General features: G+C 36.1%; 60 protein-coding genes, 1 other RNA gene, 3 pseudogenes and 1 riboswitch (1 of these 65 only partly in view). Of the genes and pseudogenes, 58 read left to right on the forward strand and 6 right to left on the reverse strand.

Translation table 11 applies throughout. From position 1 onward, the window contains the following. Positions 1 to 139 precede the first annotated feature (139 nt). The 24 genes and pseudogenes from DET63_RS14245 to DET63_RS30265 all read left to right on the forward strand — a co-directional run bounded on the left by DET63_RS14245 (position 140) and on the right by DET63_RS30265 (position 19,867). Positions 140 to 892 carry a heptaprenyl diphosphate synthase component 1 gene (locus tag DET63_RS14245; RefSeq protein ID WP_113937053.1) on the forward strand — a complete coding sequence of 251 codons (753 nt, stop codon included), beginning with the start codon at positions 140 to 142 and terminating at the stop codon, positions 890 to 892. Between the two features lie 29 nt (positions 893 to 921). Then, the gene (gene menG, locus DET63_RS14250) at positions 922 to 1,635 is read left to right on the forward strand and encodes a 2-heptaprenyl-1,4-naphthoquinone methyltransferase (RefSeq protein ID WP_113937054.1); all 714 of its coding nucleotides are present in this window, start codon (positions 922 to 924) and stop codon (positions 1,633 to 1,635) included. 38 nt (positions 1,636 to 1,673) lie between these two features. Further along, positions 1,674 to 2,636: a heptaprenyl diphosphate synthase component II gene (hepT, locus tag DET63_RS14255; RefSeq protein WP_002011823.1), complete on the forward strand. Its 963-nt coding sequence runs from the start codon at positions 1,674 to 1,676 to the stop codon at positions 2,634 to 2,636. Between the two features lie 124 nt (positions 2,637 to 2,760). Further along, positions 2,761 to 3,207: a nucleoside-diphosphate kinase gene (ndk, locus tag DET63_RS14260; RefSeq protein ID WP_000415879.1), complete on the forward strand. Its 447-nt coding sequence runs from the start codon at positions 2,761 to 2,763 to the stop codon at positions 3,205 to 3,207. A 300-nt stretch (positions 3,208 to 3,507) separates the two neighbouring features. Further along, positions 3,508 to 4,680: a chorismate synthase gene (gene aroC, locus DET63_RS14265; RefSeq protein ID WP_002030766.1), complete on the forward strand. Its 1,173-nt coding sequence runs from the start codon at positions 3,508 to 3,510 to the stop codon at positions 4,678 to 4,680. Next, positions 4,680 to 5,765 carry a 3-dehydroquinate synthase gene (gene aroB, locus DET63_RS14270; protein ID WP_002011826.1) on the forward strand — a complete coding sequence of 362 codons (1,086 nt, stop codon included), beginning with the start codon at positions 4,680 to 4,682 and terminating at the stop codon, positions 5,763 to 5,765. The genes aroC and aroB overlap by 1 nt, the downstream gene beginning before the upstream one ends. A 117-nt stretch (positions 5,766 to 5,882) precedes the next feature. Continuing rightward, the gene (hisC, locus tag DET63_RS14275) at positions 5,883 to 6,995 is read left to right on the forward strand and encodes a histidinol-phosphate transaminase (RefSeq protein ID WP_113937055.1); all 1,113 of its coding nucleotides are present in this window, start codon (positions 5,883 to 5,885) and stop codon (positions 6,993 to 6,995) included. Positions 6,996 to 7,152: 157 nt separating this feature from the next. Next, positions 7,153 to 8,427: a 3-phosphoshikimate 1-carboxyvinyltransferase gene (gene aroA / locus DET63_RS14280; protein ID WP_113937056.1), complete on the forward strand. Its 1,275-nt coding sequence runs from the start codon at positions 7,153 to 7,155 to the stop codon at positions 8,425 to 8,427. Between the two features lie 107 nt (positions 8,428 to 8,534). Further along, on the forward strand, positions 8,535 to 9,797 hold the full coding sequence (locus DET63_RS14285) for a tetratricopeptide repeat protein (RefSeq protein ID WP_002086616.1): 1,263 nt from the start codon (positions 8,535 to 8,537) through the stop codon (positions 9,795 to 9,797). A gap of 73 nt (positions 9,798 to 9,870) precedes the next feature. Continuing rightward, a complete protein-coding gene (locus DET63_RS14290; protein WP_002086615.1) occupies positions 9,871 to 10,407 on the forward strand; it encodes a ReoY family proteolytic degradation factor in 537 nt (178 codons plus the stop codon). 153 nt (positions 10,408 to 10,560) lie between these two features. Next, positions 10,561 to 11,016: a YpiF family protein gene (locus DET63_RS14295; protein WP_002064531.1), complete on the forward strand. Its 456-nt coding sequence runs from the start codon at positions 10,561 to 10,563 to the stop codon at positions 11,014 to 11,016. A 144-nt stretch (positions 11,017 to 11,160) separates the two neighbouring features. Next, positions 11,161 to 11,673 carry a menaquinol-cytochrome c reductase iron-sulfur subunit gene (gene qcrA / locus DET63_RS14300; protein ID WP_002135282.1) on the forward strand — a complete coding sequence of 171 codons (513 nt, stop codon included), beginning with the start codon at positions 11,161 to 11,163 and terminating at the stop codon, positions 11,671 to 11,673. Continuing rightward, the gene (qcrB, locus tag DET63_RS14305) at positions 11,674 to 12,348 is read left to right on the forward strand and encodes a menaquinol-cytochrome c reductase cytochrome b subunit (protein WP_000932700.1); all 675 of its coding nucleotides are present in this window, start codon (positions 11,674 to 11,676) and stop codon (positions 12,346 to 12,348) included. Positions 12,349 to 12,391: 43 nt separating this feature from the next. Continuing rightward, a complete protein-coding gene (qcrC, locus tag DET63_RS14310) occupies positions 12,392 to 13,159 on the forward strand; it encodes a menaquinol-cytochrome c reductase cytochrome b/c subunit (RefSeq protein ID WP_002011836.1) in 768 nt (255 codons plus the stop codon). Positions 13,160 to 13,658: 499 nt separating this feature from the next. Further along, positions 13,659 to 14,249, forward strand: coding sequence for a lipoprotein heptaprenylglyceryl N-acetyltransferase LhaT (gene lhaT, locus DET63_RS14320; protein ID WP_002086612.1), 591 nt, complete (start codon positions 13,659 to 13,661; stop codon positions 14,247 to 14,249). Between the two features lie 25 nt (positions 14,250 to 14,274). Further along, on the forward strand, positions 14,275 to 14,961 hold the full coding sequence (lit, locus tag DET63_RS14325; protein WP_113937057.1) for a lipoprotein intramolecular transacylase Lit: 687 nt from the start codon (positions 14,275 to 14,277) through the stop codon (positions 14,959 to 14,961). Positions 14,962 to 15,068: 107 nt separating this feature from the next. Beyond that, positions 15,069 to 15,854, forward strand: a complete 786-nt coding sequence (gene ypjB / locus DET63_RS14330) for a sporulation protein YpjB (protein WP_002168786.1) — start codon at positions 15,069 to 15,071, stop codon at positions 15,852 to 15,854. A gap of 105 nt (positions 15,855 to 15,959) precedes the next feature. After that, positions 15,960 to 16,640: a zinc metallopeptidase gene (locus tag DET63_RS14335; protein ID WP_113937058.1), complete on the forward strand. Its 681-nt coding sequence runs from the start codon at positions 15,960 to 15,962 to the stop codon at positions 16,638 to 16,640. A gap of 133 nt (positions 16,641 to 16,773) precedes the next feature. Continuing rightward, positions 16,774 to 16,992 (forward strand): annotated as a pseudogene (locus DET63_RS14340) (uracil-DNA glycosylase family protein); the annotation flags it as partial. A 186-nt stretch (positions 16,993 to 17,178) separates the two neighbouring features. Beyond that, a pseudogene (gene tnpA / locus DET63_RS14345) lies at positions 17,179 to 17,477 on the forward strand (IS200/IS605 family transposase); the annotation flags it as partial. A gap of 5 nt (positions 17,478 to 17,482) precedes the next feature. After that, on the forward strand, positions 17,483 to 18,562 hold the full coding sequence (locus DET63_RS14350; RefSeq protein WP_113937059.1) for an RNA-guided endonuclease TnpB family protein: 1,080 nt from the start codon (positions 17,483 to 17,485) through the stop codon (positions 18,560 to 18,562). A gap of 156 nt (positions 18,563 to 18,718) precedes the next feature. After that, positions 18,719 to 19,144 (forward strand): annotated as a pseudogene (locus tag DET63_RS14355) (uracil-DNA glycosylase); the annotation flags it as partial. 136 nt (positions 19,145 to 19,280) lie between these two features. Next, positions 19,281 to 19,442 carry a hypothetical protein gene (locus tag DET63_RS30260; protein WP_181777918.1) on the forward strand — a complete coding sequence of 54 codons (162 nt, stop codon included), beginning with the start codon at positions 19,281 to 19,283 and terminating at the stop codon, positions 19,440 to 19,442. 248 nt (positions 19,443 to 19,690) lie between these two features. Next, positions 19,691 to 19,867 (forward strand): hypothetical protein, encoded by a 177-nt coding sequence (locus DET63_RS30265; RefSeq protein ID WP_181777919.1) that lies wholly within the window; start codon positions 19,691 to 19,693, stop codon positions 19,865 to 19,867. A 28-nt stretch (positions 19,868 to 19,895) separates the two neighbouring features. On the opposite strand, the gene DET63_RS14360 is transcribed toward DET63_RS30265, so the two are convergent. Then, positions 19,896 to 20,777, reverse strand: coding sequence for a YitT family protein (locus DET63_RS14360; RefSeq protein ID WP_113937060.1), 882 nt, complete (start codon positions 20,775 to 20,777; stop codon positions 19,896 to 19,898). Positions 20,778 to 21,168: 391 nt separating this feature from the next. On the opposite strand from DET63_RS14360, the gene DET63_RS14370 reads away from it, so the two are divergent. The 17 genes from DET63_RS14370 (at position 21,169) to DET63_RS14450 (ending at position 36,233) form a co-directional block, all read left to right on the forward strand. After that, positions 21,169 to 21,513 carry a nucleotide pyrophosphohydrolase gene (locus DET63_RS14370; protein ID WP_002011846.1) on the forward strand — a complete coding sequence of 115 codons (345 nt, stop codon included), beginning with the start codon at positions 21,169 to 21,171 and terminating at the stop codon, positions 21,511 to 21,513. Next, entirely contained in the window at positions 21,510 to 22,310 is an 801-nt protein-coding gene (gene dapB, locus DET63_RS14375) for a dihydrodipicolinate reductase (protein WP_002126457.1), read from the forward strand. The genes DET63_RS14370 and dapB overlap by 4 nt, the downstream gene beginning before the upstream one ends. Before the next feature lie 14 nt (positions 22,311 to 22,324). Beyond that, positions 22,325 to 22,720, forward strand: a complete 396-nt coding sequence (gene mgsA, locus DET63_RS14380; RefSeq protein WP_000684753.1) for a methylglyoxal synthase — start codon at positions 22,325 to 22,327, stop codon at positions 22,718 to 22,720. 11 nt (positions 22,721 to 22,731) lie between these two features. Continuing rightward, a complete protein-coding gene (gene bshB1, locus DET63_RS14385) occupies positions 22,732 to 23,436 on the forward strand; it encodes a bacillithiol biosynthesis deacetylase BshB1 (RefSeq protein WP_002011848.1) in 705 nt (234 codons plus the stop codon). Continuing rightward, positions 23,433 to 24,578 carry an N-acetyl-alpha-D-glucosaminyl L-malate synthase BshA gene (bshA, locus tag DET63_RS14390; RefSeq protein ID WP_002086596.1) on the forward strand — a complete coding sequence of 382 codons (1,146 nt, stop codon included), beginning with the start codon at positions 23,433 to 23,435 and terminating at the stop codon, positions 24,576 to 24,578. The genes bshB1 and bshA overlap by 4 nt, the downstream gene beginning before the upstream one ends. Then, positions 24,565 to 25,758 (forward strand): CCA tRNA nucleotidyltransferase, encoded by a 1,194-nt coding sequence (locus tag DET63_RS14395; protein ID WP_113937061.1) that lies wholly within the window; start codon positions 24,565 to 24,567, stop codon positions 25,756 to 25,758. Before bshA ends, DET63_RS14395 begins: the two co-directional genes overlap by 14 nt. Continuing rightward, on the forward strand, positions 25,743 to 26,723 hold the full coding sequence (locus DET63_RS14400; protein WP_002086594.1) for a biotin--[acetyl-CoA-carboxylase] ligase: 981 nt from the start codon (positions 25,743 to 25,745) through the stop codon (positions 26,721 to 26,723). The genes DET63_RS14395 and DET63_RS14400 overlap by 16 nt, the downstream gene beginning before the upstream one ends. Before the next feature lie 342 nt (positions 26,724 to 27,065). Beyond that, on the forward strand, positions 27,066 to 27,902 hold the full coding sequence (gene panB / locus DET63_RS14405) for a 3-methyl-2-oxobutanoate hydroxymethyltransferase (protein WP_113937062.1): 837 nt from the start codon (positions 27,066 to 27,068) through the stop codon (positions 27,900 to 27,902). Beyond that, positions 27,902 to 28,750, forward strand: a complete 849-nt coding sequence (gene panC / locus DET63_RS14410) for a pantoate--beta-alanine ligase (RefSeq protein ID WP_002086591.1) — start codon at positions 27,902 to 27,904, stop codon at positions 28,748 to 28,750. Before panB ends, panC begins: the two co-directional genes overlap by 1 nt. Before the next feature lie 12 nt (positions 28,751 to 28,762). Then, positions 28,763 to 29,146, forward strand: coding sequence for an aspartate 1-decarboxylase (panD, locus tag DET63_RS14415; RefSeq protein ID WP_000490176.1), 384 nt, complete (start codon positions 28,763 to 28,765; stop codon positions 29,144 to 29,146). Between the two features lie 130 nt (positions 29,147 to 29,276). Next, the gene (dinG, locus tag DET63_RS14420) at positions 29,277 to 32,081 is read left to right on the forward strand and encodes an ATP-dependent DNA helicase DinG (protein ID WP_113937063.1); all 2,805 of its coding nucleotides are present in this window, start codon (positions 29,277 to 29,279) and stop codon (positions 32,079 to 32,081) included. A gap of 250 nt (positions 32,082 to 32,331) precedes the next feature. Continuing rightward, on the forward strand, positions 32,332 to 32,502 hold the full coding sequence (locus tag DET63_RS14425) for a YpmA family protein (protein WP_002086589.1): 171 nt from the start codon (positions 32,332 to 32,334) through the stop codon (positions 32,500 to 32,502). A gap of 7 nt (positions 32,503 to 32,509) precedes the next feature. Continuing rightward, positions 32,510 to 33,013 carry a cell wall elongation regulator TseB-like domain-containing protein gene (locus tag DET63_RS14430; protein ID WP_113937064.1) on the forward strand — a complete coding sequence of 168 codons (504 nt, stop codon included), beginning with the start codon at positions 32,510 to 32,512 and terminating at the stop codon, positions 33,011 to 33,013. Positions 33,014 to 33,031: 18 nt separating this feature from the next. Further along, positions 33,032 to 34,219 (forward strand): aspartate transaminase AspB, encoded by a 1,188-nt coding sequence (aspB, locus tag DET63_RS14435; protein WP_113937065.1) that lies wholly within the window; start codon positions 33,032 to 33,034, stop codon positions 34,217 to 34,219. A gap of 121 nt (positions 34,220 to 34,340) precedes the next feature. After that, the gene (gene dnaD / locus DET63_RS14440) at positions 34,341 to 35,048 is read left to right on the forward strand and encodes a DNA replication protein DnaD (RefSeq protein ID WP_000728546.1); all 708 of its coding nucleotides are present in this window, start codon (positions 34,341 to 34,343) and stop codon (positions 35,046 to 35,048) included. 15 nt (positions 35,049 to 35,063) lie between these two features. After that, complete coding sequence (nth, locus tag DET63_RS14445) at positions 35,064 to 35,711, forward strand: endonuclease III (protein ID WP_000933020.1); 648 nt, start codon at positions 35,064 to 35,066, stop codon at positions 35,709 to 35,711. A 3-nt stretch (positions 35,712 to 35,714) separates the two neighbouring features. Further along, positions 35,715 to 36,233, forward strand: coding sequence for a YpoC family protein (locus DET63_RS14450; protein ID WP_113937066.1), 519 nt, complete (start codon positions 35,715 to 35,717; stop codon positions 36,231 to 36,233). Between the two features lie 26 nt (positions 36,234 to 36,259). On the opposite strand, the gene DET63_RS14455 is transcribed toward DET63_RS14450, so the two are convergent. Both DET63_RS14455 and recU read right to left on the reverse strand, forming a co-directional pair. Then, complete coding sequence (locus DET63_RS14455) at positions 36,260 to 38,980, reverse strand: penicillin-binding protein 1A (protein ID WP_113937067.1); 2,721 nt, start codon at positions 38,978 to 38,980, stop codon at positions 36,260 to 36,262. 66 nt (positions 38,981 to 39,046) lie between these two features. Next, entirely contained in the window at positions 39,047 to 39,649 is a 603-nt protein-coding gene (gene recU / locus DET63_RS14460; protein ID WP_002030800.1) for a Holliday junction resolvase RecU, read from the reverse strand. Positions 39,650 to 39,752: 103 nt separating this feature from the next. Between recU and DET63_RS14465 the strand changes: the two genes are divergently transcribed. Continuing rightward, positions 39,753 to 40,778, forward strand: a complete 1,026-nt coding sequence (locus tag DET63_RS14465; RefSeq protein WP_113937068.1) for a DUF2515 domain-containing protein — start codon at positions 39,753 to 39,755, stop codon at positions 40,776 to 40,778. A gap of 343 nt (positions 40,779 to 41,121) precedes the next feature. Here DET63_RS14465 and DET63_RS30935 read toward each other — a convergent pair whose 3' ends face one another. Further along, positions 41,122 to 41,268, reverse strand: a complete 147-nt coding sequence (locus DET63_RS30935) for a phage portal protein (RefSeq protein WP_309473010.1) — start codon at positions 41,266 to 41,268, stop codon at positions 41,122 to 41,124. Positions 41,269 to 41,386: 118 nt separating this feature from the next. Between DET63_RS30935 and DET63_RS14470 the strand changes: the two genes are divergently transcribed. Both DET63_RS14470 and DET63_RS14475 read left to right on the forward strand, forming a co-directional pair. Continuing rightward, positions 41,387 to 41,629 carry a hypothetical protein gene (locus DET63_RS14470; protein WP_002011865.1) on the forward strand — a complete coding sequence of 81 codons (243 nt, stop codon included), beginning with the start codon at positions 41,387 to 41,389 and terminating at the stop codon, positions 41,627 to 41,629. A gap of 15 nt (positions 41,630 to 41,644) precedes the next feature. Next, positions 41,645 to 41,989, forward strand: a complete 345-nt coding sequence (locus DET63_RS14475; protein WP_002011864.1) for a YppE family protein — start codon at positions 41,645 to 41,647, stop codon at positions 41,987 to 41,989. A 25-nt stretch (positions 41,990 to 42,014) separates the two neighbouring features. On the opposite strand, the gene DET63_RS14480 is transcribed toward DET63_RS14475, so the two are convergent. After that, a complete protein-coding gene (locus DET63_RS14480; RefSeq protein WP_012260642.1) occupies positions 42,015 to 42,206 on the reverse strand; it encodes a YppF family protein in 192 nt (63 codons plus the stop codon). Between the two features lie 177 nt (positions 42,207 to 42,383). On the opposite strand from DET63_RS14480, the gene DET63_RS14485 reads away from it, so the two are divergent. The 13 genes from DET63_RS14485 to pbuX all read left to right on the forward strand — a co-directional run bounded on the left by DET63_RS14485 (position 42,384) and on the right by pbuX (position 54,094). Next, the gene (locus DET63_RS14485; RefSeq protein ID WP_113937069.1) at positions 42,384 to 43,046 is read left to right on the forward strand and encodes a YppG family protein; all 663 of its coding nucleotides are present in this window, start codon (positions 42,384 to 42,386) and stop codon (positions 43,044 to 43,046) included. 156 nt (positions 43,047 to 43,202) lie between these two features. Beyond that, positions 43,203 to 43,628, forward strand: coding sequence for a CotD family spore coat protein (locus DET63_RS14490; protein ID WP_002011871.1), 426 nt, complete (start codon positions 43,203 to 43,205; stop codon positions 43,626 to 43,628). A gap of 56 nt (positions 43,629 to 43,684) precedes the next feature. Continuing rightward, on the forward strand, positions 43,685 to 44,239 hold the full coding sequence (locus DET63_RS14495) for an SLOG family protein (protein WP_002011870.1): 555 nt from the start codon (positions 43,685 to 43,687) through the stop codon (positions 44,237 to 44,239). 97 nt (positions 44,240 to 44,336) lie between these two features. After that, positions 44,337 to 44,672, forward strand: coding sequence for a cell division regulator GpsB (gene gpsB, locus DET63_RS14500; RefSeq protein ID WP_000622428.1), 336 nt, complete (start codon positions 44,337 to 44,339; stop codon positions 44,670 to 44,672). 87 nt (positions 44,673 to 44,759) lie between these two features. Further along, positions 44,760 to 45,151: RNase P RNA component class B (gene rnpB, locus DET63_RS14505), an RNA gene on the forward strand. Between the two features lie 180 nt (positions 45,152 to 45,331). Continuing rightward, positions 45,332 to 46,471, forward strand: coding sequence for a THUMP domain-containing class I SAM-dependent RNA methyltransferase (locus tag DET63_RS14510; protein WP_002011868.1), 1,140 nt, complete (start codon positions 45,332 to 45,334; stop codon positions 46,469 to 46,471). Positions 46,472 to 46,532: 61 nt separating this feature from the next. Beyond that, complete coding sequence (locus DET63_RS14515; RefSeq protein WP_113937070.1) at positions 46,533 to 46,715, forward strand: DUF3921 family protein; 183 nt, start codon at positions 46,533 to 46,535, stop codon at positions 46,713 to 46,715. Positions 46,716 to 46,853: 138 nt separating this feature from the next. After that, entirely contained in the window at positions 46,854 to 48,791 is a 1,938-nt protein-coding gene (locus DET63_RS14520) for an ATP-dependent DNA helicase (protein WP_002011942.1), read from the forward strand. A 118-nt stretch (positions 48,792 to 48,909) separates the two neighbouring features. After that, the gene (gene ypwA, locus DET63_RS14525) at positions 48,910 to 50,427 is read left to right on the forward strand and encodes a carboxypeptidase (RefSeq protein ID WP_113937071.1); all 1,518 of its coding nucleotides are present in this window, start codon (positions 48,910 to 48,912) and stop codon (positions 50,425 to 50,427) included. 48 nt (positions 50,428 to 50,475) lie between these two features. Further along, positions 50,476 to 50,949, forward strand: a complete 474-nt coding sequence (locus DET63_RS14530; RefSeq protein WP_113937072.1) for a GNAT family N-acetyltransferase — start codon at positions 50,476 to 50,478, stop codon at positions 50,947 to 50,949. Between the two features lie 154 nt (positions 50,950 to 51,103). Then, entirely contained in the window at positions 51,104 to 51,850 is a 747-nt protein-coding gene (locus DET63_RS14535) for a type I methionyl aminopeptidase (protein WP_113937073.1), read from the forward strand. A gap of 116 nt (positions 51,851 to 51,966) precedes the next feature. Next, positions 51,967 to 52,068: riboswitch (purine riboswitch) on the forward strand. A 107-nt stretch (positions 52,069 to 52,175) separates the two neighbouring features. Next, entirely contained in the window at positions 52,176 to 52,769 is a 594-nt protein-coding gene (locus DET63_RS14540; protein ID WP_002086571.1) for a xanthine phosphoribosyltransferase, read from the forward strand. 2 nt (positions 52,770 to 52,771) lie between these two features. Continuing rightward, on the forward strand, positions 52,772 to 54,094 hold the full coding sequence (pbuX, locus tag DET63_RS14545; protein WP_113937074.1) for a xanthine permease PbuX: 1,323 nt from the start codon (positions 52,772 to 52,774) through the stop codon (positions 54,092 to 54,094). Positions 54,095 to 54,108: 14 nt separating this feature from the next. On the opposite strand, the gene DET63_RS14550 is transcribed toward pbuX, so the two are convergent. Then, positions 54,109 to 55,272: a DUF418 domain-containing protein gene (locus tag DET63_RS14550; protein WP_113937075.1), complete on the reverse strand. Its 1,164-nt coding sequence runs from the start codon at positions 55,270 to 55,272 to the stop codon at positions 54,109 to 54,111. 577 nt (positions 55,273 to 55,849) lie between these two features. Here DET63_RS14550 and DET63_RS14555 point away from each other — a divergent pair. Further along, positions 55,850 to 57,671: the 5' end (the start) of a dynamin family protein gene (locus tag DET63_RS14555; protein ID WP_113937076.1), read on the forward strand. The gene runs 1,838 nt beyond the window's last position; only the first 1,822 of its 3,660 coding nucleotides appear in the window; it begins with the start codon at positions 55,850 to 55,852; its stop codon lies off the right edge, out of view.

Here is a 57,671-nt window from a genome sequence, read left to right on the forward strand (position 1 = left end):
GACGAAGATAACTTGTATGAATAAAAGTTGAGGCTTTATTCGGTGGCAGTTTGGCAGTAGTAGCCAAGTTTTGATTATAGAAAATAGAATGTATGTGTTATAATAAATTTTATGAATTAGAAAACAAGGGTGATTTTTTGTGTGTGACATCTACGGAGGGTATGCGGGTATTAAAGAGAAATTGATGGAGAAATTACGCCATCCTTATTTTATAAACTATATTGAAGAACCATTTATTGATGAAGAAAAAATAGCGCTGTTATACGGTGCATTAAAAAGTGCAAATATACATAAAGAACAAATTGATCATTATGTCGTAACGATTATGCTTGTACAAATTGCTCTTGATACACATGAAAAAGTATCAAATAAAGCAAACGAAGAGACGAGTGGATTCCATAAGCGTCGTCAATTGACAGTTCTTGCAGGGGATTATTATAGTGGTCTATACTATTACTTATTGTCAATGAATTGTGATATTATCTTAATTCGTGCACTTGCTGAAGGAATTAAGGAGATTAATGAACATAAAATTATGCTATATCAAAAAGCACATGTGGCGATTCAAGACATAATGGAAAGTGTAGTAATAATTGAATCTGCGCTTTTGCAAAAAACATGTGATCATTTTCAGTTATCTAATTGGAAACGATATATAACTTATGTGTTAGGAAAAAATCGTCTTCAAAAAGAGTGTCAATTGTATGCTGATAAACAAAATTCACCTGTTTTTCAAGCAGTCCAAAAAATCTCATTGGATGATGATAAAAATCTGGAAACAGTAATTAATGAATGGCTTATGGAAATGAGAAAGCAGGAAGAAAATTTTTTAGAGAATCATACAGAAGTTAATGAGATAATTTCTATGTTAAGAGATAAATCAAGGAAATAAGCAACTTTACATTGGAAGAAGGTACGAGCATGCAACAATCAAAAGAAGAAAGAGTACATGACGTATTTGAGAAAATTTCTGATAAATACGATGTGATGAATTCTGTAATTAGTTTTCAAAGGCATAAGGCATGGCGCAAAGAAACGATGCGAATTATGGATGTGAAACCCGGGAGTAAGGCACTTGATGTATGCTGCGGGACGGCAGATTGGACAATTGCACTAGCGGGAGCTGTAGGTGAAGATGGGAAGGTTTACGGTTTAGACTTTAGCGAAAATATGCTAGCTGTCGGTAAACAAAAGGTAGAAGCTTTAGAATTAAAGCAAGTAGAACTTATGCATGGAAATGCAATGGAACTTCCTTATGAAGATAATACGTTTGATTATGTAACGATTGGTTTTGGGTTACGTAACGTTCCGGATTACATGCAAGTATTAAAAGAAATGACGCGTGTAGTAAAGCCTGGTGGAAAAGTAATTTGCCTGGAAACATCCCAACCAACGATGATAGGTTTTCGTCAAGGATATGTCTTATACTTTAAATATATCATGCCGTTATTTGGAAAGATGTTTGCGAAAAGTTATAAAGAATATTCATGGCTTCAGGAATCTGCTAGTACATTCCCAGGGATGAAAGAGTTAGCACATATGTTTGAAGAAGCTGGGCTTAAGAATGTGCAAGTGAAACCATTTACTTTTGGTGTAGCAGCTATGCATTTAGGTATTAAACCAGAATCAAAATAGAAAATAGAAAAAAGACGTTTTAGGTTAAGGTGAACAATATGAAGTTACAACTTATGTACTCTTTTTTACGATCGGATATTAATGTTATAGAAAAAGAATTGAAGAAGACAGTTGCTTCTGAGCAGCCGTTAGTAGAAGAAGCGGCATTACAGCTTATTGAAGCAGGTGGGAAGCGGATTCGCCCTGTTTTTGTTTTGCTTGCAGGGAAATTTGGGGATTATAAGTTAGATGCAATTAAGCATGTTGCGGTTGCATTAGAACTAATTCATATGGCTTCGCTTGTTCACGATGATGTCATTGATGCTGCGTTTTTACGACGCGGTAGCGCAACAGTGAATGCGAAATGGGGAGATCGTATTGCAATGTATACAGGAGACTACTTGTTTGCGAAGTCTCTTGAATGTATAACAAATATAGAAATTCCAGATGCACATCAAGCGTTGTCTCATACAATTTTAGAAGTTTGTAAAGGTGAAATCGAACAAATTAAAGATAAGTATAACTATGATCAAAATTTAAGAACGTATTTAAGAAGGATAAAACGAAAAACAGCATTGTTAATCGCCGCAAGTTGTCAGTTGGGAGCGATTGCTGCTGGTGCTAATCGTGATACTGTAAATCGTCTATTTTGGTACGGATATTTTGTTGGTATGTCTTATCAAATTATTGATGATATTTTAGATTTCGTATCGACAGAAGAGAAGCTTGGAAAGCCTGCTGGTGGTGATTTATTACAAGGTAACATTACATTACCTGTTTTGTATGCCATGGAAGATCCAGTTCTTCGTCAAAAAATTACATCTGTGCATGAAAATACAACAGCAAGTGAAATGAAAGAAATTATTGATGATATTAAAGCGAGCGAAGCTATTGATAAAGCATTTTCGTTTAGTGAACGTTATTTACATAAAGCATTAGAAATAATAAAACCACTCCCTCGTGGACAGGCGAAGTATGCGTTGCAAAATGTCGCAAAGTATATTGGAAAACGAAAATTTTAGTGTTTTGTCTGAAAAATAAAATAATCTCTCTATTTCAAAACTATTGCGCAATTGTGATAAGGGTGTTAATATGTGTGTGGGGATATACAATTACATACATAATTCAGAAGTGGAGAGATTTTTTATGGAAAAAACATTTCTAATGGTAAAACCAGACGGTGTACAACGTGCCTTCATTGGGGAAATTGTAGCTCGTTTTGAGAAAAAGGGCTTTCAATTAGTTGGTGCAAAATTAATGCAAGTTACTCCGGAAATTGCTGAACAACACTATGGTGAGCATAAAGAAAGACCTTTCTTTGGTGAATTAGTAGACTTTATTACATCTGGTCCTGTATTCGCAATGGTATGGCAAGGTGAAGGTGTAGTAGATACAGCACGCAATATGATGGGTAAAACACGACCACATGAAGCTGCTCCTGGAACAATTCGTGGAGATTTCGGTGTAACTGTTGCGAAAAACATTATCCACGGTTCGGATTCTTTAGAAAGTGCAGAACGCGAGATTGCTATTTTCTTTAAGGAAGAAGAATTAGTAGACTACTCAAAATTAATGAATCAATGGATTTACTAATTATTTTGAAATAATTTGTAAACGCTTTAATAACTGTGATAATAGTAAAAAGTGCGAGAAGAATAGGGGTATTCTTCTTGCACTTTTTTTATTTCGATCAGTTACGAAGTTAGGACTGTTATGATATATTGGTATGTAAAGTAAAAGGTCTACTATTATGAAAATAATCGAACAATTACAAGTAGGGAAAGCAAACATTCGATTTACTATATAATTTCTTTGTATTTTAAAGAGTGATGGAAGATAATATAGCTACTTTATGTAGCGGGATAAATACATATGCGAAAAGAGGAATAACGTATGCGATATATTACAGCTGGTGAATCCCACGGTCCGCAACTTACGACAATTTTAGAAGGTGTTCCGGCAGGGTTATCTTTAGTAGCGAATGATATAAATGAAGAATTAGCTAGAAGACAAAAAGGATATGGACGCGGTAGACGCATGCAAATTGAGAAAGACCAAGTGCAAATTGTAAGTGGTGTTAGGCATGGGAAGACGATGGGGTCCCCGATTGCACTTGTTGTTGAAAATCGTGATTTTACACATTGGACAAAGGTTATGGGTGCAGAGCCGTTAACTGAGCAGGAAGAGAAAGAAATGAAAAGACAAGTTACGAAACCTAGACCTGGACACGCTGATTTAAATGGTGCGATTAAATATGGTCATAGAGATATGAGGAATGTATTAGAGCGTTCTTCAGCACGTGAAACGACAGTTCGTGTTGCAGCTGGTGCAGTTGCAAAAAAAATATTGGCGGAATTAGGTATACAAGTAGCGGGACATGTTATCGAGATTGGTGGTGTACAGGCAGCAAATATTAAATATAACTCTATTGTGGAATTACAAAGTACTACAGAAGCATCTCCTGTACGTTGTTTAGATGAAGAGGCCGGTAAAAAGATGATGCAAGCAATTGATGATGCGAAGGCAAATGGTGATTCTATCGGTGGTATTGTTGAAGTAGTTGTAGAAGGAATGCCAATTGGGGTAGGTAGCTATGTACATTATGATAGAAAATTAGATGCAAAATTAGCAGCGGCAATTATGAGTATTAACGCTTTTAAAGGTGTTGAAATTGGAATTGGTTTTGAAGCAGCACATAGACCTGGAAGTGAAGTGCATGATGAAATCCTTTGGGATGAAGTGCAAGGGTACAGAAGAAAAACGAACAATGCAGGTGGATTAGAAGGTGGCATGACAACTGGTATGCCGGTTGTTGTGCGCGGTGTTATGAAACCGATACCGACATTATATAAACCGCTTCAAAGTGTTGATATTGATACGAAAGAACCTTTTACAGCGAGTATTGAACGTTCAGATAGTTGTGCAGTGCCAGCAGCTAGCGTTGTGGCTGAAGCTGTTGTGGCTTGGGAGCTCGCAACAGCTTTAATTGAACAATTTGGATTAGATCGTATCGATCTTATACGTGAAAATATTGAGAAACATAATGAATATGCGAGGGGATTTTAATGGAGAACATACATATTCAAACGAAATCAAAAGAATATGATGTACATGTTGGAAGGGAGGCGTTGTCACACTTAACAACGCTTATTCAAAAAATGAATCCTGCAGTATCTAACATAATGATCATTTCTGATGAAGCTGTTGCATCACTGCATTTACAGACAGTTGTTGATGCATTGCAAGTAGAGCAAAAAGTATTTTCGTTTGTTGTACCGAGTGGCGAAAAAGAGAAGTCTTTTGAAAATTTCTATGAGGCTCACACTTCGGCTCTTGAAAATAAATTAGATAGAAATTCTTTAATCATCGCACTTGGAGGCGGAATGATTGGAGATTTGGCTGGATTTGTTGCTGCGTCGTTTATGCGTGGTATTCGCTTTGTCCAAGTTCCAACGACTTTATTAGCTCACGATAGCGCAGTAGGCGGGAAAGTAGCAATTAACCATCCACTAGGAAAAAATATGATTGGAGCATTTCATCAGCCAGAAGCTGTTGTATATCATACGCCATTTTTACATTCACTTCCTGAAAAAGAGTGGCGATCAGGTTATGCAGAAGTGATAAAGCATGCTCTTATTGGTGATGTGGAGCTATATCATTGGTTAAAAGAAGAAGTGCAAACGTTAACGGATCTTCGTGATGAAAAGTTAATTCATATATTAACGAAGGCGATTCCTGTGAAAGCGAATATTGTGTCGCAAGACGAAACAGAAAAAGGTGTACGTGCTCATTTGAATTTTGGGCATACGTTAGGACATGCTCTTGAAAAAGAGTTAGGATATGGGAATATTACTCACGGTGATGGAGTAGCGGTTGGCATGCTATTTGCTATGTTTTTAAGTGAGCAAGTGTACAAAGTTGATCTTTCTTATGAAGAAATGAAGCAGTGGTTCTTGAAATACGGTTATCCAAAAATGCCAAGTGACTTGAATGTAGAACGTCTCGTTCAGTTGATGAAACAAGATAAAAAAGCAAATGCTGGAACAATTCATATGGTGCTTATGCAGGAATATGGGGGAGTGAATGTCGTATCTATTTCAGATGAGACTGTTCATATTGCGTTAGAAGCATTTCAAAAGGATATGGTGTAAAAAAGTCGTAGAACAGGTATGAAATGCATATTTAAAGGTATTCTCGTAATGGTGACGGTTATGATTAAAGGTGACAGTAAGACATTATAAATCATATCAATGACTGGGGGAAGAAAAGTGAGAGTAAAAGAGCAATTGTTAACTTTGAGAGCATATGTACCTGGGAAAAATATTGAAGAAGTAAAAAGAGAATATGGATTGTCAAAAATTGTGAAGTTAGCGTCGAATGAAAACCCATTTGGCTGCTCTGCGTGTGTGACAGAAGCATTAACTTCGTTAGCTAATCAATATGCACTCTATCCGGACGGGGCGGCATTTGAGCTTCGTGAGAAAGTAGCAGAGCATTTAGGTGTAAAAGCGGAACAACTTTTATTTGGTAGTGGACTAGATGAAGTTATTCAAATGATTAGTCGTGCTTTGCTACATAATGGAACAAATGTTGTAATGGCGAACCCTACGTTCTCGCAATACCATCACCATGCTGTTATTGAAGGAGCAGAAGTTCGTGAAGTACCACTTAAAGATGGCATTCACGATTTAGATGCAATGTTACAACAAGTAGATGAGAAAACGAAGATTGTATGGATTTGTAATCCGAATAATCCGACAGGTACATATGTAGAAAAACAAAAATTACTTTCATTTTTAGAATCAGTTCCAAAGTCAGCGCTCGTTATTATGGACGAAGCATATTATGAATATGCTGGGGCAGAAGATTATCCGCAAACATTACCTCTTCTTGAAAAGTACGAAAATCTTATGGTGCTACGCACATTCTCAAAAGCATATGGATTAGCTGCTTTTCGTATTGGATATGCGATTGGTGATGCAAAGCTTATTGGGCAGCTAGAGGTAGCGAGACTACCATTTAACACATCAACTATCGCCCAAGCGGTAGCATTAGCGGCAATAGAGGATCAACAGTTTTTACAAGAGTGTGTGAAGAAAAATGCCGGAGGATTAAATCAATATTATGCATTTTGTAAGGAATATAACGTATTCTACTATCCATCTCAAACGAATTTCATTTTCTTGAAACTTGGTATACCTGGTAATGAAGCTTTCGAACGATTAATGAAAAAAGGATATATCGTTCGTTCTGGTGCAGCATTTGGTATGCATGATGGTATTCGTATTACTGTTGGATTAAAAGAAGAAAATGATGAGATTATTGAATTACTTACGGAACTTGTAAAAGAACAAGTGAAGAAAGAAGAAACGTATTCTTAAGAAATGGTGGAGGCTCCTGTTACAGGAGCCTTTTTCATTTGAACTGCAATAAGGGGAGTTGTTTGCACGTTCAAGAAAGAAAACGTTACAATAGAAGTAGACGTATAAGAAGAACTATTGTACATATAACTTATTTAAAATGTGAGGAGGATACAGTTTGAAACTAGTAGGACGAAAAAATAGTTTGAATGGGAAAATTGTTGTTCCAGGAGATAAATCTATTTCGCATCGCTCTGTTATGTTTGGAGCGATAGCGGAAGGGACGACGAAAGTATCAAATTTTTTATTAGGAGAAGATTGTTTAAGTACAATTGCATGTTTTCAAAAACTAGGTGTCCAGATTGAACAGTTTGGTAACGATGTCACGATTTACGGTAAAGGATTACATAATTTACAAGAACCGAAAGAAGTATTAGATGTGGGGAATTCAGGGACGACTATTCGTCTTATGCTTGGGATTTTAGCAAATACGCCGTTCCATAGTACGATAATTGGTGATGTATCAATTGGAAAACGTCCTATGAAACGTGTTACAGACCCGCTTAGTAAGATGAATGCTCAAATTGATGGTAGAGAAAACGGACAATATACACCTTTATCTATTCGCGGTGGTAAGGTAAAAGGTATGCATTACCATTCACCAGTAGCAAGCGCACAAGTGAAGTCAGCAGTTTTACTTGCGGGTTTGCAAGGGGAAGGGATTACTACGGTAACAGAGCCTATGCAATCTCGTGATCATACGGAAAGAATGTTGCGTGCATTCGGTTGTACCGTAGATGTTAATGGACGGACCGTTTCATTACAAGGTGGACAACAACTTAAAGGTGCAGACATAGAAGTTCCAGGAGATATTTCTTCGGCGGCATTTTTCTTAGTAGCTGGTGCAATTGTCCAAAATAGTAAGCTTGTATTGGAAAACGTTGGTTTAAATCCGACGAGAACAGGGATTTTAGATGTATTAACAAAGATGGGTGCACTTATTTCTATCGATCATATTAGAAATGAAGAGTTTGAACCGTGCGGGGATATTACGATTGAAACATCTAAACTAAAAGGAATAGAAATTGGTGGAACTCTTATTCCAAGATTAATTGATGAAATTCCTGTAATTGCTTTATTGGCAACGCAGGCAGAAGGAATTACTGTTATTAAAAACGCTGAGGAGTTAAAAGTAAAAGAAACAAATCGTATCGATACGGTTGTAGATGAATTAGGCAAATTAGGTGCGAAGATTGAAGCTACACCAGATGGTATGATTATATATGGTAAACAAAGTTTAAAAGGAAATACTGTTAATAGTCACGGCGATCATCGTATTGGGATGATGCTTGCAATCGCATCGTGTATTATAGATGGAGAAGTGAAAATAGAGAATAGTGATGCGGTCGCTGTATCGTATCCGGAATTTTTCGAACAATTAGCTGCGCTATGAGAGAAAGTATAGGAAGAGGTAGTTCACTCAAAAGGTTGCGTTCTTACACCTAGTTGCTTATGATAAATGAACAGAAGAGAATATTTTTTGAATTAAAGGAGACGTTTATGCAAAAGTTTGAACAGGCTGTTTCTTATATTGAAAACGGTGAAGCAGAAAAAGGATTACAATTATTAAAAGAACAACTACGAGTTGCTAATGATGAAGAGAAGTATGATATCGCTCGTTACTATCATACACTTGGGTTTATGGATGAGGCGTTAGCAATTACTGAAGACTTACGCTTGCTATATCCGGAAGAAAGTGAATTCACGGTATTTTTAGCAGAATTATATATTGATTTAGATAAAGAAGATGAAGCGATTGAAGTGCTTCATGATATTCCAGAAAACGATGATTTATATGTTCAATCGTTATTACTTGTAGCGGATTTATTCCAAATGCAAGGTTTTGATGATGTAGCAGAACAAAAACTATTAAAGGCGAAAGAAATGATGCCAGACGAACCTGTTATTACGTTTGGGTTAGCAGAATTATATAGTAGTAAAGGTGAAGAGCAAAAGGCGATCACTTATTATGAATCGTTACTAGCAGAACATAAAGTTATGGGTGGTGTTGTCATTGCGCTTCGTCTAGCAGAAACTTTAAGTGCTATTGGAAACTGGGAAGAGGCAATCTCTTACTATGAAGCGGGGTTAGAAGAGCAAAAAGATATTCACTCATTATTTGGATATGCCTTCACATTATACCAAGGAGAAGAATATCAAAGAGCAATTGGTGCTTGGCAAGAATTAAAAGAATTAGATCCTGAATACGCATCGTTATACATGTATTTAGCGAAAAGCTATGAAAAAGAAGGCATGCTTCAAGAAAGCTATGAAACACTTCAAGAAGGAATTAAAGTAGATGAGCTGTCTGTTCCTTTCTATGTAGAATTAGCGAATATTGCGGCGAAATTAGGTAAAATAGCGGAGGCTGAAGAAGTGCTTCAAAAAGCGCTGGAGCTAGATCCGGGACATTTAGGTGCGATATTAAAATATGCGTATATTTTAAAAGAACAAGAGAAATACGAAGAGCTAATTGCAGTTGTAGAGCGTGCAATTGACAGTGGAGAACCAGATACACAACTACTTTGGGATCTTGCATTTGCAAAAAAACAATTAGAAATGTATTCGGATGCATTAAAACACTATGAAAGTGCATATACTTCTTTTAAGAATCATCCAGATTTCTTGGAAGAGTACGGTTATTTCTTATTAGAAGAAGGAATGCGAAAAGAGGCGAAAGAAGTATTTACGCAGTTAATACAACTAGACCCGACACAAATTCATATTGAAGAATTGTTATATAATTTAGAGGATTTTTCATAAGTTGGAAGGAAACTGAATGCCGCTTCTTGAATCTAAAAAGAAAAGAGAAAGACAGAGGAGGGACTTAATCGCTATGAATACCCCTGTTTCTGTAAACGAGAAGAAGGATTTTGTAAAATGGTTTTTGAATAATTACCAACTGAAACAGCGTGAATGTGTATGGATTTTGAATTATTTAATGAGTCACGATCAATTAATGCATAAAGTCCACTTCGTAGAACATGCAAAATATTGTCCGCGTGGCTTAGTAATGTCAGCAAATTGTGTGAAAGACACACCGTTTCACTTTTTCAAACAAAATGTAATGACAACAGATGCAGAAAAATCGTTTCATGATATTCGTTTGAATCGAGATGAGGATATTTATATTCAGCTTAATTTTAAATCATCGTTCCAAAATGCAAACTATGTAGCTGTATTAGAAGAAAACCCATATTTGCCAAAGCATATTGAAGTGAATGAAAAAGATCGATTGCTTGCAGAACGATTTTTAGAAGAAAGTGTATTCTCATTTAGAAGAGAACGTCTTTTGAAACAAATTGATGAAGCTTTGGATAAGCAAGATAAGGAAGCATTTCATAGGTTAACAGCAGAGTTGAAAATTTTATAGAATTCATTTTGATTATGTAATCTTTACGAAATTCAGACTTTTTAAGAAAAACTACTTAATAATAGGTAGTTTTTCTTTTTTTACCTCTTTTAGTATGGTTTAATATATATAAAGTGAAAGTTCTGTTATTTCGAATGGAGGAGGGGAGAAAAGGTGAAATGGATTGTAAAAGATGTAGAACAGTTTGAGCAAGCGAGGGAGTATGTAGATACAGGGATTATACCCCTTTTGTCTATTTCGGCAGCAAAAGGGATGAAAATGGTTGTAGAGCAAGGTGAATTTATTGAGGCTTTGAGTATGGAGTTGGAAAGGGAGTATAAAGGAAGAGTGCTTTTACTGCCCGCATTTACGTATTTGGTAGAGAGCCAAAAGAATGAAAAAGACCGTTTGCAAGAATGGACAGATCATTTGCAAAGGCAAGGTTTTAAGCATATTGCCTATGTGACAAGTGACTTTTCATGGAAAGAAGATATGAGAGATGTGCAGGGTGATTTATTTTGGTTTCCATCGTTATCATTAGAGCAATTTAGTGACCAAGCGAAAAGGGAAGTTATTCGTGCACACATAAAAAATATTATGGAAATGTTGGAAGAAAGATGGATAAAATAATAATAAACAGAAAGTTCTTATTATTATGAGTAGTATGATATTGACCTATACAAGAGGGTATTATATCATGATAGTGTCCTAGTTTTTATTTTTTATATAATTTTTTCACGAGGGGACAATTTCTGATAGAGGGGGGAAATTTTCGTGAGCGAGAAAGAACATCGTGTGTCAAGAAGACAGTTTTTAAATTACACACTTACAGGGGTAGGAGGCTTTATGGCGGCGGGTATTTTACTGCCGATGACGAGGTTTGCGCTTGATCCGGTGTTAAGAAAAGAAGCGGGAACAGATATGGTTGCTGTTGGGCAAGTAAAGGATATTACAACAGAGCCGAAGCGCTTCGATTTTAAGGTGAAGCAGGTTGACGGATGGTACAAGTCTGAAGAGCCAAAATCTGCTTGGGTGCATAAAGATGAAAGTGGAGAAATTGTTGCGTTTTCTCCAGTATGTAAACATTTAGGTTGCACAGTGAACTGGAATTCGGACAAAGCACATCCTAATCAATTCTTTTGCCCGTGTCACGGGGGACGTTACACAAAAGATGGGATGAACATTAAAGGCACACCGCCTCTTGCTCCGCTTGATGTGTACGAGTCTAAAGTGAAAGATGGAACGCTGTATTTAGGAAAAGCGAAGCCAAGAGGGGGTGCAAAGTAGATGCTAAATAAAATTTATGATTGGGTAGACGAACGTTTAGATATTACACCGATATGGCGTGATATCGCTGATCATGAAGTACCTGAGCATGTTAACCCGGCACATCACTTTTCTGCATTCGTCTATTGTTTTGGAGGACTTACCTTTTTCGTTACTGTAATTCAAATTTTGTCCGGAATGTTTTTGACGATGTATTATGTGCCGGATATTAAAAATGCTTGGGAGTCGGTTTATTATTTACAAAATGAAGTAGCTTACGGACAAATTGTTCGTGGTATGCATCACTGGGGCGCTAGTCTCGTAATTGTAATGATGTTTTTACATACACTCAGAGTTTTCTTCCAAGGTGCGTATAAAAAGCCTCGTGAGTTAAACTGGATTGTTGGTGTTCTTATTTTCTTTGTTATGTTAGGTCTTGGTTTTACCGGATATTTATTACCGTGGGATATGAAAGCGTTATTTGCTACGAAAGTAGGGATTCAAATTGCAGAGCAAACGCCGCTCATTGGTCCTTATATTAAAACATTACTCGCTGGTCATTCCGAAATCGTTGGCGCTCAAACATTAACTCGCTTCTTTGCTATTCACGTCTTCTTCTTACCAGCAGCACTTCTAGGTTTAATGGCCTTCCACTTCATCATGATTCGCAAACAAGGTATTTCCGGTCCGCTATAAGAGATTGCTAAATTAAAGGGGAAAGAACAAAAGGAGGGAGATTATGCATCGCGGCAAAGGGATGAAGTTTGTAGGAGATTCTCGGGTACCAGTAGCCCGGAAACCCAATATTCCGAAAGATTATTCTGAATATCCAGGGAAAACAGAAGCGTTTTGGCCGAATTTCTTGTTAAAAGAATGGATGGTTGGTGCAGTTTTTTTAGTCGGTTATTTATGTTTAACAGTGGCGCATCCGTCACCGCTTGAGAGAATGGCGGATCCTACAGATGCAGGATATATACCACTTCCAGATTGGTATTTCTTATTCTTGTATCAGTTATTAAAGTATTCGTATGCTTCAGGCTCATTTACTGTAATTGGTGCGTTTATTATGCCGGGGATTGCGTTTGGAGCGTTACTATTAGCTCCGTTTCTAGATCGAGGCCCAGAAAGAGCACCATTGAAGCGTCCTGTAGCAACGGGGTTTATGCTTTTAGCAATTGCATCGATTATTTTTTTAACTTGGGAATCTGTAGCACACCACGATTGGGAAGCTGCAAAAAAACAAGGAGCAATTGTAAAAACAGCACCAGTTGATAAAAATGATGACGGCTACAAGTTGATGCAAAAAAATACTTGTTTAACATGTCATGGTGACAATTTACAGGGCGGAGCGGCAGCACCGGCTTTGCAAAACTTAACTTTAAAACCAGAAGAAATCGCTAAAATTGCGAAAGATGGAAAAGGTTCAATGCCTAAAGGTGTATTTAAAGGTACAGATGAGGAATTGAAAAAGCTTTCGGAATTCGTTGCAAAGTATAATAAAAAATAATAGAAAAGCTGACTACAAAATCTGTGGTCAGCTTTTTATTTTGCGTGCTCAGCTAAGCTGGGCACTGTTTGATGGTGAAAGGTTTAAATAGAATTCTACAAGGATTTAAAAATTATTATAGCCTATCTTCAATTGGACAGAAGTGGCTCGGTAAAATAGATTGGTACGTCTTAGAACGGCTTAACCTTTTCTGGAATAAGAAAAGAAACATGGTCGTATCAAGGACTTGATGTAGAAAATAACATACACACTCGTGAAAGTAGGAAGCTAGAACAAACTGAAAGCTAAAGAAGGAAGAGCATCGGAAAGCTGTATGAGGGAAAACCTCACGTACGATTTGATGAGGGGAAGCTGAAACAGAAAAGGGATAGCAAAGCCATCCCTAAATAAAATTTAATCTGTTTCAGTTTTCTACTCTACGATGACGGAAAGTTTGCTATATAATAGAGTAGAGTTCGATGAAAGAATTACTTTGTTTGAAAGGTGTTGGACATACAGATTGGCTTACTTGTATGCAATGTTAAGGCAACGTTCGGTACTATTATTTTTATTGGTTGTTAACATATTAGGTACAATTTACGGATTCATATGGTATGGAAATCAATTAAAAGAAACCTCACCTATATTTTGGCCGTTTGTACCAGATAGCCCTATGGCGACTCTCTTTTTTGTCTTTGTTTTAATTGCTTTTTTGATGAAGAAGAACTGGGGGTTAATAGAAGCGCTAGCGATAGTTACTTTAATAAAATATGGTGTTTGGGCTGTTGTTGTAAATGCAATTATGATTTATGTAAAGGGCCCTATTGGCCTTATGGGATATATGTTAATGTTATCTCATTTTGCGATGGCAGTGCAGGGAATGTTATATGCTCCGTTTTATCGGATAAAAAAATGGCACTTCACTGTAGCTGGCATATGGACATTACATAATGATGCAATTGATTATTTATTTTGGCAAATGCCGAGATATGGGATTATGCATTTGTTTGTAGAGAAAATTGGTTATTTTACGTTTTGGTTAAGTATTGCTGTACTGTGTATTACATATTATTATTGCTTACGTGAGAACCGAAAACAGTTTTCTTTATGATGGTGAGGACATTTAGGGGGAGAAAATGAAGAAAAATAAGAGCGGTATAAACATATTGGATCGATTGATCACTTTAGTAGTTTCCTATAGCATAGCATTTTCTGTTTTCGCTCTCGCGACAACGATAGTTGTATATGGAAAATGGTTGTATTATTTTGAAATTGATTTTTTAAATATTCCAGATTTAGCGGATATGACGAAAGATGAAATTAAGAGAAACTATGATGTGCTTATTACATATTTATCGCCGTTTTATGAAGGTGCATTACAATTGCCGACATTAGATATGTCCACAAATGGACGCATTCATTTTGTAGATGTTAAAAATATTTTAGTAAAGATTCAATATATAATGTATGGAACGATTGTAATTGCTGTATTAGGAGGAGCGTATTTATTAAAAAAGAAAAAAGAAAAGTTTTTACTTCACGGAGCGATTCTTACAATTATTTTTCCAATAGCTCTTACGTTACCAATTGCTATTAATTTTGAAAAGAGTTTCGTATTATTTCATAAGCTTTTATTTAGCAATGATTATTGGATGTTTGATATTGAAACAGATCCGGTTATTTTAATGTTACCGGAAGAATTCTTTATGCATGCTGCATGTATTATTTTATTATTGATTTTAGGTGGTAGCATGCTTTGTTACGGTGTGTATAAATATTTAGTGAAAAAGAAAAGGGTTTCAAAGAAAAAATTCTCTGTTTAAAGAGAATTTTTTTGTTTTCATAGAGATAATATATTTTTTGGTTTTGTTCTGTTCTATTCTTGTCCAATTCCACATATTTTGTACTAGTAGTTATAGGGGGGACCGGGATGAAGAGAACATTAATTGGACTGATAGCATTTCTAATTATAATGTTTCCAGTACGTATATATGCTGAAGAGTGGAGCGAACTAACTGGATTGCTAGATGACTCTTTGCAGTTAGTGAAGAAAAAAGAAGATGAAAAGGCAATACAAGTACTGTACCATTTCTCAGAGCAATTTCTATCAAAGGAGAATGAAAATAATTCAAAAGTAACTCCGGGACAAATTAGAGTCGTTTCTTTAGCATACGATAAGGCGAAACAATCTCTCGCGGAAGATTCAGATAGGCAAGTTAAAGTGGATAATATGTTAGCGTTACAACTTGCTGTTGATGCACAAGTATCTAAATATCAGCCACTTTGGATGGAAAGAGAAAGAAAGATAATGAATGCTTTTTCTCAAGTAGAAAAGGCGATGGAAAAAGACGATGATGGACAGTTCCAACAGACGCTAAATACATTTTTAAATGAATTTAATATTATTTATCCTAGTTTAATGATTGCTCTGCCAGAAAACGAAGCGCAGCGTGTAAATGCACATTTATCTTATTTGGATGAATTTCGTAACGTTATGTTAAAAACGAAAGGTGGACAAATGCAACTAGGGATTATTAAAGGTGATTTGCAAAAAATATTTCATACAGTAAAAAAAGATGAGATTGCTCCCTCTCTCATTTGGTTTATGACAATTACTGGAGGACTTATTTTGTTCACTTTAACGTATGTTGGATGGAGAAAGTATAAAGGGGAGAGAGAGAAGCGGAGAAGCAACTTGCATTCTAAAGATAGATAATACGCATAAATAAAGATACGGATTGTAAGGTTTATTTATTGACAACGGTGGAAGAAAAAAATAGAATGAGAAGTACTATAATTAAAACTTCAATGGAGGTTTATGATGTTTTATTTAATTTACTTCGCGATCATTTTGATCATACCGTTGTATGCACAGTCAAAAGTACGTAGTGCCTATAGCAAGTATTCACAAGTTTATTCAACATCAGGTATGACAGGAGCGGAAGTGGCTCGAAAAATTTTAGATGAAAATGGATTGTACAATGTAGCCGTAGAAGAAACGCCAGGTCATTTGTCAGATCATTATGACCCGCGTGTAAAGACGGTTAGATTATCGACAGATAACTATTATGGTCATTCAGTTGCTGGTACAGCTGTAGCAGCACATGAAGTAGGACACGCAATTCAAGATGCGAAAGATTATAACTTTATGCGTTTACGCCATTCGTTAGTGCCAGTTGCTAATTTTGGTTCAAACATGTCATGGGTTTTTGTCCTAATTGGTGTATTTGCACAAATGTCTGGTTTGTTGTTACTAGGAATTATTTTAATGGCAGCAGGTGTTATTTTCCAACTTGTTACATTACCAGTTGAGTTTGATGCATCAAAACGCGCAATGCAACAAATTGAAGCACTTGGTATCGTATCAACAGATGAGTACGGTCAAGCTCGTAAAGTATTAAATGCGGCAGCATTAACATATGTAGCAGCAGCTGCTGTAGCAGTATTTGAATTATTACGTCTCGTATTAATTTATACTGGTATGCAGCGTAGCGACGATTAAAGACTATCAATTTTGATAGTCTTTTTTTGTTTTGTGGATTGAATCTTATAATATGTTACAAATGGAAATAATAGAGAGAATATGGGGTATAGAACTAGTTAAAATAAAGATAAGTATGGAATGATGAAAGAAGGTGACGGACATAGAATATCCATATTATTTAGTTAAACAAGTGAAGGAGCGTAGTGCTACATACCAATTAGAAGGTTTTTTAAGTGGACAGGGCCCTAAAAACCCGAAATTAATGCTTGTTGGAGAAGCACCTGGTGAAACAGAAATTAATAATGGGATCCCATTTAGTGGGAGAGCGGGAAAACATTTAATGGAATTTTTAGAACGTATTCACGTTACAGCCCTTTCCGAACGAGAAAGCCCATTGCCTTTAGGCATGGGATGAAAGTGAGGTTGGATACGGAGTACCACTATAAATCGTAAGGTTCGTGGTACTTTAAGTATCCAAAGTATAGGTAGTTTCTTTGGGTCTGTTTGTTGTGATTTTTCGGAAATAAATGATACATTGTAACTATGATAAATGATTATAGAAGAACGTTTCAAAGTGTTGGTTGAAGAGATATGTAACGAACTTGATATTGTTAGTATCGCAATGGAATAGGATACCAACCACGTTCATTTGTTTTAAATACACTGTCAACACTTAGTCCTGCTGATACAATGGCAAAAATAAAAGAAGTGACATCAAAGCGTTTGAGAGAAGAATTCCCTCATCACATGCACTTGCAAAGTTTATAGACACGTTCCCATTTTGTTTCTACTGCTGGAAATGTATCAAATGAGACAATAAAACAGTATGTTGAGAATCAAAAAACAAAGGGGTGAAACGTATGTCACAGACCCTAACAGTGAAAGTGAAATTGCTTCCCACAAAAGAACAAATCCGTTTATTGGAACAAAGTAGCCACGAGTATATTAAAGTTATAAATACACTTATATTGGAAATGGTTGAAGCAAAGAAAAGCACGAAAAAAAGCACAAAGGATATTGAAGCTAATATTCCAAGTGCGGTGAAGAATCAAGCAATTAAAGACGCGAAAAGTTTGTTTGCTACAAAAGTAAAGAAAAGCAAGTGTAAAATCATTCCGATTTTAAAGAGGCCTGTTTGTGTATGGAACAATCAAAATTATTCATTTGACTCCACTCATATTTCAATCCCGTTTAAGGTAAAAGGAAAGTCAACTCGTTTAAAGGTCCGTGCTTTATTAATCGATAAAACAAATCGCAATTTGGACTTGTTAAAACATAAGTTAGGTACACTTCGTATCACAAAGAAATCGAATAAGTGGATGGCCCAAATATCTGTCACACTTCCTACAAATGAAAGAGCAGGGGCGAAAATTTTAGGAGTAGACCTAGGTCTCAAAGTCCCTGCGGTAGCAATCACAGACGATGACAAGGTTCGTTTCTTTGGGAATGGTAGGCAAAATAAATATAGGAAGCGTAAGTTTCGTAGTGTTCGTAAGAAGTTAGGAAAAGACAAAAAAGTGAATGCGATTCGGCGATTTGATGATAAAGAACAAAGATGGATGCAAGATAAAGATCACAAAATAAGTCGTGAAATCATTGATTTTGCGATTGCAAATCATATTTCTGTCATTCGTTTAGAGCAACTAACGAATATAAGACAGACGGCAAGAACAAGCCGTAAAAACGAAAAAAACTTACACGCTTGGTCATTCTATCGTTTGTCACGATTTATTGCGTATAAAGCAACATTAGTTGGTATTCAGGTTGAATATGTAAATCCGGCTTATACAAGTCAAAGCTGTCCGAAATGCGCTGAAAAGAATAAGGCACAAGACAGAAAGTACAAGTGTCCATGTGGGTTTGGGACACATCGTGATATCGTTGGGGCGATGAATATTCGCTACGCACCTGTGATTGATGGTAACAGTCAATCAGCCTAAGCACCTATATGGTCTGGTTTAGGAGGGGCAATGAGATGCCCTCATCTTGAAGGCTGTTTAAAACAGAAATGGACTGCGAACGTTTAGTCATTCAAGAATCCCACCCGTAAATCCGTAAGGATTCGGGCTTGCGACTTTAGTCGTGGGAGTCTCAAAAGGGAAGAAGTATATATTACGAGTGCGGTTCGGAGTAGGCCGTATAAGTGGAGAGAGAAAAGAGAGCGAAGCGGCGAAATAATACAAAAGAAGTACAATAGAACACCGAATCAAAGTGAGATACTTGTCCATGCGCCATTGTTAGATTATGAATTGGCACATATGGATTCGCCAGTTATCGTGACGCTTGGTAATATTGCGTTAAAGCGTTTAGCCGGAAATAATAAAAAGATTACAGATGTTCACGGACAATTATTAAAGCAGCCGATCCAAAAGCTAAAGAATATACAACAGGCAGAGTTTATATGGACTGAAAAAGAATATAATATATTTCCTACTTTTCATCCGGCTTCAATTTTTTATAATCGCAGTTTATTGGAGTTGATTTATGAGGATTTAGAAAGGTTGAAAAATATTTTAGGCTAAGAAGTTTATTGTAAGAGTGAATATTAAGAATTGGGAAAAATGAATATTAATGTATAATTATGGTTCATAAAATGTCATAATAAAAAAGTATGATTATATCAGTATTTAAATTTTTTTATAATTAGGAGTATGAATTATGGGGTATTTAAATTGGAAAATAGAAAGATTAAATGTGGCAGATATTTATTTAGATGAAGAAAATCCACGGGTTTTCGTTGATGAGTTATCTCAAGAGAATATACTTGATTTCCTCATAGATAATTTTGATGTGGTTAATTTGGCGGCATCTATTCAATAGCAGGTAAAAAAGAAAATATATATGTATCAAATCAAGATGCAAAAAAATTTATAAAAGATGTAATTATAGAAAAATTAAGATCTGAGGAGACATTTATTTTCTTTGATCCACCGTATTATAAACAGGGAAAGAATTTATATACTAATTTCTTTAATCACGAAAATCATGTAGAACTTAGCGAACAGATTTTAAGATTATGTGATTATCATTGGATTACAACTTATGATTTTAATGAAGAAATTGCAAAAATGTACTCTGAAGTACCTACTAAGATGTATCAATTAATGTATTCTGCAAATAGAAAGAGAAAAGAATTTGAATATTTATTTCACAGTCATAAAACAATAGTAAATTCTTTTGATAAGGTACAGTTTACAGAGAGTGAAGAAGCTGAAGAAATTACACCAGATGTGGTTACGGCATAACTAAAAGGCTATCAAAAATGATAGCCTTTTAATTATGTAACGGTTTTTTATTTTCATCTAATGTAAATCCTTCACCAACAACATCGTGTACATCACTTACAGCGACAAAGGCATGTGGATCTACTGAAATAATGATATTTTTTAATTTTACGATTTCATTTTTAGCAACAACACAATATAGTACATTACGTTCTATTTTTGTATAGGATCCAACTGCTTTTAAAAAGGTTGCTCCGCGCTCCATTTCTGATAAAATTTTTGAAGCAATTTCATCGTTTTTATCAGAAATAATAGTTGCTCCTTTTGCTGCATAAGCACCTTCTTGCATGAAATCAATAACCTTAGCCCCGATAAAAACAGCAACTAACGTATACATGCCCTCGCGATATGATAAATATGTAAGAATAGAGATAATGATAACGACCGCATCAAACATAAACATCGTTTTTCCCATACTCCAGCCAACATATTTGTGAGCTAGCCTTGCGATAATATCAACACCGCCAGTAGTCCCGCCGTATTTGAATATAATTCCAAGTCCTATGCCGATAAATGCCCCAGCGAATAAAGCAGCCAGTGTCATATCCTTTTGCAAGTTTAAATGTAAGTTGAGAACCTCGTAGCGCTGAAACACCCAAAGGAATAAAGAGACGCTAAATGTACCGATTAATGTGTATAAAAATGTTGTTCGGCCGAGTAATTTCCAGCCAATGAAAAATAGAGGGACGTTTAAAATTAAGTTTGTATAGGAAGGATCAAGTGAAAATTTAAAATATAATAATAGCGTAATGCCGGTAAATCCACCCTCTGCAAGATGATTTTCAATATTGATATTCACAATACCGAAAGAAAAAATAGCGGAACCGATTAAAATAAAAATGATATTTCGAATCTTCAAATTTGATGTCATTTAGAAATCCCCCTAATTATGTAATGATTGCATTGCTCCTCTTAAACGATAGAACATAATAATAAGTTATTTCTAGTTGATAGTAAAAATAGAGAATGGTATAAGAGCTTAATTAGTTCAGCCTGATATTGTGTGGAAAAAATGCAAAAGAAAGTTTCACTTTATCCCGTCCCAACGACTGGTAGAGGGAAAAGCGAAGAAGAAAAGGTCGAACCAGCCGCAGGGACCCGATTGGTTCAGGCTGATTTTTTGCAAAAATCACGCAAAAGAAGTTTCACTTTATTATAGTCTATCCTAAAAAGAGTCGTAAATAGTGATATGAGGGAATAATATTTGTCAAATCGCGATGAATTGGCTAACATGAAAGAGGAAGGAATAAGAGGTGACTAGTATGGAAGCAAAAACGATGAAAGATATGCAGAAAGAAGTAGATGCATATATCGGTCAATTTAAAGAAGGTTATTTTAGTCCGCTTGCAATGATGGCTCGTTTAACTGAAGAAATGGGAGAGCTTGCAAGAGAGGTTAATCATTATTATGGTGAGAAACCAAAGAAAACGACTGAGAAAGAACGAAGTGTTGAGGAAGAGCTTGGAGATGTTTTATTTGTTATGATTTGTATGGCAAATAGTTTAAATATTGATTTAGAAACAGCGCATAACATTGTAATGAATAAATTTAATACACGTGATAAAGATCGTTGGACACGTATTGATGAGGGAGAGAAAGACGCATGAAAGAAATTAAAGTAATTATCGCTGGACCACGAGGACGCATGGGATATGAAGCAGTCCTTCTTATGGAAAGAACAGCGCATTTCAATTTAGTAGCAGCAATTGATTATAAGCATGGCGGAGAAAAAATTTCTGATTTACCGGGAATGCCAGCGCTAGATGCACCTATTTACGCGGATTTACATACTTGTTTAGATGAAGTAGAAGCAGATGTATTGTTAGATTTAACAACACCAGAAATTGGAAAGAAACATGTGACACTTGCAGTTGAACGTGGACTTCGATCAGTTATTGGTACAACTGGATTTACTGAAGAAGAACTAAAGCAATTAACAGAAAACGCAAAAGAAAAAGAAGTAGGAACAATTATCGCTCCAAATTTTGCGATTGGTGCAGTTCTTATGATGAAATTTTCACAAATGGCAGCGAAGTACTTCCAAGATGTTGAAGTAATTGAATTACACCATGATCAAAAATTAGACGCACCATCTGGTACAGCTGTAAAAACAGTAGAATTAATCCGTCAAAATCGTGTGCCAAAAGAGCAAGGGCATCCTAATGAAACGGAACAATTAGAAGGGGCACGTGGTGCAAATGTAGACGGTATTCACATTCATAGCGTACGTCTACCAGGGCTTATTGCACACCAAGAAGTAATGTTCGGCGGAGATGGACAAATGTTAACAGTTCGTCATGATTCATTCAACCGTGCATCATTTATGTCAGGTGTAAAACTATCAATTGAAACAGTAATGAACCTTGATCATCTTGTGTACGGTTTAGAAAATATTATCGACTAAAGGGGAGACAACGGATGAAAATTGCCTTAATCGCACATGACAAAAAGAAAGATGATATGGTTTCGTTCGCATACGCATATAAACCAATTTTTGAAAAACATGAACTTTTTGCAACAGGAACGACAGGACTTCGTATTATGGAGGCAACTGGTTTAGTTGTAACAAGATATCAATCCGGTCCTCTTGGTGGCGATCAAGAAATTGGTGCAATGATTGCAAAAAATGAGATGGATATGGTGATTTTTTTCCGGGATCCACTAACAGCCCAGCCGCATGAACCAGATGTTAATGCGTTACTTCGTTTATGTGATGTATACGCCATCCCATTAGCAACAAATATGGCAAGTGCTGAAATGCTAATGCATGCATTAGAGCGGGGAGATTTAGATTACCGAAAGTTAAGAAAATGAGGGGAACAATTATGAGTGGATTACATATATTAGCGTTTGGTGCTCATGCCGATGATGTTGAAATCGGCATGGCAGGTACCATTGCAAAGTATACGAAGCAAGGATATGAAGTAGGCATTTGCGATTTAACAGAAGCTGATCTTTCTTCAAATGGAACGGTAGAACTAAGAAAAGAAGAAGCAAAGGCTGCAGCTCGTATTATGGGAGTAAAAACGAGAATTAATTTAGCAATGCCAGACCGTGGTTTGTATATGAAAGAAGAATATATACGTGAAATTGTAAAGATTATTCGTACATATAAACCAACACTAATTTTCGCACCATACTACGAAGATCGTCATCCAGACCATGCTAATTGCGCGAAACTTGTGGAAGAAGCTATCTTTTCAGCGGGAATTCGTAAATATATGCCTGAACTTCCGCCGCACCGTGTAGAGTCTTTTTATAATTATATGATTAATGGTTTTCATAAACCGAATTTTTGTATAGATATTAGTGAATACCTTTCTAAAAAGGTGGAAGCGTTAGAAGCGTATGAAAGTCAGTTTTCAACAGGGAGTGATGGTGTTAAGACGCCATTAACCGAAGGATACGTTGAAACTGTAATCGCTCGGGAGAAGATGTTTGGGAAAGAAGTTGGAGTGCTGTATGCCGAAGGATTTATGAGTAAGAAACCGGTTTTATTACATGCTGATTTAATAGGGGGATGTAAATGAAATTGAAAATAGGTATTACATGTTATCCTTCTGTAGGTGGTTCTGGGGTTGTTGGGACAGAGTTAGGAAAGCAATTGGCGGAACGCGGGCATGAAATTCATTTTATTACATCGGGTGTACCATTTCGGTTGAATAAAGTGTACCCGAATATTTATTTTCACGAAGTAACAGTAAATCAATATTCTGTTTTTCAATATCCACCTTACGATTTAGCATTAGCGAGTAAAATGGCAGAGGTTGCTCAAAGAGAAAACCTTGATATTTTACATGTGCATTATGCAATCCCTCATGCTATTTGTGCATATTTAGCAAAACAAATGATTGGGGAGCGTATTAAAATTGTTACGACCTTACATGGAACGGATATTACTGTGTTAGGTTCCGACCCTTCGTTAAATAATTTAATTCGCTTTGGTATTGAACAATCTGATGTTGTTACAGCTGTGTCACATTCGTTAATTGAAGAAACAAATGAACTTGTAAAACCAGATAAAGAAATTGAGACGGTATACAATTTTGTAGATGAACGTGTTTATTTCAAACGTGATATGTCTCAATTAAAAAAAGAATATGGTATACGAGAAAATGAAAAAGTGTTGATTCATATTTCAAATTTCCGAAAGGTTAAGCGTGTACAGGATGTTGTGCAGTCATTTGCCAAAATTGTAAAGGAAGTAGATGCGAAATTGCTTCTTGTTGGTGATGGACCAGAGTTCTGTACTATTTTACAATTGGTGAAAAGTTTACATATTGAGGAACGTGTCTTATTCCTAGGAAAGCAAGATAATGTTGCAGAGCTTCTTGCGATGAGTGATTTAATGCTACTTTTATCAGAAAAGGAAAGTTTTGGTCTTGTTATATTAGAAGCGATGGCGTGTGGTGTGCCTAGTATCGGAACGAGGGTTGGGGGCATTCCAGAGGTCATTCAACATGGTGAAACAGGATATATATGTGAAGTTGGAGATACAGACGGAATAGCTAAGCAAGCAATTCAGCTACTAGAAAATGAAGAACTTCACCGTAATATGGGAGAGCGAGCGATGAAATCTGTATATGAGCAGTTTCGTTCGGAAAAAATCGTTTCACAGTATGAGGCGATTTATTATGACATACTAAGGGATGACAAGAATGGAAAGATTTAAAAAAGCTAGTTCAATTATTGAGATGTTAAAACAGCACGGACATGAGGCTTACTTCGTTGGTGGAAGTGTACGCGATCTTATTATCGATAGACCGATTGGAGATATCGATATCGCAACATCTGCTTTACCAGAAGAAGTAATGGCTATTTTCCCAAGACATGTTCCGGTTGGTCTTGAGCATGGAACTGTAATTGTTGTAGAAAATGGTGAACCGTATGAGGTAACTACTTTTCGAACAGAAAGCGAATATGAAGATTTTCGAAGACCTAGTAGTGTTCAATTTGTCCGTTCATTAGAAGAGGATTTAAAACGACGTGATTTCACGATGAATGCAATTGCAATGACAAAGGAAGGCGAAATGGTGGATTTATTTGCTGGGAAAGAAGCGATTCGTCTGAAGGAAATTACAACGGTTGGAGATGCTGCAGACCGTTTTCAAGAAGACGCACTGCGAATGATGCGTGGTATTCGGTTCGTAAGTACGTTAGGTTTCTCTTTGGAAATAAAGACGAAACAAGCAATTGAAACGTATGGGCATTTGCTCGAACATATAGCGATTGAAAGAATTACAGTTGAATTTGAAAAATTGTTGACCGGTACATATTGTGTGAATGGTCTTCAAGAGTTAGTAGAAACTAAGCTATTTTCTCATCTGCCATATTTGCAAATGTCAGAAGAAAGACTCTTGAAAGCTACGCAGTATAAATGGGATTCTTTTGAAACAGACGTTGAGGCTTGGGCATTTTTCTTATATTGTATCGGAGAAGAGCATCCATCTGTCTTTTTGCGACAATGGAAGTTCTCGAATAAAAAGATTAAAGATATCGTAGCGGTTATATTAGCAATTCGTTCTAGAAAGGAGAAGGAGTGGGATACAATCCTTCTTTATAAAACTGGGATTCGCATCGCTGAGATGGCGGAAAGAGTATATGAAGCGATAATAGAAAGTTATAATAGTGCGTCTGTTAAGCAAGTACAATCATTATTTCATGCATTGCCGATAAAAAATCGTCAAGAAATGAATGTGACTGGTAATGATTTATTAAGCTGGACAGATAAAAAGCCAGGTCCGTGGGTTGCCGAAATGCTTCAAAATATTGAAGAAGCAATCGTACAAGGAGATTTAGTTAATAAGAAAGAGGATATAAGGGAGTGGCTACAAAGATGCAATCTACTATAAGAAAGCAGTTATTACAAGTTTTTTCTGAAGCAGATGGTGCATTTGTATCTGGTCAAATACTTAGTGACAAACTTGGTTGTTCGAGAACCGCTGTATGGAAGCATATGGAGGACCTTCGTAATGAAGGGTATGAACTAGAAGCTGTACGCCGCTTAGGGTACCGAATTGCTAGTAAACCAGATAAAGTAACAGCGAATGAGATTCAATTAGGATTACAAACAGAGCGTATCGGTAGAACGGTTTATTTTGAAGAATCGGTTGAGTCTACTCAGCATATTGCAGCGAGACTTGCTTATGAAGGCGCAGAAGAGGGAACAATTGTCGTTGCTGAAGAACAAACAGCAGGTAGAGGACGTTTAAGTAGAAAATGGTATTCCCCAAAAGGAACAGGAATTTGGATGAGTATTATTTTGCGTCCCTCGATTCCAGTTCATCATGCACCACAGCTTACTTTATTAGCAGCTGTTAGCGTAGCGCAAGCAATTGAAAAATGTACCGGTGTAAACGTAGGGATTAAATGGCCGAATGATATTTTAATTCAAGGTAAAAAAGCTGTCGGTATATTAACGGAGATGCAAGCTGATCCAGATAAAATTAATGCTGTTATTATGGGAATTGGCATTAATGCAAATCAGAAACAAGAACATTTTGATGAGGAAATTCAGCAAATTGCAACTTCATTAGCAATTGAATCGGGTAAGCCGATTGTTCGTGCGGAACTTATGCAACAAATTTTCTTGCAACTAGAGAAATTGTATGAAGAGTATTTAAAAAATGGCTTCTCTGTTATTAAAATTCTTTGGGAAAGTTACGCAGTAAGTATCGGAAAAGAAATTACAGCTCGAACGATGAAGGAAACTATTAATGGGCTAGCAAAAGGAATTACGGAGGATGGTGTATTGTTACTTGAGGATCATCAAGGACAAGTGCACCACATTCATTCTGCTGATATAGAAATTAAGTAAAAGAAGTTCCTATTTTGGAGCTTCTTTTTGTCATTTAGATACTAATAAATTTCACATACCGTAATAGGGATAGAAAATTATTTTTTCGAAAAAATGTAGCAATTCCTTTTCAGAGTTTGCTATAATTAGTTCGAATATGGGCAGTATCAAAGCGAACTGCACCATTATTTTACGCAGTATGAAAAAATAATAATTTGGATTCTGCCTTGATCCAATAACGGACTGGGACAGAGGGATGAATAATGCCGACTAACACACAACCCTTCTGCCCTTTTATGGCCAGAGGGGTTTTTTATATGATTTCGGCCATCTCCTCTCTCCTGCATAAAGGAGGAGTAGTTTTTGAAAACAACAACAGATTTTTTGAAAATGAAAGAGCAAGGTGAGCCGATTACAATGCTAACGGCGTATGATTATCCATCTGCTAAATTAGCAGAAGAAGCTAAAGTCGATATGATTTTAGTGGGTGATTCTCTAGGAATGGTTGTACTTGGGTATGATTCAACAGTTCCAGTAACAGTAGAGGATATGATTCATCATACGAAAGCTGTACGCCGCGGAGCGAAAGAGACGTTTATTGTAACTGATATGCCATTTATGTCTTATCATGTCTCATTGCAAGATACGATGATTAATGCACGTCGCATTGTTCAAGAGAGCGGGGCACATGCATTAAAGGTAGAAGGTGCTGGAGAAGTTATATCAACTATTCACTACTTAACGAATGCGGGAATTCCCGTTGTGGCGCATTTAGGTTTAACTCCTCAATCTGTAGGAGTGCTAGGTGGGTATAAAGTACAAGGGAAAGATGCTGAAAGTGCAAAAAAATTAATAGAAGATGCAAAGAAATGTGAGGAAGCTGGTGCGATAGCACTTGTGCTAGAATGTGTGCCAATGCAATTAGCAGAACTTATTTCAGAGCAGTTAACAATTCCTACAATCGGAATTGGAGCAGGACAAAAAGTAGATGGGCAAGTTCTTGTATACCACGATCTTATCTCGTACGGCGTAAATCGTGTTCCGAAATTTGTGAAGCAATATACGTCTGTTCAAGAGGAGATTGTGCGAGGGATTTCGCAATACGTTACTGAAGTAAAGACAGGGCAATTTCCTGAAGAAAAACATTCATTCACAATGAAAGAGGAAGAGTGCTTAGCGTTATACGGAGGAAAACAATAATGAAAATCATAACTACAGTGCAAGAGATGCAGCAAATTACAAACGAACTGCATGCAAGTGGAAAAAGTATCGGTTTTGTTCCAACGATGGGGTATTTACACGAAGGGCATGCTACGTTACTACGTAAGGCAAGGGAAGAAAATGAAATTGTAGTTTTAAGTGTATTTGTAAATCCACTACAATTTGGACCAAATGAAGATTTAGATCGATACCCACGTGATATTGATAGAGATGAAAATGTAGCAAAAGAAAATGGTGTTGATTATTTATTTTATCCGAGTGTAGAAGAGATGTATCCAGCAGAACAAACGACAACAGTAGAAGTTGTGAAGCGTACCGACGTATTATGTGGCAAACAAAGACCTGGTCATTTCGCTGGTGTTGCGACTGTACTAATGAAACTATTTAATATTACATTGCCAACGCGTGCTTATTTCGGTATGAAAGATGCACAGCAAGTAGCTGTAATTGAAGGATTCGTAACTGATTTTAATATTCCCGTTACGATCGTACCAGTTGATATTGTAAGGGAAGAAGATGGATTAGCGAAAAGTTCTCGTAATGTGTATTTATCACTAGAAGAACGTGAAGAGGCTCCTCATTTATACGGCAGTCTATGTATAGCGAAAGAACGAATTGAGGCAGGCGAACGTAATCCGGAAATCATTATGAATCTTGTGAAAGAGCATATTGAGAAGTATACGAAAGGCACTGTAGATTATGCTGATTTATATGCATATCCTTCTTTAAAAGCAATAAATAAAATTGAAGGAAGAATCATTTTAGCGATTGCAGTTAAGTTTGAAAATGTACGATTAATTGACAATATAACATTAATGGGGAAATAAGGGGGAGCATCTATGTTTCGCACAATGATGAGAGCGAAGTTACATCGTGCAACTGTAACAGAAGCAAATTTAAATTATGTAGGTAGTATTACAATTGATGAAGATTTAATGGATGCGGTAAATATTGTAGAAAATGAAAAAGTACAAATTGTAAATAACAACAATGGAGCTCGCTTAGAGACATATGTTATTAAAGGAGAGCGCGGTAGCGGTGTTGTGTGTTTAAATGGTGCAGCTGCAAGGCTTGTACAACCGGGTGATAAAGTTATTATTATTTGCTATGGTTTAGTGGCAGAAGAAAATATTCATAAACAAGAGCCGAAAATTGCAGTATTAGACGATGATAATCAAATTATTGAAATGTTAGGTGCTGAAAAAGCTGGCACGATATTATAAGTAGGAAGGCTATCTCTAATTAAGGAGATAGCTTTTTTGTGCATCTTTTCATTAAGATGAGGTAAAACGTGGTATAGTAACATTATATAATTTTTGTGTTTGATAGGTAAGAAATTGAGGTGTTACATATATGAGTAAGCGTTATGTCGTTGTTGATTTAGAGACGACAGGGAACTCCTGGAAGGATGGGAAGGATAAAATCACCCAAATTGCAGCTGTTGTAGTGGAAGATGGAGAGATATTAGAGATTTTTTCATCTTTTATTAATCCGAAGAGAGAGATTCCCCTATTTATTACAGAATTAACTGGGATTGATGAAGATCTTGTAAAACAAGCCCCGTTATTTCGAGATGTAGCCCCGATGATTGTTGAGCTATTACAAGGTGCGGCTTTTGTTGCACATAACGTTCACTTTGATTGGAATTTTTTAAATGAAGAATTAAGGCAGGCTGGATATACAGAAGTACATTGTCCTAAAATTGATACAGTTGAATTGGCGCAAATTCTTTTGCCGACAGCTGATAGTTATAAATTACGTGATTTAGCTAAGCAGCATGAACTAGAGCACGATCAACCACATCGTGCGGATAGTGATGCTCTTGCAACAGCGGAGTTGTTTTTACAATTTTTAAGTGAAATTGAAAAGTTACCACTTGTCACATTACAATCGCTTTATGAATTAAGTGATGTTTTCCAAAGTGATATAGCTGATGTACTTTCTGAAAATATTTTAAAGAAAATGATGCATGGTAAAGAAGATGCAGAGGATTATGAGGTGTATCGAAATATTGCGCTTCGAAAGCGGAATTATTCTTTAAGCCTCAGTGAAATATACTCATCTAAATTTGATGCTTTCTTACATAAGACAATCGATAAACTTGAATTGAATATGCCAAAATTTGAAAAAAGAGAAAGCCAACAGATTATGATGAAGGAAATATATACAGCGCTAAGAGATTCTAGGTTTTCACTGATTGAAGCAGGAACAGGTACGGGGAAGACGCTTGCATATTTACTTCCAAGTATTTATTTCGCAAAGAAAAAAGAAGAACCTGTCATTATAAGTACACAAACTGTACAATTGCAACAACAAATACTAGAAAAAGAAATTCCTTTATTAAAGAAAATAATGCCATTTTCATTTGAAGTAGCTCTTCTGAAAGGAAGAAAGCATTATCTGTGTCTACATAAATTTGAATATGCTTTGCAAGAGGAAGAGAAAAATTATGATATGGCGCTCACAAAAGCAAAAATTTTAGTGTGGTTATTGCAAACGGAAACTGGCGATCGTGATGAATTAAATATTCCTGAGGGCGGCAAGTTACTTTGGAACCGTATTTGTAGTGATGTACATAGTCCAGGCGGGATGCAAAGCAACTGGTATAGTCGTTGTTTTTATCAAAGAGCAAAGAATAAAGCATTATTTGCAGATATCGTTATTACAAATCATGCGTTATTATTTCAAGATTTTTCAAGTGAAGAACCACTATTTGCTTCATGTGAACATATTATTTTTGATGAAGCTCATCATATCGAGGAAGCGGCGAGTAGAACATTAGGTGAACAGTTCTCATGCATGTATTTTCAAGTAGCTTTATCTCGTCTTGGTACGCTAGAAACAGATGATGTACTTTCTAAAGTATATAAAATGATGAAAAAATCAGAGCAAGCATCGCGTTCGACTTTCCGTATGGTGAGTCATAGTTTGAAGGAATTGAAATTTGATGCGGATGAACTATTTCAAATGTTACGGACTTTCGTATTTAAACAAACAAAGCAGGAACAAGGGATGAGCAATATGCCACTCATTTATCGATATAACACGGAAGTAGAGAAAGGTAAGTTATGGGATAGCATTACCGAGTTAACAAATCGATTTGTGTATGATGTAAGAAAGTTATTGACTACACTTGAGAAGCAAGTTGAAATATTGCAAAGTAAATTAGAATGGGAGATGCATGTCGTTACAGGTGAATTTATGCATTTAATTGAGTTGTTGAGAAAGATGGCACAATCTTTACAATTACTCATTTTAGAAAAAAATTCATACGTGACATGGATGGAGACTGAAACGAAGGGAACGATTCATTCAACAGTTCTATATGCGCAGCCTGTTCATATTGGTGAAAGATTTGCTGATGAATTTTTAACCCAGAAAAAGAGTGTTATTTTCACATCAGCAACGTTAACAGTTAATGATTCATTCGACTATATAAAAGAGGAGCTAGGTTTACATGATTTTGCTCCCAATACATTAAAGGTTCCATCACCATTCCGTTTTGAAGAGCAAATGAAATTAATGGTTTCAACGGATGTACCTTTTATTAAGAAAGCAAGTAATGAAGAATATATTGAGTCTATATCGGCACATATTGCGAAAATAGCGAAAGCTACAAAAGGTAGAATGCTCGTTTTATTCACTTCGTATGAAATGTTGAAAGAAGCGTATACGAATTTGAAAAATGATGAGACATTAGAAGGATATTTATTATTAACGCAAAGTGTGAATAATAAGAGCCGAAGTCGTCTAATCCGCAAATTCCAGGAGTTCGACAAATCGATTTTGTTAGGAACAAGTAGTTTTTGGGAAGGGATAGATATACCTGGAGATGCTCTGAGTTGTCTTGTCATTGTCCGTCTGCCTTTTACCCCTCCTCATCAGCCGATGATGGAAGCAAAAGGAGAGTGGTTAAAAAATCAAGGAGAAGACGTATTCGATAAGTTGGCGCTCCCACAAGCAATCTTGCGTTTTAAACAAGGGTTTGGTCGTCTTATTAGAACAAATACAGATACGGGAACTGTATTTGTATTAGATCGTCGTTTGACAAGTTCTTCTTATGGAAAACGATTTTTACAATCAATCCCAACTGTACCGCTCTATGAAGGACCGTTAGAAGAATTGTTAGTACAGTTAGAAGAATCGTCAAATGAATAAAATTGGAAGAAAAATACGCCTGAAGTACATTTAAACTTCAGGCGTAAAAAATGTGGGTAGGAGGAATTTTATTTTTCTTACTTCTTGTATACAAAATATATTGCTTTTCGATTTGAAACCTTTTTTTGCTGTACATGTCCTGCTATAATAGATGGGTGATGAAGCAGGGGTTGTAAAGAATGTACTCTTATTGTAACCGCATTGCGTTCTTCTATAATTAGAAATTTTTGTGTAACGGAGGAGTTTTTTCATGGATAAGAAAATCGAAGTCCTATCAACGACGCGTATTAAATATTCGTCTGACTTGTATAAAATTGTTGATGGTTTGAATCGTACGTTAAAAGAGCAGGACCTCATGTTCGGATTAGCATTAGACGAAAAAGATAAAGAAACAGCTGTATTTACGATTTACAGAACGTAGTGATACAATGAAAAAGTGGATCTTTACAATCATTATCGTTATCGTTGCTAGCGGAATATATGGGGCATATGTTTATAATAAAGCGATGGAAAAGAAAATTCCAAAAGAGTCAAAGTCTGTAGAAATTGCGAAAGAAAAGGCAAAGCTTACAAAGGTAAATACTGTTGATTATTATAATGGAAAATCTTCATATACAGTCGTACAAGGTGCAGATGAAAAAGGAGAACAGCTTATCGTTTGGGTGCCTGATAAAAAAGGAAATGTCCTTGTGAAGAAAAAGAGCGAAGGTATTTCTAAAAAAGAAGCTTTGCAAAAATTGGCTGAACAAGCTACAGGAGAAGGTGCTGAGCCGAAGCCGAAACCAAAAGAAATTATAAAAGTAAAATTAGGTGCTCAAAACGATATTCCATTGTGGGAAATTACATATATTGATCAGGAAGATCGTTATACGTATTACTATTTAGAGTTTCAAAATGGGGTTTATGCTGGACACTATAGCATTGAAAAATAGATGTAGGGGGAACTACAAATGAAATTAGCAAAGCGAGTAGCTGCTTTAACACCATCTGCAACTTTAGAAATTACAGCAAAGGCACAAGCATTAAAAGCAGAAGGTCATGATGTAATTGCATTAGGAGCAGGAGAACCTGACTTTAATACGCCAAAACATATTATGGATGCTGCGCATAAAGCGATGTTAGAAGGACATACGAAATATACACCAACAGGTGGATTACAAGCGTTAAAACAAGAAATTGTGAAGAAGTTTACTCGTGATCAAGGAATTGCGTATGATCCATCTGAAATTATTGTATGTAATGGTGCCAAGCATGCATTATATACATTATTCCAAGTGTTACTTGATGAAGGAGATGAAGTTATCATCCCAACTCCTTATTGGGTAAGTTATCCTGAGCAAGTAAAGCTTGCTGGTGGTAAGCCAGTTTATGTAGAAGGTCTAGAAGGCAATGAGTACAAAATTACAGCAAAGCAGCTGCGTGAGGCAATTACAGAGAAAACGAAAGCTGTTATTATTAATTCACCGAGCAATCCAACAGGGATGATTTACAGCAAAGAAGAATTACAACAGCTTGGAGAAGTATGTTTAGAGCATGATATCTTAATCGTTTCAGATGAGATTTATGAAAAATTAATTTATGGTGACGCGGAATATACTTCAATTGCCCAGCTTTCTAATGCACTAAAAGAACAAACACTTATTATTAATGGTGTATCTAAATCACATTCTATGACAGGTTGGCGTATTGGATATGCAGCAGGAAATAAGCAGCTTATTAAAGCGATGACGAACTTAGCGAGTCATAGTACGTCAAACCCTACTTCAATTGCTCAATACGGTGCAATTGCTGCGTATGCAGGCTCACAAGAACCCGTAGAAACAATGCGTCAAGCGTTTGAAGAAAGATTGAACATTATTTATGATAAATTAATTCAAATTCCTGGTTTCACTTGTATCAAACCACACGGTGCTTTTTACTTATTCCCAAATGTAAAAGAAGCCGTAGCGTTAGCTGGGTATGATACAGTTGATGAGTGGGCAAAAGCATTATTAGAAGAAGAAAAGGTGGCTCTTGTTCCAGGTACAGGATTTGGTGCACCAAATAACGTTCGATTATCGTATGCGACATCTCTTGAGCAAGTTGAGAAAGCATTAGAACGAATTCATACGTTCATGAAAAGTAAGGTACAGGCTTAATCGTCTGTTTCTTGTAGTAAATGGCAAAAAACCTCCCTATATATAGGGAGGTTTTTTTGACGAATTGTGGCAAAAAGAAATGGCTAAAGGTGTGTTATACTAGAGAACGAGGTGTTTGGTGATGAAAAAGAAAATGATGTTACAATGGTTTGAACAGGGAAGCATAGCGATTCCTAAATTGCTTATGATGCATTATAAAAAGCTAGGTTTAAATGAGACGGAATTTATGGTAGTACTTCATGTACACACATTTTTAGAATCAGGTAATTCGTTCCCGACTCCTTCGGAGATTTCAGAACGGATGACGATAACAGAAATGAAATGCATGGAAGTGATTCAGACTTTAATCCAAAAAGGTTTTTTAGCACTAGAAGGTGGACGAAGATCTGAAGCGATGATGTGTGAAAGTTATTCTTTACAACCACTGTGGGAAAAAATATTGCACTTTTTAATGAATGAATCTATAGAGGAAGAGCAAAAAGAACAAAAACAAATTCAAGTAAATTTATATACAGTATTTGAAAAAGAATTCGGAAGACCACTTTCGCCATTTGAATGTGAAACATTAGGGATGTGGGAAGATCAAGATCAACACCATCCGAATTTAATTCAAGCGGCTCTTCGTGAAGCTGTTATGAGTGGTAAACTTAATTTCCGGTATATTGATCGTATTTTGTTTGAGTGGAAAAAAAACGGAATTAAAACGGTAGATCAAGCGCAAAATCAAGGCCAGAAATTTAGAGCGAATCAACAACGCACACAACAAACGACAAAACAAGAGACGAAATTTACTGGGAAAGTGCCTTTTTATAATTGGTTGGAGCAGTAGTGTAGGAGGAAAGATATGTTGAACAAAACGCAAATTCGTTATTGTTTAGATACAATGGCGGATATGTATCCAGAAGCGCATTGTGAATTAATTCATGATAATCCATTTGAACTTGTAATCGCAGTGGCATTATCTGCACAATGCACAGATGCACTTGTGAATAAGGTGACGAAAAACTTATTTCAAAAATATAAAACACCAGAAGATTATTTAAGTGTGTCTTTAGAAGAATTACAACAAGATATACGTTCCATTGGATTGTTTAGAAATAAGGCGAAAAATATTCAAAAATTGTGCCGGATGTTACTAGATGATTATAACGGGAAAGTTCCAGAAGACCGTGATGAGCTGACGAAATTACCAGGAGTAGGGAGAAAGACAGCGAATGTAGTTGTTTCGGTAGCATTTGGGATTCCAGCGATTGCTGTTGATACGCATGTAGAGAGAGTGAGTAAACGGTTAGCGATTTGTAGATGGAAAGATTCTGTGTTAGAAGTGGAAAAGACATTGATGAAGAAAATTCCAATGGATGAGTGGGGAGTTACACACCACCGTATGATTTTCTTCGGACGTTATTACTGTAAGGCGCAGCGACCACAATGTGAAGAGTGTCGATTACTAGAAATATGTCGTGAAGGAAAGAAACGAATGAAGGGGAAATAAAGGATGGAGCGAGTTATAGAAATACCGAAAGAGTTTCGGTGCGTACCATTTTTTAAAGAGAGTGCAAATTCGATTACGTATCACACAGATCAATCTTTTGAAGAAATAATACAAAATACTTACTTTATATTTGATATTGAAAGACAATATGAACCATGGAATGAAATTGAAACAAGTATTCCAGCGGTGTTAAATATATGGAAAAGCAAGCATGAAGAAATTGCTATACTATTTCGGAACAGAAAAAAACAAGAAGCTGAGGGTCCGATGATTCTTTTTGCAGCGCACTTTCTATCGGTTATATATTGGTTAAATGAGCAGCCTGTTCATAGTTTGAATGAGATGCAAGTAAATACGAATAAATTGGAAGTACAACCTGTTAACTTTATGGAGCGATATTCATTTATTATAAAGAAACCGAGTAATTACCATTCGTATATTCAATTAGTACAGTTGTATATCGAAATAGAAAAGCTATATGTAAAGAAAATGATAACAAAAAAGAAGTCGATTTCTCATTAAGAGAAACCGACTTCTTTTTTTGTTTATTAAGACTCTGTTGTAACAACATTTCCGTCCGCGTGAGGTGTATCTCCTCCGGTATTTTGTTGGTGTTGGTGTTGTTGCTCTTCAGCTTTTTTTCTAGCTTCTTCGTCAGCTTTTTTTCTAGCTTCTTCTTCAGCTTTTCTCTTAGCTTCTTCGTCAGCTTTCTTCTTAGCCTCTTCGTCAGCGGCTTTCTTTTGAGCTTCTTCTTGCTGTTTACGTTGTTGTTCTTGTTGCTGCTGTTGTTCTTGTTGTTTACGTTGTTGTTCTTGCTGTTGTTGCTGTTGCTGTTGTTCTTGCTGTTTACGCTGATCTTCATCAGCTTTTTTCTTAGCTTCTTCTTGTTTTAGTTTATCTTCATTGGTCTTTTTCAGGGCTTCTTCGTCAGCTTTTTTCTTAGCTTCTTCGTCAGCTTTTTTCGCATCTGGAGTTCCGCCAGGGGCAGTGAAGGATGCACCAACTGCAGGGCTTGTTCCAGTACCCTTTTTCGCTACTACAGAGAAACTGTAAGTAACACCTGGTTTAATACCACCAAGAGTAGCTGTCGTACCGCTTACTGATAAGCTACCACTAGAACCGTCAGTAGCTTTATAGCTTGCTGCGTATGCATCAACATTTGATGATGGTCCAGACCAGTTCAGTGTCACTGTGCTAGCGCCATCGAAAGCGACATTAAGGCCACTAGGTGGATCTACTTTAATTTCTTTAACTGCATCTTTTTTCGCACCTTTAATGTACAATTCTTCATTTATTTCTTGTACAGAAGAAGGACGTTCGAAACGAGATTTATCTGTAGCGAATTTGCTCATCATTACTTGGAACATTTGTTGTGCAATTTTAGTATAACGATCGCTAATATAATTTTCTGGACCATTCTTTTCGTAACCAGTCCACACAGCCATCGTATATTGTGGTGTATATCCAGCGAACCAGCTATCTCTGTTTGCATCAGCTGGGATGCCATATTTTTTTATATCTTTTGCATCAAAGTTTTGTGTTCCTGTTTTACCAGCAACGTCAAAGCCAGAAACATATGCTGTTGGCCCTGTACCGCCGGAACCAGGTTTTACTACGTCACGAAGAACGTCAGTGACCATGTAAGCTGTATAGTCGTGCATCGCGCGTTGTTCTTTCGGTTTAAAGCTTTTCTTTTTCCCATCTGGGAAGATGACTTCTTTAACGAAATGAGGTTTATTGTATACACCATCATTACCAAACGCTGCATATGCACCTGCTACTGCTAATGGAGAACTATCGTTACTACCAATTGCAGTAGATTCATGTACTCCATATTCAAACGTCATGCCTAAACCTTCAGCAAACTCTTGTGACTTAGTAAGACCAACTGTTTGAGCTGTCTTTAAAGCCGGGATGTTTAATGACTTCTTCAATGCTTCACGAAGTGAAACGTCACCTTTAAAATTACCCGTAGCATTTTTAATCTTTGTGCCATTAGAGTAAGTGTAATCAGAGTCATTTAATTGATGATAAGTAGACCATTGAAGGTTTTCAATTGCAGGACCATAGTCGAAAATTGGTTTCATTGTTGAACCAACTTGGCGTTTTAAATCAACTGCCATATTATGACCTTTGAAAGTAGACTTACTTTCTTTACGACCAGCGCCGATTGCTCGAACTTCTCCAGACTGAGTATCCATAAATACGAATGATCCTTGGAATTGATCGTTTGGATACTTGATGAGATTCCCATCCATAATTTTTTCAGCGTAATCTTGAGCATCTTGATCAAGTGTTGTATGAATCGTTAAACCATCTGAACCGATATTTACATCAGGGTATTCTTTTTCAACTTCCTTTACAGCAGCATCTATAAATGCTTGATACTTCATTTCAGTCACTTCTGAAGATGGAAGAAGTCCTTGTGTTACAGGGATTTGCATCGCATCATTCATTTCTTGTTTCGTTATATACCCGTGTCGGTTCATTAATGTTAATACGATATTACGACGTTTTGTTGCTCTATCAACGTTATCTGGTTTTGTTGGATCATAAATGTTAGGACCTTGGGGTAAACCAGCGAGCATTGCAGCTTCGTGTAGTTGTATGTCTTTTAAATCCTTGCCGTAATATTTTTTGGCAGCTGTGGAAATACCATAAGAGCGATTACCTAAGTTAATCTTATTTAAGTACATTTCTAAAATTTCATGTTTTGAGTACTGTTGCTCTAACTTATAAGATAAGTACCATTCCTGCACTTTTCTTTTTGCAGTTTTGTCCATCGTTAGAAAATAGTTTTTAACTACTTGCTGTGTAATCGTACTACCACCTTGTGATCCAAAACCACCAGTGACATTTTCCATGACTGCCATTCCAGTACGTCTAAAATCAATTCCATTATGATCGTAGAAACGAGCATCCTCAGTCGCAAGGAATGCACTTTCAATTACTTTTGGAATTTGATCGTATGTAACATGGGTTCGTTTTTCAGCACCGTATTCATAGAAGAAATTCCCGTTTTTATCAAGGAATTTTGTTGATAAAGGATTGACTAGCTTTGATTTGTCTAGTTTTGGAGCGTCCTTTACCATAACAAAGAAGGCCGAAACGCCAGCTACGAGACCGACGATACCAAGAAGTAGACAACCTATAAGAAATCTCTTGAAAAAGGAACCTTTTTTCTTTGGTTTTTCTTCTTTATTATTTGTTTCTTTCGTTTGATTTTTTACATGATTTCGTTCTGTACGAGAACGATAATTATCTGACATTATACTTTCTCCTACCTTTCATTCTCTCCCCCAAAAGTCGAAAAAAGAGCCTTAGTGATGACTCTATCACGAAAAATAAACCGTGTCTAGTACGCGGATATAATCAATTCGAGGGTGATAACCGCATGATAATAAAGACCCATGCTCTTCTATTTCTTGTTTTGTAATCGATTTACGTCCACCAGTATTTTGACGATTCCAAAATGCAATAATATGTTTTGCATCTAATAAATAAAATTCATCAAAAAGTGTAAATTTAATAATAACAAATGCAATTCCATTATGAGCGACTACTTGCTTCATATGTTCAATTTGATGAAGGTGGAAGTTTTGAAGTGGAAAACTGGTTTTATTTTTAGTTTCTTTCGCTTCAAAATCGATGTATTTCCCTTTGTATACACCGTTGTAATCTGTTGTAGAAGGTTGTTTGAAATACGCTTCTTTTACCACTGCAGCACTTCGAGCGGGGTAATCTACTTTTACAATTTGAAGAGGTGTAGGTTTTTTATGTACGCATGCAATATTATGGGTTAAGTAATATTGATTGGTGTCATTCAATTCCTCTTCAAGGGACATACCTCTATTACTGTAAGTATGTTTTTTTATTGGTGTTTTATGAGGTTGTGAAGCTTGATCGTACCTTTTTCCATTTGGGTAACGAATGGTCATATTTTGTCCACTCCCAACTTGATAAGATTTACTTACAAAGGTGATTATATCAAAAAATGAAAAAAGATGTGACCTTTTTCAAGAAAGGTATGGTGACTTACTCATGTTTCGATGGAATGATTACGAAAAAATTAAACAGACCCGTAATGATATTTTTTGTACAGAAGAGGAAAAAGCTATAGTTCTTGATATTAAGGAGAGCACGGATGTAGCTAACGTAGATAATATTTCACGTACACAATCTTACCAAGAATATTATTTGAGAAATAGAGAAATTAGATGGTCTTTTTTAGCAAGCATGGTTTCAAGGAATGGGGGATGGAACATGACAGATTTAGAAGGAGAATATTATTCTAATCTTTTATCTCAAACAGTTAAGAGACGATTATTTCTTTTGTATGAGAAAGCCAATTGGCTCATTTTTTTAGATGCATTTCCTCAACTATTACTGTATGAGGAAAGTAAAAAGAGATGTGCGCCGCTCTTTCATTTGTTACAATTTTTCAACATATCAATTTTTATGGAAAAAGAATGGGTCGCGTTTTGGGAGAAAAAAGATATAAATAGGCTTATGACGGCACTTATTATTAATGAACAAAATAAAATTCAAAAACCAGTAATTGAGAATGCATACTTTCAAAAACATGTATTTGATACTGCACTATTCAAATTTCAAGAAATATTTCACGTTAGTGCAGTTATTTTTCCAATGGTGGAAGGGGGAATGTATGGATTTTCAGTTTATCAATTTGAAACGTTGCAAAAACGTATAGAACTGGGGAAGCAATTAGCTTGGTTATTATTTCATTCAAAGTATAAGGCTTCTTTTTATAAATTTGCAGTGCAAACTAGGCATACAGGATCTAGGATGGATTATGAATGTAATATAAGGGGAATTAGAAAATCATGTACGCCGGCTCTTCGGGATGTGTATTCTATTGTCACTCATGAAAAATTAATTGAAAAAGATTGGTTTAGTGACGGGTTGGAAATAGATTCATTATTTTTAATTGAAAAACCTAAGGGGGAAATTAATATAACAGAATGGTATAGAAAGAAGAGGGAGCAAATACATACTCTTTCTATATTAAGTAGTTTTGTTAAAAGAATAGATGAGTTCATGATATAATAAAGAAGTCCCGCCTTCTTAAATGAAGTCGGGACTTCTTTATTAAAAGTAATAAGCTCTACAACAAGTTACTTTCTAATCGACTATTTGCCGGCAGTACGACTTTAACTTCAACACTTATCGAAAGCGAAGAGGTAAGGTAGACTAGAAAATAGTTGTTTGTAAAAGCCACTTTGGTTAAAGTGTCATTTTATCCCGCTATTTGTGGACAGTAAAACTCCTACCTCAAAATTTGGCTGGAGCAAAGAAGGTAGGTGGAAGCCCTGCTGTCCGTAAACACCCGATTGGTGCGGGCTGATAATCAGTGGGGGATGAACAAAACCCCACTGATTAAAGTTTCACTTTATGTAGCGGGGAAATTTGGACCATCAAGCTTTGGATTACCAGTCTCAGGTTGGTTTTGTTGTTTGTTTTGCTTTTTCTTTTTTTCGTTTTTATTTTTTGCCATCGTAATACACCTCCTTTTTGTATTGTTACCATTTCTAAAAATGGCATACTAAATGATTTCTTTGACGAATATCAACTAGTTTTGTCATGTGAGAAGGAGTAATTAATCAATCGGCGAAATTACATGACAAAGGAAAGGCAAAGAAGGGGGCGTTTTAAATATGGCGATGGTTCAGAAGGAAGATGTTATGAAAAAAATGGATCAAATGTTAAGTTCTCTCGATTTGCTGGAAATGAAGATTGGGATTAGAATGAATCATGCATTGAAGGATAAAGGTGAAAAAATATGCAATAAGATAGAAATAACAGAAATGCATATAGAACATATGGAAAATAAATTAGTGCATCACGAAGAAAAAGGGAGCTGGGTAAAGACATTTCAAAACGTCGTAGTGAGTGCATAATAAGGTGGGAACAAAATGGGACATGAAGCATTAATCCAGTCTTCGGAGAAGTTAATGCAGTATAATGATGAAGCGAATGTGAAAAAAAGAGAGATGGCTGAATATGATTTTTATAAGGATATGAAGCCATTTGTTGATATTGTAGATGCGGAGTTAGAGATGTGGAAAGAATTAGCTTATAGGTGGATAAAGGAAGAAAGACCTAAGTATATACATGTACAACAAATTGATCAAGTGTATGATAATTTACAAACTAATGTGCTACAATGTTTTGTTAATAAGGGAAAAGGTAAACGTTTCTTTGAAACTCATCAAGCTATTTCGTATACTTTGCAAAATATCGTAGATCAATGTAAATAACAAGAGGGAAAACCCTCTTGTTTTTTTATGCCTCGGTCACTGTTGTAGGTTTTGTTGCACCGTTTATTTCTAATTCACGTATTAATGTTCGGTAATCTGATATGCATATTTTTCCTTCAAGATAACAATGTCTTGCAAAGTCTAACAGTTCATTCGAATTTTCTGTGTAATACCCCTTTTTTTGAGAAAACGCTTGTTTTAAATCCCCTAATACCATGTTGATTCCTCCCCCATGAGAATCTTCTTCCTTATTATCATAGCATGGAAGGGTTTACTTTCTAATTTTTTTAAAAATTTAAACTTCCGACAAAAACAGACAGGTACTCCGTCACACATTTTATTTTATAGGTACATATTCTATATGTAGAAACTTATGCCAAGGAGGAGAGAATGCATGTTTCAACAACCTAATGTATATCAGCAAGCAAATCCATATGCACAGCAAAATATGTACCAATATAATGAGGATACATATTTGCGATATAATATGTATCCTTTCGAGCCTCATTATGGAAACCAAAATTATTATCAACCATTTGAAGTGTCTTTTGGGAATCAACCGCAGCAAGCGCATATGAATCAACCGCAACAAGCATATACGAATCAACCACAGCAAGCGCATATGAATCAACCGCAACAACCGCACATGAATCAGTCGCAACAGGCGTATATGAATCAACCGCAACAACCGCACATGAATCAGTCGCAACAGGCGTATATGAATCAACCGCAACAACCGCACATGGATCAGCCGCAGCAAATGTATACGAATCAACCACAGCAAGCGTATATGAATTCACAAAACTACATGTCGCCAGCTCAATATGTAAATCAACAAGCTATGTTTTATCCACCAAAACAACCATATCCAACGATGAATAAACAAAAGCAACAGCAACAGCAACCAAGTCAGTTTTCTAGTTTTGTTTCACAATTTAAATCATCAGATGGTAACTACGATGTAAATAAAATGATGAACACAGCTGGACAAATGATGAACGCGATGAATCAAGTAACAGGGATTGTTAAGCAAGTCGGGGGCTTTTTTGGTAAATAATAGTAGGGGGTTGTCTATAATAGGTATTACGTATGAATTTGGATACTAGACAAATTTCCATGAAATAAATGGGTATATATAACAAGCGGCTTTACCCCCTCGCTCATATTGTAAAGTGTAGTCAGATTTTTTTAATGAGAGAGGAGAGAAAAAACTATGCATCATTGTCATCCTTGCTTTGGAGGGCATAAGCCTGTAGGACCTATTTGTACGACAGCTCCTGTCATTCATCCAACAAAACAATGCGTAACACATTCTTTTTCAACAACGGTGGTGCCACACATTTTTCCAACCCATACAACGCATGTTCATCATCAACAAATTAAAAATCAAAGCTTCTTCCCACAAACAAACTCGAACGTAAACGTTGTAGATCCTGGGGATCCAGGATTCGGCGGAGGATGTGGACCATGCGGTCATGGCCATCATCACCATGGGCATCAAATATCACCATTTGGACCAGGACCGAATGTATCACCATTTGGACCAGGACCGAACGTATCACCATTTGGACCAGGACCGAATGTATCACCATTTGGACCAAATATCGGACCAAACGTTGGTGGAATGTTTAAAAAGTAAATGATATGTTAGAACTAGCGAAATGCTAGTTCTTTTTTTGTAATTGGAGTGTTGATATGAAGGTTGTTGCTGTAACAGGATATAAGCCGTTTGAACTTGGAATATTTAAAAATGATCATCCAGGAGTAGAGTGTATAAAAAAGGCGCTGCGTCGTAAATTAACTGTTTTTGTAGAAGAAGGCTTGGAATGGGTTATTATTAGCGGCCAGTTAGGAGTAGAGCTATGGGCTGCTGAAGTTGTTTTTGAAATTCAAGTAGAATATCCAGATTTAAAATTAGCGGTATTTACTCCTTTTTTAGAACAAGAAGAAAATTGGAAGGAAGATAACCGTGAATATTACGAATTTATTCTTTCGCAAGCAGATCACATTGATAGTATTACGAAACGGAAGTACGAAAGCCCAGAGCAATTTAAATTAAAGAATCAGTTTTTTATTGAAAAAAGCGATGCACTTTTAGCTGTATATGATGAAGAAAAGTCTGGGAGCCCTAAATATATTGTAGAAGCAGCTAAGAAAAAAGGAGAAATAGAAAATTATCACAGTTATTTTATTCTTTTTTCTGATTTACAAGATATAATGGAAGAGGAACAGTGGAATAATGCAGAGTAATATGTAATATAGTACTCGTATATTTGATTGACAAAAGGCATTGTTTCTGAAAAAATTTAGTTAATGAAAGCTTTGGCAAAAATTAGAGGTGAAGAAAATGATTTCGGATAAAATTAAATTAACAGCGAAAGATATTTTAGAAAAAGAATTTAAAACAGGTATGAGAGGTTATCAACAAGAAGAAGTAGATAAGTTTCTTGATATGATTATTAAAGATTATGAAGCTTTTCATAAGGAATTTGATCAATTAAAACAACAAAACGTTCGTTTGAAACGTGAATTAGAAGAGCAGAAAGTAGCGGCAACACAAGTTCCGCAACAACCGGTACAAACACCAGTTGCACAACCAGTGTATAACAATACGAATACGGATATTTTAAAACGTCTATCTAATTTAGAAAAAGCTGTATTTGGAAGTAAGTTATACGAATAAATTAAGGTAACAAAAAGGTTAAAGTATTTTACATAGAAAAAAACATTGCAAAATCTTTTTGTTTCCACTATACTAATGTTTGTCATAACGTTTGGGTAATCGCTGCAACGCCAACGTTGTAGAGGAAAGTCCATGCTCGCACGGCCTGAGATGGCTGTAGTGTTCGTGCCTAGCCAAGTCATAAGCTAGGGTATTCTGGCTGCAAGGCTGGTTTAACGGCAGGGAAAAAACCTAAGTCCTTTCGGATATGGTTTGACTACCTTTAAAGTGCCACAGTGACGAAGTCCTTGAAGAAATGATAGGAGTGGAACGAGGTAAACCCCACGAGCGAGAAACCCAAATAATGGTAGGGGAATCTTTTCCAAGGAAATGAACGACGGAAAAGGACAGGTTTTCGTAACCTGTAGATAGATGATTACCACCGGAGTACGAGGCGTGGGCCGTTTGCAGTACAAAGGAACAGAACATGGCTTACAGAACGTTATGAACCAACTATGAAATAACTCAGCTCTCCTTTGTTAGAGGAGGGCTTTTTATTTGTATGAAGTTATAAGTTGTGAGTTAAAATGGTAAATGAGAATATTCTTCGTAATATGTGATAATTAATAGGAAAACATGTTATTAATTATTGTTTGATTATACATAAGAGGTGAATGCAAATGGGAAAAGTTACTTTAATTGCAACAGCGGCAATGGGTATTGAAGCGTTAGTTGCCCGAGAAGTTCGCGATCTTGGTTATGAATGTGAAGTGGAAAACGGAAAGGTAACGTTTGAAGCGGATGAAAAAGCGATTTGTCGTACGAATTTATGGTTACGTACTGCAGACCGTGTGAAAATTAAAGTCGGCGAATTTAAAGCAACAACATTCGATGAGTTATTTGAAAAAACAAAAGCGTTAAATTGGGGAGATTATATTCCAGAGAATGGAGAATTTCCCGTTATTGGGAAATCTTTGAAATCAACATTATTTAGCGTTTCAGACTGCCAACGTATCGTTAAAAAGGCTGTTGTTGAGAAATTAAAAACAACGTATAGACGCACAACTTGGTTTGAAGAAGATGGACCGTTATTCCGTATTGAAATTGCAATGCTCAAGGATATTGCGACGTTAACAATCGATGCGAGTGGTGTAGGTCTTCATAAACGTGGATACCGTCTTGAGCAAGGTGAAGCGCCTTTAAAAGAAACATTAGCTGCGTCTTTAATTAAGTTAACAAACTGGAAGGCGGATCGTCCTTTCGTTGATCCTTTCTGTGGGTCTGGTACAATTCCAATTGAAGCTGCATTAATTGGACAAAATATCGCACCAGGATTTAACCGAGGCTTTGCATCGGATGAATGGGGCTGGGTTGGTAAACAAAATTGGCGCGAAGCTCGTCAAGAAGCTGAAGATTTAGCTAATTATAATCAACCATTGCAAATCATTGGATCAGATATCGATCACCGTATGATAAGAGTTGCCCAAGATAACGCAGAAGAAGTTGGATTAGGGGATCTTATATCATTTAAACAAATGCAAGTAAAAGATTTCACGACAAAAGAGGAATATGGCTATGTTGTAACGAATCCTCCATACGGAGAACGTTTAAGTGAAAGAGCGCTTGTTGAAAAATTATATAAAGAAATGGGAGAGGTATTCCGCCCATTAGATACGTGGTCAATGTATTTATTAACAAGTTATGAAGCATTTGAGAAATGTTATGGGAAAGATGCATCGAAAAAGCGTAAACTGTTTAACGGATTTATCCGTACAGATTACTATCAATACTTCGGAAAGCGTCCACCGCGTAATTCATAGTATAAAACTCCTCCAGCACGCATATACTGGCTATTATGTAATGCGTAAAGGAGGAAGTGATATGGATAGTTTCCAATTCTCGATGATTCAAAAAGCTATTCACCGTACGTATGATGAGCTCGGAAAAGAAGTGGATAGTCAAGGTGCAATTGTAGAGGGAATACAAAAAGCGCAGGAAGAATATTTGTCAGCTCTTTCACATGAAACAGCGATTGATAAACGTTATTTAAGGTCATTAATATAGAAAAAAATTTTCCTTTTTCGAAAGGAAAATTTTTTTTCGTGTATTTCTATGTATTGTAACAGGGGAAAGTGGCTGCACACATGTGAGTAGCAGTTGCTATATCTTTTTATAGAAAAACTGTTTGGTTGGAGGCTAAGGATGTTTACTGAGAATAGGTTACCATTTGAAGTAGGAAAACAAGATAATTTTTATGATAAGTTGAATGAGTGGATTGGAGATGTGTTTTACGACATTCTTCCGGAAAAAGGTTTTGAAGAGCGTGATGAACAGATTTTTATGGCGTTTCAGTTAGAGCGCGCTTTCCAAGAGAAGAAAGTTATGTTTGCAGAAGCAGGTGTAGGAACAGGGAAAACAATTGTATATCTTCTATATGCAATTTGTTATGCACGTTATACAGGGAAGCCGGCTATTATCGCTTGTGCAGATGAAACGTTAATTGAGCAGCTTGTGAAAGAAGAAGGAGACATTGCTAAGTTATCTGAAGCATTAGGGCTATCTGTTGATGTTAGACTTGCGAAGTCAATGGATAATTATTTATGTTTACGTAAACTTGAAGATGTTATGAGTGGACGAGCTCCAGAAGTAATTGAAGATGTATATTACGAATTACCTCAGTTCGTATTCGATCATGGTACGATGCAGAACTTTACTCACTATGGTGATCGAAAAGAATTTCCACTGTTAAATGACGAGGAATGGTCAAAGGTAAACTGGGATTACTTCCAAGATTGCTTCACTTGTGATTCTCGTCATCGTTGTGGTCAAACTCTTTCGCGCGAGCATTATCGTAAAGCGGCAGATTTAATCATTTGTTCTCAAGATTTCTATATGGATCATATTTGGACGTACGAAGCTCGCAAACGTGAAGGACAAATTCCGTTATTACCAGAAAGTAGCTGCGTTGTATTCGATGAAGGGCATCTTGTAGAATATGCAGCTCAAAAAGCTTTAACGTACCGTTTAAAACAAACGATGATGGAGCAACTTTTAACGAGATTATTACAAAATGATATTCGTGAAGAGTTCGCACATTTAGTAGAAGAAACAATTTGGCAAACTGAACAATTCTTTGGGGTACTACAAGAGAATAAAAAGGAAATTGAAGGTTCTGATCGTTTAGAAATTACTGTGACAGAAAAGGTAACTGCAGAAGCGAAAAGACTTTATGCGAAAATCGGTGAAGTCGGTGATGCATTAGTATTTGAAAGTGAAATGCATACAGTAAACACATACGATTTAAATATTGTTGATGAGCATTTAGATGTGTTAGAGCATTCACTTCGTCTTTTCATGCACGAGAAAAATGTAATTACGTGGGGTGAAGAAGGCGATGGTGCTTTCACGTTAGTTATTATGCCGCGTGCAGTTGAAGAAGTGTTACAAGAAAAAGTATTCTCGAAGAAGATTCCATATATTTTCTCTTCTGCGACATTATCTGACAATGATTCGTTCGCATTTACTGCAAATAGTCTAGGGGTAAAAGATTACTTATCATTCTCAGTTGCTTCGCCGTTTGATTATGAAGAGCAAATGACAGTAAACTTACTTCCGTATACGAAAGAAAATGAATGGGAAAGAAAGTGTCAATATACACTTGAAAATATACAAAAAACAAATGGACGTACACTCGTATTATTCCGTACAACGCAAGAACTTGCAGCGTTTAAAGAATATGTAAGTAAAGAGCAAATGTCAGTGCCGTTCCTATATGAAGGAGATCAAGAAATTAGTCAGCTCGTTTCTCGTTTCCAAAATGAAGAAGAGACTGTACTTTGTGCCGTTCATTTATGGGAAGGTTTAGACATTCCAGGTTCATCATTATCACATGTTATTATTTGGTCATTACCATTCCCTCCAAACGATCCTGTGTTTGAGGCGAAGCGTAAACATGTGAATGATCCATTCTGGGACGTAGATGTGCCTTATATGATTTTACGTCTTCGCCAAGGAATTGGACGTTTAATTCGTACAAGTGAAGATAAAGGTGCTATATCATTATTCTTATCAGATAATGAAGATGAAAAAGTGATAGAAGCAGTGAAGAAAGTACTTCCGGTAGAAGGAAAAGTACTTTAAGCGAAAAAATGTTGTAGGGAAAAGTTTGGCATTTGCCAAGCTTTTTTTCTATTAGAAAAGGAATTTATGTTTCAGTGTCGAAATAAGTTTGAGGTAGAAAAAGGAGGTTTTTTATACTATGACAGTTGCTACATATGAAGTGGAAAAACAATTTTTAACATATGTGAAGAAGATAGAGAATTACGGAGAGGCATTAAGTTTAATGTTTTGGGATTTAAGAACAGGTGCACCAAAGCAAGGAGTAGACCAGCGTTCAGAAGTAATTGGAATGCTTTCATCCGAAGTGTTTGCGATGTCGACTTCAGATGAGATGGGGAACTATTTAACTGAACTAGAATCTTTAATTATTGAAAATAAACTTTCTGAAACGACAAAGAAAATGGTTGAAGAGTGTCGTAAAGAATATGATAGAAATAAGAAAATTCCACAAGCGGAATATGAAGCGTATGTGAAATTAGAAGCGAAAGCGGAAAGTGTATGGGAAGAAGCTCGCGAAAAATCTGACTTCGAAATGTTCCGTCCGTATTTAGAAAAAATTGTTGAATTCAAAAAGAAGTTTATTACATATTGGGGTTACGAAACGTACAAATATAACACGCTATTAGACATGTATGAGCCGGGAATCACAGTAGAAGTGTTAGATCATGTATTTGGTCAACTACGTGAACGTATCGTTCCGCTTGTGAAAGAAATTTCTGAGTCTAAAAAAGAGTTGAAAACAAATGCTTTAGCTGAACATTTTTCAAAAGAAAAACAAAAGAATTTTACTTTAGAGTTATTAAAACAATTGAACTATAACTTTGAAGCGGGTCGTCTTGATGAAACGGTACATCCTTTTGAAATTACATTAAATAGAGGGGATGTTCGTATTACGACTCGTTACGATGAGAAAGACTTCCGTATGGCTGTTTTCGGCACGATTCATGAATGTGGTCATGCTGTATATGAACAAAATATTGCAGAGAAATTTGAAGGTACACCGCTATGTAGTGGAACTTCTATGGGTATTCATGAGTCACAATCATTATTCTTTGAGAACTTTATCGGTCGTAATAAATCATTCTGGAAGAAAAATTATGATTTATTAAAAGAGTATAGCGATGGTCAATTCAATGATATATCAGTAGATGAGTTTTATGATGCGATTAACGAATCGAAGCCATCGTTTATTCGTATAGAAGCAGATGAGCTTACATATCCGCTTCACGTCATGGTTCGTTATGAACTTGAGAAAGAATTATTTGATGGTACATTACAAGTGAAGGATTTGCCATCGGCTTGGAATGATAAGATGGAAGCATATTTAGGAATTCGTCCGGAAAACGATGCACAAGGTGTATTGCAAGATGTTCACTGGGCTGGTGGTTCATTTGGATACTTCCCATCCTATGCGCTTGGTTATATGTATGCAGCGCAATTTAAACATAGGATGCTAAAGGATATTCCAAACTTTGATGCATTATTAGAAGAAGGAAACGTGACACCAATTCGTGAATGGTTAACAGAGAATATTCACCAATATGGAAAAACGAAAAAACCACTTGAAATTTTAAAAGATGTGACAGGTGAAGGTTTAAATGCAAACTACTTAGCTGATTATTTAGAAGCTAAATATAAAGAGATTTATGAGTTATAAAACAGGAGCTGCTTAATTGCAGCTTTTTTTTATGAGGGGGTGAGAGAAATGGGCTATATGTTTACAGTAATGTCGCAAGCGGAAGCAGAAGAAATTGCATACAACTGGCATTATGAAGGGGAGTATTCCTTTTATGATATAGAGGCAGATGAAGAAGATTTAGCTGAGTTTTTAGAGGATGAGAGTAGAGGGAATCATACATTTTCTGTGAAGGAAAATGGTACTCTCATTGGTTTCTTTAGTTTTAGTAACATAAATAATCAAACAGTTGATATAGGACTTGGAATGAGACCTGATATAACAGGCAATGGATTAGGTTTACAGTTCGTAAAAGCTGGATTAGATTTTAGTAAAGAAAAATACGGATGCAATTATATAACACTATCAGTAGCGACATTTAATGAAAGAGCGATTAAAGTGTATAAAAGAGCAGGATTCGAAGCTGTTGGAACGTTTATACAGAAAACAAATGGTAGTTGTTTTGAGTTTTTGAAAATGAATTATATATGTGAAAATGATTAAAAAACAGAGGAGAGCTTCTGTTTTTTTATTTTGATGTAGAAATAAATGATGTTTGTTTTTGTACTTGTTGTAATTAGAAGTTTTGAAATTTTGGAAGAGGATGTGTATGATTGAAGTTTAGTAGCAAATAGCAAGTTTAGTAAGGAGAGGTAGTATGATTATAATTAAAACGAAAAATGAAATAGATTTGATGCATGAATCGGGGAAGTTACTAGCTTCTTGTCATAGAGAAATTGCAAAAATGATGAAACCAGGTATCACTACACAAGAAATTGATACGTTTGTTGAAGCATATTTAGAAGAGCATGGTGCCAGATCCGAACAGAAAGGGTATAACGATTATCCATACGCAATATGTGCATCTGTGAACAATGAAATGTGTCATGGGTTTCCAACAGATGTTCCCTTAAGTGAAGGGGATATTGTGACAATTGACATGGTAGTAAACTTAAATGGTGCGCTTTCGGATTCTGCATGGACGTATATAGTTGGAGATAGTTCTGATGAAGCAAAAAGGTTATTGTTAGTAGCAGAGAGTGCTTTATATAAAGGGATTGAGCAAGCAATAAGTGGTAACCATGTTGGAGATATTGGATACGCAATTGAAAGTTATGTAGCCTCTGAAGGGTTTTCTGTTGCAAGAGACTTTACGGGACACGGAATTGGTAAAGAAATTCATGAGGAACCAGCAATTTTTCATTTTGGTAAGCCAAGGCAAGGACCAGAATTACAAGAAGGAATGGTAATTACAATTGAGCCTATTGTAAATGCCGGTATGCGATATTCTAAAGTAGATTTAAACGGATGGACTGCACGGACGATGGATGGGAAATTATCTGCACAGTATGAGCATACAATTGCGATTACGAAGGATGGTCCTATCATATTAACGACGTTGTAATATGAAATGTGAAAGTTTGAAAAACTCGAACAAAAATGGTGTTTTCATAAAATTCGTACGTGTTTTTTCGATAAATGCTTTTCAAAGTGAAAAAAGTGCGTTATAATCCTTCTATAAATAAATAAGTTAGCTACACTCATATAATCGCGGGGATATGGCCTGCAAGTTTCTACCGAAGTACCGTAAATACTTTGACTATGAGTGAGGACGAATATATTTGCTTGTTTAGCATTCTTTTTTGCGAAACTCCAAAAGCACGTCTCTCACTTGTAACGAGTGGTGGCGGCTTTTGGAGTTTTTTATTTGCATAAGAGGAGGAACTAACATGAAAGTATTACAAGAAAAGATTTTGAACGAAGGAAAGGTTTTATCTGGTGATGTATTAAAGGTAGATGCATTTTTAAATCATCAAATTGATCCAGTACTTATGCAAGAAATCGGAAAAGAATTTGCTAAGCGTTTTAAAGAAGAGAACATTACAAAAATCGTGACGATTGAATCTTCAGGCATTGCGCCAGCGGTTATGGCTGCTTTAGAGCTTGGTGTAAAAGTAGTTTTTGCAAGAAAGCGTAAATCGTTAACGTTACAAGATAATATGTATGTTGCAAACGTATATTCATTTACAAAACAAGAAACGAACGAGATTTCATTATCTCGAAATCATATTGATGAAAATGATCATGTATTAATTATTGATGACTTTTTAGCAAATGGTCAGGCTGCTTTAGGTTTAATGAGTTTAGTAGAGCAAGCCGGGGCAAGTATTGCGGGAATTGGCATTGTTATTGAAAAAGCATTTCAAGATGGAGGAAAGAAGCTGCGTGAACAGGGTGTTCGTGTTGAATCACTAGCAGAAATTGCATCACTTGATAACGGCACAGTTACATTTGTACAGCAAGAAACTGCGGAGGTGAACTAACGATGAAGCAGCACCCATTTAAAATCGCATCGCTTGGTATGCAGCACATGCTTGCCATGTACGCTGGCGCAATTATTGTTCCTCTTATTGTCGGCGGGGGACTTGGTTTAAATCAACAAGAATTAACGTATTTAGTATCGATTGACTTATTAATGTGCGGCGTAGCAACGATTTTACAAGCATTATCAAATCGCTTTTTCGGTATTGGGCTTCCGGTTGTACTTGGTTGTACATTTACAGCGGTTGGACCGATGATTGCAATTGGTAAACAATACGGCGTGTCCTCTATATATGGAGCAATTATTGCTGCGGGATTATTTGTTGTTATTTTCGCGAAATTATTTGGGAAGCTTGTAAAACTGTTTCCTCCTGTTGTAACAGGATCTGTCGTTACAGTTATTGGGGTTACACTTGTTCCAGCAGCTATTAATGATATGGCTGGAGGAGTTGGAAGTAAAGATTTCGGAAGTCTAGAAAATTTAGCGTTAGCATTTGGTGTTTTATTATTTATCATTATTATGTATCGTTTCTTTGATGGATTTATCCGTTCAATCTCTATATTACTTGGTCTTTTGTTCGGTACAATCGTCGCAGCATTTATGGGGAAAGTAAGCTTGCAAGCGGTTGGAGAGGCAGATTGGTTCCACGGTATTCAGCCGTTTTACTTCGGTACACCAACATTTGAATTAACGCCAATTATTACGATGATTCTCGTTGCTTGCGTAGGAATTGTGGAAGCAACAGGGGTATATTTTGCATTATCTGATATTTGTAATAAGAAGATCGGTGAAAAAGAATTAACAAAAGGTTATCGCGCAGAAGGATTAGCAATGGTTCTAGGTGGTGTTTTTAACGCATTTCCATACACAACATATTCTCAAAACGTAGGACTTGTTCAATTAACTGGAGTAAGAAATCGCGTCATTATCTATACTTGTGGTGGTATGTTAATTGCTCTTGGGTTTATTCCTAAAATCGCAGCCATTACAACAATTATTCCGAAATCAGTACTTGGCGGTGCAATGCTAGCAATGTTCGGCATGGTTATGGCATATGGTATTAAAATGTTAAGCAGTGTTGATTTTGGAAAACAAGAAAATTTATTAATTGTCGCATGTTCTGTCGGAATCGGACTTGGAGTTACAGTTGTTCCAACGTTATTTTCACAGCTTCCGGAAAACATCCGTATTTTAACAGATAACGGAATTGTACTTGGAAGTGCGTCAGCAGTACTTTTAAATATCGTATTTAATATGGTGCCGCATCGCAAAGTAAAAGTAAAAGAAGAACCAGTCTCTATGCAAAGTGCAGTAAGAGAAGCGTAAAAAGCAAGGTCTCATTATGAGACCTTGCTTTTCTTTTTAAGTGGCATCATCTTACCGTACGTACCAAGGCGCCAAATGTATTCAAGTGGCCCATATTGGTAACGTGAAAGCCACCAGCGGCTAATAAAGATTTGTAACGTATAAAAGCCGATGCAAAATAGTGGTCCCACCCATAATGGAGCGGGATAATACTTTTTGAAAAATAGGCCGAATACAAGTAACGTAACAATCGTATGCGTGATGTAATTTGTTAACGCCATTCGTCCGACATATTGGAATGGGCGTAATAATGTTTGCCATCTTTCTTTTTGTAATAAACGCATGAGTGTGAAAATGTAGAATATGAATAATGTTTTTCCACTAAACATTGTAAAGGCCTGCATATAAAATGGTTCATAAGATGGTTTTGATAAGAAGTAACGGACCATGAAGAACCACATTGGTAATGTCAAAATGAACATAATGATTTGCCATTTTTTAAGCTTTGGATCTAACTCTTTCGTGCGGCGGAAAATATCTTTTTTGCCGGCGTATAAACCAAGTAAAAATAGTCCAACTGTTTCTGGGAGCATGAATACATTTAGTCCAATTCCTTCAGAATAAAATGCATGGAAACGATTTTGTATTTGTGACACCCAGTCTTCAAGTGGCATGATCGGTAAGGAAAACCCTAACTCTGCCTTTGGTACTAAGGCAACCACTATACTAGCGATTAGCATGAAAAATTGAAAAATACTTAGTAAAACTAATGCCCATATTAAAATAGTACGAGGCTCTCTCTTATAAAATAACAATAAGAAAAATCCAGCGATGGCATAACTATGTAAGATGTCTCCGTCCCATAAAAGAACGTAATGCAAGAAACCAAATAATAATAAAATGAGCAAGCGACGAACAAATAAAGTTTTTGGGCGATCCGTTTTCGCTTCAGCACGAGTCATAAAAATGTAAAAGCCTAGGCCGAATAAAAACGAAAAGATAGTATAAAACTTTGTTTGAATAAACATATCGTAAAATAGACGGATATAGCTATTTAGCCCCTCATAGACTCCTGAAAGATCACGTGAGTCGATCCCAGCGATAACAGGCCAGTTAACAAGAAAAATACCTAGTACAGCTATTCCTCTAATAATATCGATGGAATGTATCCTCTCGCCTTGTGAAATATTTTGTGTCATTATTTTCCTCCTTGTTAAGTAATTCCCTTTTATTATACAAAATGTAAAGAGGAGGGTATATAGGTAATTTCCAATTTTTAAAACTGCTAAGATGTGCATTATGAGATATAATAAGAGTGCACAGCAAGTTTTAAACTTCTTTAAAACAGGCAGTAAAGCTCCTTTTCCCGAAGGAGCTTTCTTTTTTTATAAATTTGTTGATAATGATTCTCTTTAATGATAAAATGTATTCAAAAGTGATAATCATTATCAAAAAAGGTTGGTGTGTTAATATGGTGTATGCACTTGTTGCAGGAACGATTGCTATATATGTTGGTGTTACAAAGTATGTTTTAAATGGAGTAGGAACAACAAAATGAATAATATTACATGAAATCCCTTTCATTTGTAAAAAGAATGAAAGGGATTTTTTATTTTTGATGTGAATATGCTGAAAATTTAGTATGATAATAAAGTGAAACTTTAATCAGCGGGGAGGTCTATCCCTCACTGATTACTAGCCCGCACGAAACGGGTTTTTACTGCCCACAAATAGCGGGATAAAGTATATACATCTTGGATAAAGGGGAACAAGGGGATGACAAACATAGTACAGACAAACGGTATGAAAAAACTTGTTTGTTTTTATGAAGAGTGGCAAAAAAACGGCGATGTAGAGAATAGTTTGAAGTTGTTTGAAGTGATTCAAAAATATAAACAAGAGCAGCTTATGCTAGCTTTTTGTGGTCATTTTTCTGCGGGGAAATCGACAATGATGAATCACCTATATAAAGCGCAATTATTACCGACAAGTCCGATTCCAACGAGTGCTAACGTTGTTAAAATTGAAAGAGGATCTGATCGTGTTGTTGTAACGATTAAGTCTGGAGAACAGTATGAATATGACGGCGCATATTCAGCAGAAGAATTAAAACAAATATGTAAAGACGGTGATGAAGTAATTGGTGTTCATATTTATCGAAATGATGCGCCAATTCCTGATGGGGTTATGTTAGTTGATACGCCGGGAATTGATTCTACAGATGATGCCCACCAATTAGCGACGGAATCAACACTGCATCTAGCAGATGTTATTTTCTATATGATGGATTATAACCATGTCCAATCAGAGGTTAACTTACAGTTTGTTAAAGAATTGAAACAACGTAATAAAACGGTTTATCTCGTTGTAAACCAAATAGATAAACATAAAGCAAATGAGTTATCGTTTGAAGAGTATAGAGATAGTGTAAAACAGTCTTTTTCTAACTGGGATATTGAAGTAGATGGTATTTTCTATACATCATTGCGAATGATGAATCATCCATACAATGAAATTCAAAGTTTAGAAGCATTAATCTTTTCTATCATGAAAGAAAAAGAGCAGTATGTAAGAAAGGGAATGGAGCGAGAAACAGAATATTTACTGCAAGAACATTGTTCGTTTATTCTTTCTGAAAATGAAAAACATCTCATGAAATATGAAGAAGAATTAACATCACCACTGTCACTTTCAGAGATAGTTGAAAAAAAGGAAGAGTTAACTGAAAATAAAAATCGGGTGGCTAGTAAAGAATCTGATGTGAGAAATGAATTTATAAAAGGTTTACAAGCCATATTAGATAACGCGTATTTAATGCCATTTGAAATGAGAGAATTGGCAAATAAATATTTAGAAACGAAATTAACGAAGTTTAAAGTTGGCTTGTTATTTGCGAAAGGAAAGACGGAGCAAGAAAAACAGAGACGTGTAGATGCTTTTTATTCTGCTCTTCAAAAGACTGTTGAAACGCAACTTGATTTTCATGTGAAAGAATTTATTGTAGCCTTCTTAAAAGAAGAAGGGTTATTTACAGAGGAAATAGGGAAAGACATATATGCGTTAGAAATTGCTTTCGGACCGGAAGTGTTGGCTGAACCAATTAAACAGGGGGCTGGATTTACAGGTGATTACTTACTTCTTTATACTGCTGACGTTGCAAATGAGTTAAAGAAAAGATACTTTATGAAATCTCAGCAAATCTTTGGAAAAAGTACGGGTATATTGCAGAAGAAAGTGAAGATAGAGATTGCTCGTATTGAAGAAGAAATTGAAAAATACACGATGTTACAAACAGCAAAAGAAACAAAATTACAGTACATTAAGACGTATGAGGAATATGAGAACTATTTAGGAGATATTTGGAATGAAAATATTTCTATACCAGATGGATTGCAAATAGACGAAATATTACAAAGTAAAAAACAAGTTGTTAGTGAGAAGTTTACACTACAAGAGCAAGAAATTGTAAATGATAACGTAGCGGCTAGTGAAGAAGAGATTAAAGGAACGAAAGCTTTAAATATTCAGCGTATATTAGAAAAAGTGAAGAAAGCTGAAACGATATTAGATCCATTGCCTACACTGAAACATCTACAGC

The organism is Bacillus sp. DB-2 (genome assembly GCF_003315125.1).
GTDB lineage: Bacteria > Bacillota > Bacilli > Bacillales > Bacillaceae_G > Bacillus_A > Bacillus_A mycoides.

Coding starts and splice junctions, on each gene's coding strand:
- menG (WP_113937054.1), top strand. CDS start 922: ATGCAACAATCAAAAGAAGAAAGAGTACATGACGTATTTGAGAAAATT.
- hepT (WP_002011823.1), top strand. CDS start 1,674: ATGAAGTTACAACTTATGTACTCTTTTTTACGATCGGATATTAATGTT.
- ndk (WP_000415879.1), top strand. CDS start 2,761: ATGGAAAAAACATTTCTAATGGTAAAACCAGACGGTGTACAACGTGCC.
- aroC (WP_002030766.1), top strand. CDS start 3,508: ATGCGATATATTACAGCTGGTGAATCCCACGGTCCGCAACTTACGACA.
- aroB (WP_002011826.1), top strand. CDS start 4,680: ATGGAGAACATACATATTCAAACGAAATCAAAAGAATATGATGTACAT.
- DET63_RS14285 (WP_002086616.1), top strand. CDS start 8,535: ATGCAAAAGTTTGAACAGGCTGTTTCTTATATTGAAAACGGTGAAGCA.
- DET63_RS14290 (WP_002086615.1), top strand. CDS start 9,871: ATGAATACCCCTGTTTCTGTAAACGAGAAGAAGGATTTTGTAAAATGG.
- qcrB (WP_000932700.1), top strand. CDS start 11,674: ATGCTAAATAAAATTTATGATTGGGTAGACGAACGTTTAGATATTACA.
- qcrC (WP_002011836.1), top strand. CDS start 12,392: ATGCATCGCGGCAAAGGGATGAAGTTTGTAGGAGATTCTCGGGTACCA.
- lit (WP_113937057.1), top strand. CDS start 14,275: ATGAAGAAAAATAAGAGCGGTATAAACATATTGGATCGATTGATCACT.
- ypjB (WP_002168786.1), top strand. CDS start 15,069: ATGAAGAGAACATTAATTGGACTGATAGCATTTCTAATTATAATGTTT.
- DET63_RS14335 (WP_113937058.1), top strand. CDS start 15,960: ATGTTTTATTTAATTTACTTCGCGATCATTTTGATCATACCGTTGTAT.
- DET63_RS14350 (WP_113937059.1), top strand. CDS start 17,483: ATGTCACAGACCCTAACAGTGAAAGTGAAATTGCTTCCCACAAAAGAA.
- DET63_RS30260 (WP_181777918.1), top strand. CDS start 19,281: ATGGGGTATTTAAATTGGAAAATAGAAAGATTAAATGTGGCAGATATT.
- DET63_RS30265 (WP_181777919.1), top strand. CDS start 19,691: ATGTACTCTGAAGTACCTACTAAGATGTATCAATTAATGTATTCTGCA.
- DET63_RS14360 (WP_113937060.1), bottom strand. CDS start 20,777: ATGACATCAAATTTGAAGATTCGAAATATCATTTTTATTTTAATCGGT.
- DET63_RS14370 (WP_002011846.1), top strand. CDS start 21,169: ATGGAAGCAAAAACGATGAAAGATATGCAGAAAGAAGTAGATGCATAT.
- dapB (WP_002126457.1), top strand. CDS start 21,510: ATGAAAGAAATTAAAGTAATTATCGCTGGACCACGAGGACGCATGGGA.
- mgsA (WP_000684753.1), top strand. CDS start 22,325: ATGAAAATTGCCTTAATCGCACATGACAAAAAGAAAGATGATATGGTT.
- bshB1 (WP_002011848.1), top strand. CDS start 22,732: ATGAGTGGATTACATATATTAGCGTTTGGTGCTCATGCCGATGATGTT.
- bshA (WP_002086596.1), top strand. CDS start 23,433: ATGAAATTGAAAATAGGTATTACATGTTATCCTTCTGTAGGTGGTTCT.
- DET63_RS14395 (WP_113937061.1), top strand. CDS start 24,565: ATGGAAAGATTTAAAAAAGCTAGTTCAATTATTGAGATGTTAAAACAG.
- DET63_RS14400 (WP_002086594.1), top strand. CDS start 25,743: ATGCAATCTACTATAAGAAAGCAGTTATTACAAGTTTTTTCTGAAGCA.
- panC (WP_002086591.1), top strand. CDS start 27,902: ATGAAAATCATAACTACAGTGCAAGAGATGCAGCAAATTACAAACGAA.
- panD (WP_000490176.1), top strand. CDS start 28,763: ATGTTTCGCACAATGATGAGAGCGAAGTTACATCGTGCAACTGTAACA.
- dinG (WP_113937063.1), top strand. CDS start 29,277: ATGAGTAAGCGTTATGTCGTTGTTGATTTAGAGACGACAGGGAACTCC.
- DET63_RS14425 (WP_002086589.1), top strand. CDS start 32,332: ATGGATAAGAAAATCGAAGTCCTATCAACGACGCGTATTAAATATTCG.
- DET63_RS14430 (WP_113937064.1), top strand. CDS start 32,510: ATGAAAAAGTGGATCTTTACAATCATTATCGTTATCGTTGCTAGCGGA.
- aspB (WP_113937065.1), top strand. CDS start 33,032: ATGAAATTAGCAAAGCGAGTAGCTGCTTTAACACCATCTGCAACTTTA.
- dnaD (WP_000728546.1), top strand. CDS start 34,341: ATGAAAAAGAAAATGATGTTACAATGGTTTGAACAGGGAAGCATAGCG.
- nth (WP_000933020.1), top strand. CDS start 35,064: ATGTTGAACAAAACGCAAATTCGTTATTGTTTAGATACAATGGCGGAT.
- DET63_RS14450 (WP_113937066.1), top strand. CDS start 35,715: ATGGAGCGAGTTATAGAAATACCGAAAGAGTTTCGGTGCGTACCATTT.
- DET63_RS14455 (WP_113937067.1), bottom strand. CDS start 38,980: ATGTCAGATAATTATCGTTCTCGTACAGAACGAAATCATGTAAAAAAT.
- recU (WP_002030800.1), bottom strand. CDS start 39,649: ATGACCATTCGTTACCCAAATGGAAAAAGGTACGATCAAGCTTCACAA.
- DET63_RS14465 (WP_113937068.1), top strand. CDS start 39,753: ATGTTTCGATGGAATGATTACGAAAAAATTAAACAGACCCGTAATGAT.
- DET63_RS14470 (WP_002011865.1), top strand. CDS start 41,387: ATGGCGATGGTTCAGAAGGAAGATGTTATGAAAAAAATGGATCAAATG.
- DET63_RS14475 (WP_002011864.1), top strand. CDS start 41,645: ATGGGACATGAAGCATTAATCCAGTCTTCGGAGAAGTTAATGCAGTAT.
- DET63_RS14480 (WP_012260642.1), bottom strand. CDS start 42,206: ATGGTATTAGGGGATTTAAAACAAGCGTTTTCTCAAAAAAAGGGGTAT.
- DET63_RS14485 (WP_113937069.1), top strand. CDS start 42,384: ATGTTTCAACAACCTAATGTATATCAGCAAGCAAATCCATATGCACAG.
- DET63_RS14490 (WP_002011871.1), top strand. CDS start 43,203: ATGCATCATTGTCATCCTTGCTTTGGAGGGCATAAGCCTGTAGGACCT.
- DET63_RS14495 (WP_002011870.1), top strand. CDS start 43,685: ATGAAGGTTGTTGCTGTAACAGGATATAAGCCGTTTGAACTTGGAATA.
- gpsB (WP_000622428.1), top strand. CDS start 44,337: ATGATTTCGGATAAAATTAAATTAACAGCGAAAGATATTTTAGAAAAA.
- DET63_RS14510 (WP_002011868.1), top strand. CDS start 45,332: ATGGGAAAAGTTACTTTAATTGCAACAGCGGCAATGGGTATTGAAGCG.
- DET63_RS14515 (WP_113937070.1), top strand. CDS start 46,533: ATGGATAGTTTCCAATTCTCGATGATTCAAAAAGCTATTCACCGTACG.
- DET63_RS14520 (WP_002011942.1), top strand. CDS start 46,854: ATGTTTACTGAGAATAGGTTACCATTTGAAGTAGGAAAACAAGATAAT.
- ypwA (WP_113937071.1), top strand. CDS start 48,910: ATGACAGTTGCTACATATGAAGTGGAAAAACAATTTTTAACATATGTG.
- DET63_RS14530 (WP_113937072.1), top strand. CDS start 50,476: ATGGGCTATATGTTTACAGTAATGTCGCAAGCGGAAGCAGAAGAAATT.
- DET63_RS14535 (WP_113937073.1), top strand. CDS start 51,104: ATGATTATAATTAAAACGAAAAATGAAATAGATTTGATGCATGAATCG.
- DET63_RS14540 (WP_002086571.1), top strand. CDS start 52,176: ATGAAAGTATTACAAGAAAAGATTTTGAACGAAGGAAAGGTTTTATCT.
- pbuX (WP_113937074.1), top strand. CDS start 52,772: ATGAAGCAGCACCCATTTAAAATCGCATCGCTTGGTATGCAGCACATG.
- DET63_RS14550 (WP_113937075.1), bottom strand. CDS start 55,272: ATGACACAAAATATTTCACAAGGCGAGAGGATACATTCCATCGATATT.